Origin of the sequence: Streptomyces sp. NPDC032161, from assembly GCF_040636995.1 — a bacterium.
Lineage (GTDB): Bacteria > Actinomycetota > Actinomycetes > Streptomycetales > Streptomycetaceae > Streptomyces.
In genome coordinates this window covers 57,172-114,842 of sequence record NZ_JBEZVN010000014.1, presented here as the reverse complement: position 1 = coordinate 114,842, position 57,671 = coordinate 57,172, and the positions used below count along the sequence as shown (strand labels likewise).

The window sequence follows — 57,671 nt, the reverse complement described above, 5'->3', positions numbered from 1 at the left end:
GGCGCTGCCCGCGCTGCTCGCCGTCGCGTTCCTGATGATCCCGCTGATCGGCATCCTGGCCCGTACCCCCTGGGCCGATCTCGGCACCCATCTCACCTCCCCGGGCGTCACCCAGGCGCTCGGGCTGTCCCTGCTCGTCTCGTTCTGGGCCCTGGGTCTGTCGCTGCTGCTCGGGGTGCCGCTGGCCTGGCTGCTGGCCCGGGTGGACTTCCCCGGCAAGGGGTTCGTGCGCTCACTGGTCCTGCTGCCGATGGTGCTGCCGCCCACGGTCGGAGGCGTGGCGCTCCTCCTCGGCTTCGGCCGCCGGGGTTTGCTGGGGCCCTGGCTGGAGGACACGTTCGGTGTCACCCTGCCGTTCCACACCTCGGGCGCGGTGGTCGCGGCGGCCTTCGTCGCCATGCCGTTCCTCGTCATCAGCCTCGAAGGGGCACTGGCCGGTCTGCGGCCCGCGTACGAGGAGACCGCGGCCTCCCTGGGGGCCTCACCGATCCGGGTGTTCCTGACCGTCACGCTCCCGATGGTCGCCCCCGGGCTCGCCGCCGGGGCCGCGCTCACCTGGGCGCGGGCGCTGGGCGAGTTCGGCGCGACCATCACGTTCGCGGGCAACCTGCCCGGCACCACGCAGACCCTGCCCCTCCAGGTGTACCTGCTCCTCCAGGACTCCCCGGAGGCCGCCACCTCCGTCTCGCTCCTGCTCCTCGCCATCGCCATGGCCGTACTCGTCGCCCTGCGCGGACGCTGGACCGGCACGCCCCGCGACCGCCGACGCGCCCCCGCGCCCCTGCCGGACGACGCGCGCGGTGCGGAGACGCCGGGCACCCCGCCCGGCGCCCCGGGCCGGCGGGAGGACCCGGCCCCGGCTCCTGCCCGGGCCCCGCGGGAGGACTGCCCGCTGCACGCCGACGTCACCGGCTTCAACCGGCTCACCCTCGATGCCGGTCCCGGCACGACGATCGCCGTCGTCGGGCCCAACGGCGCGGGCAAGACCACCCTGTTGCGCTCGCTCCTCGGCCTGACCCGCCGCTCCCGGGCCGTGCTGCGCCTCGGTGCCGCCGACGTCACCGCGCAGCCACCGCACCGCCGTCAGGTCGCCTGGGTGCCGCAGGACGGCGCCCTCTTCCCGCACCTGACCGCGCTGTCGAACACGGCGTACGGGCTCCGTGCCCGCGGCGTCCCCCGGGGCGACGCCCGCCGCGAGGCCCAGCAGTGGCTCGACCGCCTGGGCGTCGGCCGGCTCGCCCACCGCAGACCGGCCCAGCTCTCCGGAGGACAGGCGCAGCGCGTGGCACTGGCCCGCGCCCTCGCCGCCCGCCCCCGGCTGCTGCTGCTCGACGAACCGCTCGCGGCGCTCGACCAGACCACCCGGGCCCATGTCCGCCACACCCTGCGCACCCATCTCGCCGGGTTCGGCGGCGTCTGCCTGATCGTCACCCACGACCCCGTCGAGGCGGTGTCGCTCGCCGACCGGGTGCTCGTGCTGGAGGAGGGCCGCACCTTCCAGTACGCGCCCCCGGCCGAGGTGACCCGCCATCCGCGTTCGCCCTGGGTCGCCCGGATGCTCGGCCGCAACGCCTGGCCGGGCACCGCGGCGGCCGACGGCACGCTCGGCCTCGCGGGCGGCGGCCGCCTGGTCGTCGCGGACCCGCTCCCCGAGGGGACGGCGGCCCTCGCGGTCATCGCGCCGGAGGCGGTGTCCGTGCACCGCGTCAGGCCCGGGGGAAGCCCCCGGAACGTCTGGCCCGGAACGGTGCGCGAGCTCACCGCCACGGGAAGCCGGCTCCGGCTGGTGGTCGACTCGGACGAGGTGCCCGACCTCGTCGCGGAGATCACCCCCGAGGCGGCGGGCGAGCTGGGGCTGGGCGAGGGGACGTCCGTGTGGACCGTCGTCAAGGCGACCGAGGTCACCGTCGTCCCCCTGTGACGGGACCGGGGCCCGGGTGCGCACCGCACGGACAACCCGGCCCCGGCCGTTCCCCGATCGGCGCCCCTGCGGCGTTTTCCTTTGTCGAATCCCCGACCGCGTGCGACGTTGGAAACGGTCATACATGACTATTTCTGACGCACGTTCTGACCGGCGCCGGGTGAAGGGGAAGTCCATCGTGGAGACCGCCAGAGCCGTCCCGGCGTCCACCGTCGTCAATCTGCGGGACCTGGGCGGGATCGCCGTGGGGCCCGACCGGTTCGTCCGGCCCGGTGCCGTGCTGCGCTCCGGCGGGCTGGGTGAACTCGACGTCGAACGCGACACGGCGGTCGCCGCGTTCGGCATCCGCACCGTGGTCGACCTGCGGACCGCCGACGAGCGCGCGGCGGCCCCCGACCGGCTGCCGCCCGGCGCGCGGCTGTTCGTCGCCGACGTGCTCGGTGACAACCCCGGTCTCGCGCCCGCCCGTCTGCGTGCCCTGCTCGCCGACCCGGCGGCGGCCGACCGGCTGCTGGGGGACGGGAAGGCGGAGGAGGTGTTCGCCGGGTCCTACCGGCGGATGGTGCTCTCGCCCTGCGCGTCCGCCGCCTACCGGGCCTTCGTGGAGACGGCGGCCGACGACCGTGCCCGCCCGGTGCTGTTCCACTGCACGACGGGCAAGGACCGCACCGGCTGGGCCGCCGTGCTGCTCCTCATGCTGCTCGGCGCGTCGCGCGAGGCGGCGCGGGCCGAGTTCCTCGCCGTGAACCGCGTCGCGTGGGGGACCTGCGCGCCCTATGTGCGGGGCTTCCTCGACGCCGGGGGCGACCCGGAGATCGCTTCCGCGATCGTCGAGGTCCGTCCCCGCTACCTCGACGTGGCGCTCGACGCCATGGACGAGCGCTGGGGTGGACTCGACGGCTATGTGCGCGACGGCCTGAGGATTCCGTGGGCCGCGGTGGAGCGGCTGCGTGACGGGCTGGTCGTCCCCGCCTGAGCGGCCCGCGGGTACCCGGTGGCGAGGGTCGCCCACCCGGATTGACTTCATACCCCCACCAACGCCGCCACGGCAAGGAACTCCACCTCGTCCTCGCCTCGAACGACCTCACGCAGTACCGTCACCCGCACCCCGTCCGGGCGGCCGACGGCACCTGGTCGGCCCCGTCGAACTGCCCGAGGCGGGCGGGTACCGGGCATTCGCCGACTTCGCTCCCGCCGCCGAGGGGGCCGGGAATCTCACGCTGGGCGCGGATCTGGCCGTCTCGGGCGCGTTTTATCGCCCCGCCTCCCTGCCGGCCCCGCGGTCCACCGTCGACGTGGACGGCTACCGGGTGTCGCTCGACGGCGCGCTGCGCGCCGGGCGGAGCGGGGAGCTGAAGCTGGGCGTCAGCAGGCATGGCCGCCCCCTCACCGACCTCCAGCCCTGCCTCGGCGCCTACGGGCACCTGGTGGCCCTGCGCTCGGGCGACCTGGCCTATCCGCACGTCCACCCGAACGAGGGCGGGCCGGGCCCCGAGGTCTCCTTCGCCGCGACCGCACCCACCGCGGGCACGTACCGGCTCTTTCTCGACTTCCGGCACGAGGGCGAGGTCCGCGCCGCGGCGTTCACGGTCCGGGCGACGGCCTCGCCGCAGGAGACGCGGGACGGCCGGGGTGGCGGCACCGGTGCGGGCGAGGGGCATGCGCACTGAACCCGGGCGTCGGCGCCACGACCGGCCGCGCCGCACCCGCGGGGGCGGAGGTGCGCCGGTGCCGTGGGTATCGTGAGAGGTGCCGGACCGTATCGCCTCCGGAAGGGGTCGCCTTGACCGAACGCAAGCCCCCGGGCGTGAGCTTCGAGTCCTGGGTCGACAAGCAGATCCTCGAATCCGAACAGCGCGACGACATCTCGCGGTTGCCGGGATTCGGGAGGCCGATAGACGGCCTCGCGGCTCCCTACGACGAGGACTGGTGGATCAAGCGGAAGCTGCGGCGGGAAGGGGTGTCGGTGCTCCCGCCCGCGCTGGCGCTGCGCAAGGAGGCGGAGGGCGTACGGGAAGCCGTCTCCCGGGCGCGGACGGAGGCGGAGGTGCGACGCCTGCTGACCGAGGTCGACGAGAAGATCCGGGCGGCCGTCCGCAGGCCGCCGCCCGGGCCCCTGCTCAACCTCGAACCGTTCGACATCGAGGCCATGGTCGAGGAGTGGCGCGCGGCGCACCGCCGTTCCTGAGCCCGTCGTCCGTGCGCCGGGCGGGGCCCGGCGACGGAGGAGGGGGCGGGCGCGAACTCGTATGTAATGATCTGCATATGAATGCAGGTATTACGCGCCCGGATGGCGGAACGTGGGAGGGCGTGCGCGTCAGGCGCGCGACCGCGCGGGACGCCCGGCGGCTCACCCGAATAGTGAGGACCTCCCGCGCCTACGAGGGGCCCTACGCCGCCATGGTCGCCGGATACCGGGTCGGGGCCGACTACATCGAGAACCACCGCGTCTTCGCGACCGTCGACGCCGACGACCGGGTCCTCGGCTTCTACGCGCTGATCCTCGATCCGCCGGAGCTCGACCTCCTCTTCGTCGCCGACGAGGCCCAGGGGCGCGGCATCGGGCGGCTGCTCATCGGGCATCTGCGCGACGAGGCGCGGCGCACGGGCCTGACCGGCGTCCACGTCGTCTCGCACCCGCCGGCCGAGGGCTTCTACCGGAGCATGGGCGCCCGGCGGACCGGCACCCGCGCGGCGGCCCCGCCCGCCGTGATGTGGGACCGGCCCGAACTGCTGCTGCCGGTCGCCTGATCCTTCGGGGAGAGTGCCCTCCGCGGGCACGGCACACGGCGTCGGCCGCCACCGATGCGGAAGGGCCCGGCCGGAGTCGCACGACCCCCGACCGGGCCCCGGTCGCGTATCCGCCCCGCACGTGCCACGCACCCCGTGCGTGTCACGAGGGAGAGGCGTCGCGGACGTTACGAGGGGAAGCCTCCGTACGGGCGCGTGATGAGCTCCATCGCGTGACCGGAGGGGTCGAGGAAGTAGACGCCCCGGCCGCCGTCGTTGTGGTTGATCTCGCCCGGGCGCTCCCGGTGCGGATCGGCGTAGTACGTGAGCCCGAGCTCCTTGATGCGGGCGTACGCCGTGTCGAACTCCGCCTCCGAGACGAGGAAGGCGTAGTGCTGCATGGCGATCGATTCCTCGGGGACGGTCGCGAAGTCCAGGGTGACCCCGTTCGCGGTGGCGAGCGGGATGAACGGACCCCATTCCTCGCCGACTTCAAGGCCCAGTATGTCCGCCAGGAACTCGGCGGACTCGCGCTTGTCCCGGGCGTGGACGATGGTGTGATTCAACTCGACAGACACTGTGGAATGCCTCCAACGGGCATCTCACGGGCACCTCCACGCCTCACCCGGCCGGTGACCGACGCGCGATGCCGTGTTCGAAAGCCTAGGCGGGACCGGTCCGGCCGTCGAGGCTCCACCGGGATCTTGGCGGAAAGACCTAAGGTGGGCCCACGTACTCCACGCATCCGGACGGTGTCCCACGGTGAACTCCACTCCACCTCCCGCCGGCGGGGGCCCCGGCACGGGGCGCCACGAGACGCCAGACGAGCGGGCGGACCGGCAATGGGCCGAACTGCTCCAGGAGCTGCGGGTCGCCCAGACCGGTGTCCAGATCCTGTTCGGTCTGCTGCTCGCCGTCGTCTTCCAGCCGCGTTTCGCGGAGCTGTCGGCCGCCGACCGCACCATCTACGTGGTCACGGTGATGCTGGGATCCGCCACCGCGGCCGCGCTGATCGGGCCCGTGTCGTACCACCGCATGCTCACGGGACGACGGCTCAAGCCGCAGACGGTCACCCTGGCGGCCCGGCTGACCGTGCTCGGACTCGCCCTGCTGTTCTGCACGATGTGTTCCGCGCTGCTGCTCGTCCTGAGGGTGGCCCTGCACGACGCGGTCGCGCCGTGGCTCGTCGGCGCGATGGCGTTGTGGTTCCTGATCTGCTGGTTCGTCGTACCGGCCCGGCTGCTCGCCCGCTCCGCGTCCGAGCAGGAGAGGTGACCGCCGGACGGGGCAACCCGGTCGTCACGCGGCGGGCCCCCGGGCGTCGGTGACCGTGAAGAGGCCGCCGTCCGGGTCCAGCAGGATCGCCTCGCCGCCCTGCCCCGCCGGGAGCCGCTCGACCAGGCTCCCGCCGTGCCGCCGCGCCGCCTCGACCGCCGCGTCCACGTCGGCGACGGGGAAATGGACCCGCCAGTGCGGCCGGACCAGCGGATCGGGGGCGGCCTCCACCGCGCCCGAGCTGATCCGGGCCAGTCGGCGCCCGGCGCAGTCGACGACGACCTCGTCCTTCTCGTACGACACCTCGCAGCACCCGGGCCGCCCGCTGGCCCAGTCGAGCACCTCGCCGTAGAAGATCGCCGCGTCGAAGGCGTTCCTGGTGTGCAGGCTCAGCCAGGCGTGCGAATGACCGTCCGGGGCGGGCGGCGAGGTCGCGGGCTCCGTGCGCTCCCAGATGCCGAACACCGCGCCGTCGCGGTCCGCCGCCAGCGCGCCCCGCCCCTTTCCGAAGGCGAGCGGCCCCACCGCGACCGTGCCGCTGCGCTCACGGATGCGCGCCGCCGCCGCGTCGGCGTCGGGAACGGAGAAATAGGGGGTCCAGGCCACCGCCACGCGATAGGCGGTCGCCACCGCGCCGATGCCGGCGACCGGCACGTCCCCCCGGCGCGCGACGGAGAACTCCTGGCCCAGCCGGCCCGGCCGGAAGGACCAGTCCAGTACGGCGGAGTAGAAGCGCTGCGCCGATTCCAGGTCGCGGGTCATGAGATTGACCCAGCAGGGCGCTGCGGACCCGGTCAGCGGCGCCGGCATCGACACCGCCCCGGGACGGCTTGCGGTCATGGTCCCACTGCCTTCATCGGTCGTTCGGGCGGCGCGTGCGCGCCGGTCCTCGGGGGCCACCCCAGCCTCTCCGCGGCCGATCGCTCCCGCAACACGCGACGGCCGCGCGCACCGCGTCCCGCACGGCGTCCGGCGGGGCGTCGGGCGGGGTGGGGCGCGTGTCAGTCGCGTCGTTCGTCGGTGTCGTGCCGGATGGTCTCGCTCCCGTGGTCCCCGAGCTCGTAGGGGGACAGCCCCCTGCGGTCGGGCGGGAAGCTGTCGTCGCCGTGCACATCGCGCTGCTCGATGTGGGCGCGGTGGTCGGGCCGCGGCGGCTGCTCCTCGGGCCGGGGCGGCGGAAGCTCCTGGAGCCGGCGCCTCCTGCCCAGCCAGACCGCGCCGATCAGCACACCCACCAGCGCGATGCCGATGATGCCCATCACCGACCCGGTGGCGCCCCGCCCGTCGGCGAGGAGAAGGGCCAGTGAGCCGATGTCTCCGTTCGATACGTCCATGCCTCCCCGATACCCCGAGGAACGGGTGCCAGTCGGTTATGACGACGAATTCATGTTTTAAGTGGATATGAACCTTAAAAGAGTTTCGTTTCGAGGTGGCGGCCGGAATGCCGGGCGGCCGGCGCGGGGCCCCTCCGTCCGGTGTCCGCCTCCGGCGGTCCGCTCGTGTCGCCGTCGTCCGGCCGCGGGGTGAGCCTGGAGGGGACCCCAGTCCGCGGGCCCCGGCGCGGGGCCCGCGCAGCACGCGGAGCGGAGGAAACCACGGTGAACACCATCGAGGAGCGGGCCGACGAGGGCCTGCACGGCCAGGACGTCTCGGTCGTCATCAGTGGCTGCGACACCGGCGACGCGCGGATGGTCTTCGACGCGCTGCGGGCCGCCTTCACCACCGACCGGGCCTCCGTCGACGTGCCGAGGAAACTCGCGGAGAAGCGTCCCACCGCATGGACCGCGACCGTCGACGTCACCGAGGAACGGGTGGTCTCGGGACCGGCGCCGCTCGGCGAGCCCGTCTCGCTCGACGTGCAGGGCGGCTACTGGGCGGTCGAACGGCTCCGGCGGAGCCTGGCGCACGCCTTCGACGTACGGGTCGTCGGAACCGTCTCCGGGGACCAGGAGGAGGAGGTGCGCCTCCGCCTGGAGAACCGGGGCGGCGGTGTGGCGGGCGGGGGAGCCCGGTAGGGCGGCCGGACGGGGCCCCGCTACGGAGCAATGGGCCGGGAAGTGCCATTCCATCTGGTACAAAACGGGCAAAAGGTCACCTCTGAAAGGTGCGGGCGAGTGGATCCCTCACACAGGCGGGACGGCGGCGCGGGGCAGCCGGGAGCGACGGACACGACCGTCGACCGGTCCACCCTGACGCTGTACGTCGACGGAACGGAGCGGACGCTGACGCTCGATCACCGCACCACGGTCCTGGACGCCCTGCGCGAGCACCTCGGCCTCACCGGCGCGAAGAAGGGCTGCGACCACGGACAGTGCGGGGCGTGCACCGTCATCGTCGACGGCCGCCGCGCCAACAGCTGCCTGCTGCTCGCCGTGGCGCACGACGGCGCCCGCGTCACCACCGTCGAGGGACTCGCGGACGGCGACCGGCTCCACCCCCTCCAGGAAGCCTTCATGGAACGGGACGCCCTGCAGTGCGGGTACTGCACACCCGGCCAGATCTGTTCCGCCGTCGGCATGCTCGGCGAGGCGGCGGACGGCTTCCCGTCCCACGCCACCGCGCGCACCGCCCCCCTGGCCGTCCCGGCCCCGCTGGACGCCGCAGAGATCCGCGAACGGATGAGCGGCAACCTGTGCCGCTGCGGCGCCTATCCCCGCATCGTCGAGGCGATCGAGGACGTGGCGCCGTGAGACCCTTCGCCTACCTCCGCGCCCGCACCGCCGCCGAGGCGGTCCGCGAACACGCCGCCCACCCCGGCGCCCGTTTCCTCGGCGGCGGAACCAACCTCGTCGACCTGATGAAGCTGGGGGTGGAGACCCCCCGCCTGCTCATCGACATCGGCCGGCTGCCCCTGACCGAGGTGGCCGACACCGACGACGGCGGCCTGCGCATCGGCGCGACCGCGCGCAACAGCGATCTGGCCGCCCACCCCGCCGTGCGCGTCCGCTACCCGGCCCTGTCGCAGGCGCTGCTGTCCGGTGCCTCCGGGCAGCTCCGCAACACCGCCACCACCGGTGGCAACCTGCTCCAGCGCACCCGCTGCCCGTACTTCCAGGACGTATCCAAGCCGTGCAACAAGCGGGAACCCGGCACCGGCTGCCCCGCCCGCGAGGGCGCCCACCGCGATCTCGCCGTGCTCGGCCACTCCGAGCACTGCGTGGCCACCCACCCGTCCGACATGGCCGTCGCCCTGTCCGCCCTCGACGCCACCGTCCTCCTGCACGGGCCGGACGGCGAACGGACCGTACCGGCCACGGACTTCCACCGGCTGCCCGGCGACGCCCCGGACCGGGACACCGAGCTCCGGGCGGGGGAACTCGTCACCCATGTGGTCCTGCCGCCCGTCCCGGACGGCGCGGGCTCCCTCTACCGCAAGGCCCGCGACCGCGCCTCGTTCGCCTTCGCCCTGGCCTCCGTCGCCGCCGTGCTGAGCGTCCGCGACGGACGGATCGCCCACGCGGCACTGGCCTTCGGGGGCCTCGCCCACCGGCCCTGGCGGGCCCGCACCGCGGAACGGGTGCTGCGCGGCGCGCCCGCCACCGAGGAGACCTTCGCCCGGGCCGCGGACGCCGAACTCGCCGGGGCCCGCCCTCTGCGCGACAACGCGTTCAAGGTGGGCCTCGCCCACAGCCTGGCCGTCGACGCGCTGAGCGAACTCGCCGCCGACGGCTGACCGATCGCGGTCACGCCGACACACCGATCCGCAGACGTGAGGACCCGTCATGAGCCAGGCCCCGTCACCACTGGGCAGCCCCGTCGTCCGCCGCGAGGGCCGGGACAAGGTCACGGGCGCCGCCCGCTACGCCGCCGAGCACACCCCGCCGGGCTGCCTGTACGGGTGGCCCGTCCCGGCCACGATCGCCCACGGCCGCGTCACCGCCGTCGGCGCAGAGGAGGCGCTGGCCCTGCCCGGGGTGCACGCCGTCCTCACCCACGACAACGCCCCGGCGCTGAAGGAACCGGACGACCCGATCCTCGCCGTCCTCCAGGACGACCGGGTCCCGCACCGGGGCTGGTACGTGGCGCTCGTGGTCGCCGACACGCTCGAACAGGCCCGGGCCGGGGCCGGGGCGCTGCGGATCTCCTACGCGACCGCCCCGCACGACGTCCTGCTGACCGCCGAGCACACCGGCCTCTACACCCCCGAGACCGTCAACGGCGGCTATCCCGCCGTGCGGGAGCGCGGCGACGCCGATCGTGCCTTCGCCACGTCGCCCGTCCAGATCGACGCCACCTACACCGTCGGCCCCCTGCACAACCACCCCATGGAACCGCACGCCGCCACCGCGCGATGGACCGACGACGGCCACCTGACCGTGTACGACTCCAGCCAGGGCTCCACCACGGTCCGCAACAGCCTCGCCGCAGCGTTCGGGCTCCGCCCGCAGCAGATCACCGTGGTCGCCGAGCACGTCGGCGGGGGCTTCGGCTCGAAGGGAACCCCGCGCCCGCAGACCGTGCTGGCCGCCATGGCCGCGCGGCACACCGGACGCCCCGTCAAGGTCGCCCTGCCACGACGCCAGTTGGCCACCGTCGTCGGTCATCGCGCGCCCACCGTGCAGCGGGTCCGGCTCGGCGCCGAGGACGACGGCACCCTGACCTCGGTCGTCCACGAGGTCGTCACCCACACCTCCACCGTCAAGGAGTTCGTGGAGCAGGCGGCCGTTCCCACCCGGGTGATGTACGGATCCGGGCACAGTCTCACCACCCATCGCGTCGCGGCCCTGGACGTGCCGAGCCCGTCCTGGATGCGCGCTCCGGGCGAGGCGCCGGGCATGTACGCGCTGGAGTCCGCCATGGACGAACTCGCCTCGGCCCTCGGCATGGACCCGGTCGAACTCCGCCTGCGCAACGACCCGGTGGACGAGCCCGACTCGGGGCGCCCGTTCAGCAGCCGCGGTCTCGCCGCCTGCCTGGAGGAGGGGGCCGCACGCTTCGGCTGGCGTGACCGCGACCCGCGCCCCGCCGTCCGCGAGGAAGGGCCGCTGCTCATCGGCACGGGCGTGGCCTCCGCCACCTATCCCGTGTACGTCATGGCCTCCGCCGCCTCGGCGCACGCGGCACCCGACGGCTCGTACCACGTCCGCGTCAACGCCACCGACATCGGGACCGGGGCCCGTACCGTGCTCGCGCAGATCGCGGCCGCCGCGCTCGGCACTCCGGTGACGAACGTACGGATCGACATCGGCAGCAGCGACCTGCCCGACGCCTCCCTGGCCGGGGGTTCCTCGGGAACCGCCTCCTGGGGCTGGGCCGTGCACAAGGCGTCCACCGCCCTCCTGCGACTGCTCCACGAGCGCACGGGCCCCCTTCCTCCTGAGGGGCTGACGGCCCACGTCGACACCGGGCGGGACGTCTCCGAGGGATCCCCCTACGCACGGCACGCGTTCGGCGCGCACTTCGCGGAGGTCGCCGTCGACTCGCGCACCGGCGAGACGCGGGTGCGCCGGATGCTCGGCGTCTTCGCCGCCGGACGCGTCCTCAACCCCCGTACCGCGCGCTCCCAGTTCATCGGCGGAATGACGATGGGCATCGGTATGGCCCTGACCGAGGCGAGCGCACTGGACCCCGTCTTCGGCGACTTCACCGAGACCGACCTGGCCCTGTACCACGTCCCGGTCAGTGCCGACGTGCCGTGGATCGAGGCGCAGTGGATCGACGAGGACGACCCCCACCTCAACCCGATGGGCAGCAAGGGCATCGGCGAGATCGGCATCGTGGGCGCGGCGGCGGCCGTCGGCAACGCGGTCCGGCACGCCACCGGCGTCCGGTTGCGGACTCTGCCGCTCACCCCGGACACGCTGCTGCCGTACCTGCTCTGATCCGGAAGGGCCCCGCCGTGCGGCCGGGGTGCCGTCCCCGTGTTGCGGGGGCCGCTCCAACGGGCCACTCTGTGGAGTGACCCAGAAGTGACATCCGCTCACTCTTCGTGTTCGGGGGGTCATTGGTTTCGATGAGGCGAAGTCAGTGGGCCCCGATGTGAGGAGCCTCGACGATGACCGTTCAGATCGACCGGCACTATCTGGTCGAATTCCAGGTTTCGGCAGAGCGTGTATCACAGGTGCGGCGCATCGTCGCCGCGCACCTGCGCCACTGGAGTCTCGAACTCCACGTCCGTCCGGTGTGCCGGGGCGTGGAGGAACTGCTCACCAACGTCCACCGGCATGTCGGCGACCACGACCGCTGCGTCGTCGAACTGCGCTGGTCGGGGCGGCATCTCACGGTCTCCGTCGCCGACGGCAGCACCGAGATGCCGCGGCTGCTCGACGGCGGCGGCGGTGGTCTCGGCCGGGTCATGGCGCTCAGTGACAGCTGGGGCACCTGCCGCACCGACGAGGGCAAGGTCGTGTGGTTCACCCGGTACGCGAAGGAGCCGCGCACCGCCGGGACCACGCCGACCGCGCCGCTGCCCGGAGGGCTTGAGTTCCGCCGCCCACCGGTCGCCGTCGTGGACACGCCCGCCGACGTCACCACGACGGCCGACGCCGCCCCCGTCCTCGTCTGAGCCGGGCTCCCGGGGATCCGTACCACCGGCTCGGCCGGGACGCGCCCCGGCGCGGACGGCGCGCCCCGCGCGCAGGCTCCGCGCCGGTCCGGCATTCCGGCGGGGTACCGCGCCGGTCCGGGAAGGTCCCGCGTTGCGGTACGGCGCACGGCGCGGCACGGTCGAAGTACCGAGGCAAGGAGAGCACAGGCATGCCCATCGCGACGGTCAACCCCGCGAACGGCCGGACGCTCCGAACGTTCGAGGCGCTGGGAGCGGCGGAGATCGAGCAGAGGCTCGCCGCCGCCCACGCCGCGTTCGGGCACTGGCGCACCACGGATTTCGAGGAGCGGGCCCAACTGCTCGGTCTGGCCGCCGACCTCCTCGACGAGGACCAGCGGGACATCGCGCGCACCATGACCACCGAGATGGGCAAACCCTTCGCGGCGGCCCGTGCGGAGGCAGCCAAATGCGCCAGGGCGATGCGTTGGTACGCGCTGCGCGCCGAGGAGCTCCTCGCGGACGAGCACCCCGCTCCGGCCGACGTGGCGGACTCCGGTGCCGCCAGGGCCTTCGTCCGCCACCGCCCGCTGGGCGTCGTCCTCGCCGTGATGCCGTGGAACTTCCCCCTCTGGCAGGTCGTGCGGTTCGCCGCTCCCGCGCTGATGGCCGGGAACGTCGGCCTGCTCAAGCACGCGTCCAACGTCCCGCAGACGGCCCTGTACCTGGAGGGCCTGTTCTGCCGGGCCGGATACCCGGAAGGGTGCTTCCAGACGCTGCTCGTGGGTTCCGGCGCGGTCGAGTCGGTCCTGCGCGACCCCCGGGTCGCCGCCGCCACCCTCACCGGCAGCGAACCGGCCGGTCGCTCGGTCGCGTCGATCGCCGGCGACGAGGTGAAGCACACCGTGCTGGAACTGGGCGGCAGCGACCCGTACCTCGTCCTGCCGTCGGCGGACGTCGCCGCGGCGGCACGCACCGCCGTGACCGCCCGGACGCAGAACAACGGCCAGTCCTGCATCGCGGCCAAGCGGTTCATCGTGCACGCCGGGGTCTACGAGGAGTTCGCCGAGCGGTTCACCGCGGGCATGCGCGCCCTGACGGTCGGCGATCCGATGCGGGAGTCCACCGACATCGGCCCCCTGGCCAGCGAACGGGGCCGCGCCGACCTGGAGGAGCTGGTGGACGACGCGGTACGGCGGGGCGCGGAAGTGCTGTGCGGCGGCGGCCGGCCCGAGGGACTCGGCCCCGAGCTGGAGAACGGCTGGTTCTACGCACCCACCGTCCTCACCGGCGTCACCCCCGCCATGCGCATCCACCGCGAGGAGACCTTCGGACCCGTCGCCACGCTCTACCGCGTGGAGTCGCTGGACGAGGCCGTGGCGCTCGCGAACGACAGCCCGTTCGGCCTCAGCTCCAACGTGTGGACCCGCGACGCGGCGGAGGCCCGCCGCTGCGTGCGCGACCTGGAGGCGGGCGGCGTCTACTTCAACGGCATGACGGCGTCCCACCCCGCACTGCCCTTCGGCGGGATGAAGCGTTCCGGCTACGGGCGCGAACTCGCCGGTCACGGCATCCGCGAGTTCTGCAACACGACCACGGTCTGGTACGGCCCGGAGTCCGTCGGGGCATCCGGGTAGGCCGCGCTCCGAAGCCGTGTTCCGTCCCGCGCGGGGCCCGGCGGACGACTCCTCGCCCCGCACACTCGCCGTGGCGAGGGATTCGTCCGAGTATGTCCGTACGAGGTTGATCTTCCGCCTCGCGGTCACGCCCGTCGTCCGCCGCCCGCACCTCGCCGTGCGGGCGGCGGACGGCGCCCCGCGCCGGACACGATCTAGGAGAAGCAGATGAGTCACGCCGCCCACCCGGCAGCGACACCCGGACCCTCCGACGAGGAGATCGCCGCACTCGACGCACACTGGCGGGCCGCCAACTACCTGGCCGTCGGCCAGATCTACCTCATGGCCAATCCGCTCCTGACCGAGCCGCTCGCCCGCGAGCACATCAAGCCGCGTCTGCTCGGCCACTGGGGCACCTCGCCGGGACTCAACCTGGTCCACACGCATCTCAACCGGATCATCAAGTCCCGCGGCGTCCAGGGCCTGTGCGTCTGGGGACCCGGCCACGGCGGGCCGGCCGTGCTCGCCAACTCCTGGCTGGAGGGCAGCTATTCGGAGAGGTACCCCGACATCGGCCGGGACGCCCCCGGCATGGGGCGGCTGTTCAAGCAGTTCTCCTTCCCCGGCGGGGTGCCCAGCCACGTGGCACCGGAGACCCCCGGGTCCATCCACGAGGGCGGTGAACTCGGCTACGCCCTCACCCACGCCTACGGTGCCGCGTTCGACCACCCGGACCTGCTCGTCGCCTGCGTCGTCGGGGACGGCGAGGCCGAGACCGGGCCGCTGGCCGCGTCCTGGCACTCCAACAAGTTCCTCGACCCGGTGCACGACGGAGCCGTCCTCCCGGTCCTCCACCTCAACGGCTACAAGATCGCCAACCCGACGGTCCTCGCCCGCCTCCCCGAGACCGAGCTCGACGCACTGTTGCGCGGATACGGGCACGACCCCCTCTACGTCGGCGGCGACGACCCGCTCACCGTCCACCGGGCGATGGCCGCCGCCATGGACCGGGCCGTCGACGGCATCCGGGAGATCCAGGACGCCGCCCGCACCGGCGCCACCGCCGAACGACCCCACTGGCCGATGATCGTGCTGCGTACCCCCAAGGGCTGGACCGGCCCGGCCGAGGTCGACGGTGTGCCCGTCGAGGGCACCTGGCGCTCCCACCAGGTGCCGCTCGCCGGTGTCCGGGACAACCCCGGCCATCTGCGGCAACTGGAGGAGTGGATGCGCTCCTACCGGCCGGAGGAACTCTTCGACGCCTCGGGCCGCCCCACCCCGCAGGTGCTCGACTGCGTGCCCGACGGCGACGCCCGCCTCGGAGCGACCCCGTACGCCAACGGCGGACTGCTGCTGCGGGAGCTGCCCCTCCCGCCGCTGGAGGAGCACGCCGTCGCCGTCGACAAGCCCGGCACCGTGCTGCACGAGCCGACCCGGGTGCTCGGCGGGCTCCTGGAGGCCGTGATGGCCGCGACCGCCGCCCGCCGCGACTTCCGCGTGATGGGCCCCGACGAGACGGCCTCGAACCGGCTCGGCGCCCTCTACGGAGCCACCGGCAAGGCATGGCAGGAGCGCATCCTGCCGACGGACGAACACCTCGCGCGCGACGGCCGCGTCATGGAGGTGCTCTCGGAGCACCTGTGCCAGGGCTGGCTGGAGGGGTACCTCCTCACCGGGCGGCACGGGCTGTTCTCCTGCTACGAGGCGTTCGCCCACATCGTCGACTCGATGGTCAACCAGCACATCAAATGGCTCAGGACCGCCCGCAGACTGACCTGGCGCAGCCCCATCGCCTCCTTCAACTACCTGCTCACCTCGCACGTCTGGCGTCAGGACCACAACGGGTTCTCCCACCAGGACCCCGGCTTCGTCGACCACGTCCTCAACAAGAGCCCCGAGGTCGTCCGGGTCTACCTGCCGCCGGACACCAACACGCTGCTCTCCGTCGCCGACCACGTGCTGCGCAGCCGCGACTACGTCAACGTGATCGTGGCCGGCAAGCAGCCGAGCCACGACTGGCTCACCCTGGACCAGGCCCGCGCGCACTGTGCCCGGGGAGCCGGGGTCTGGGAGTGGGCGGGCACCGAGGACGGCTCCCGCGAACCGGACGTGGTGCTCGCCTGCGCCGGTGACGTCCCCACCCTGGAGACGCTGGCCGCCGCCGACCTGCTCCGGCGTCACCTGCCGGAACTGGCCGTACGCGTGGTCAACGTGGTCGACATGGCACGGCTGCTGCCCCGCGACGAGCATCCGCACGGCATGCCGGACGCGGAGTACGACGCGGTGTTCACCCGGGACACCCCCGTGATCTTCGCGTACCACGGCTATCCGTGGCTCATCCACCGGCTGGCCTACCGGCGGGCCGGTCACGCGCATCTCCATGTGCGGGGCTACAAGGAGGAGGGCACCACCACGACACCGTTCGACATGGTGGTCCGCAACGACCTGGACCGCTACCGGCTGGTGATGGACGTGATCGACCGGGTGCCCGGCCTGGGCGTGCGGGCCGTGGCGGTGCGCCAGGCGATGGCCGACGCCCGCACCCGTCACCACGACTGGATCCGGGAGCACGGTGTGGACCTGCCCGAGGTGGCCGAATGGACCTGGGGCGGCTGACGCGCCCGGGACCGTCGACGCGCGTCCGCCCACGACGTGCATGCGCCGGTGAGGCGGACGCGAGGGGGCCGGGCCACGCGGCCCGGCCCCGACGACGCGCGCTCAGCGACCGAGAGCCCGGGCCAGTTCGTCCTTCGTCATGTTCGAACGCCCGTGGATGTTCTTCTTCTTCGCCTCTTCGTAGAGCTGGTCGCGGGTGGGACCCGCCGCCCCGCTGTGGGAGCGCAGACCGCCGCGCCGGGACGACGACATGTCCTCGATGGACGTCCGGCTCGCGGTCCTCGACTCGCCCGCGCGGGCGCGTGCCTTGTTGACCGTACGGGCCGCGATCTCCTCCGCCCGTTCCTCGCCGACCCCGCGCTCCTGTGCGCTCTCCTTGATGTGCTCGTACTGCCGTTCCCGTTTGGCGTTAGATCCGCGTGGCATGGTGCGCTCACTCCTCTCGGGGGATTCGCCCCCGGGGCCTTTCGCGGGGCTTCTCCCGTGCCCGTCGGGGACCATCCCAGTCTCCCAGCGGCCCCGGCGCCCCGCATGCCTGTGAGCGTCGGCCGCCCGCGCGCCCGTGCCGAACGGCCGTCTCCGTGCGGGGAGCGCGCGGACCGGTCGCCTACCCGGCCGCGGACGGGGCACGGCCGCCGACGGGCTGCCCGGTGGCTCGTCGGCGGTCACGCGTCCGGCGGGCGCCTACCAGATGGACCCGACCCACTCGGGGTGGTCGATGAACGGGTTCCGGTTGTGCTGGTACTGGTCGAATATGACGTCGTTGCGCCGCTTCTCGAAGGCGTCCGGCGGGTCCTCCTGGCTCCACGCCTTGAGTACGGAGAGACGGCCCATGTACGGGGCCGAGCCGTTGGACACCCGCTCGTTGGGTTCGAGGTCGGCGAAGCCGTCGCCGCCCTCGTAGCGCACCGCCATGTAGAGGATAATGCGGGCCACGTCGCCCTTGACCGCGTCGCGCGGCTCGAAGGAGTCGCTGTCGGTGTAGCTGCCCGGGGCCCCGCTGACCGGGCTGCCGCCGTTGTCGAAGTCCTTGTTGCCGCGGATGGAGTTGACCTGGACGTCCTCCGGGCGCAGGTGGTGGATGTCGGTCCCGGGGCCGGTGGCGGTGCCGAAGTCGCCGTGGGACTTGGCCCAGACGTGCTCGCGGTTCCACTGTCCGACCGAGCCGCCGCTGCTGTTCTTGGATATCGAGCGGCCGGAGTAGAGGAGGACCACGTTGGAGGAGTTGGCGGGGTCCTGGTCCGTTTTCTTCAGCGCGTCCCAGACCTGGCTGTAGGAGATCTTGGTCTGCTTGCTGATGATCGTGTGCAGCGCGTTCCTCAGCGCGGTGCCGGACTTGCCCATCGCGTCCTGGTAGTACGTGTCGTCCAGGGTCTGGAGCGGTGCGGCGGCGGCGGCGGTCCGGGCGGTGGTCGCGGGCGCGGCGGCCGCGGTGCCGGCGAGGACCGCGAACGCGGCGAACGTCGCCAGCAGCGGGCGCCGGTGGCGGAGGTGAAGACGGGACATGTGGGGGTGTCCTCTCCGGAAGGACGGGCGCCGCGACACCGGTCACGAGGTGGGGACGGCGCCGCGGCGGACGTGTGGTGGGTTGGTCAGCGGGAGCCTTCCACACGCACCGTGACCCTGGTGTGAACGCTGTGTACCTATCATGTGCAGGTCAAGTGGCGCCGCCTGTGCGGGCCGGGCGGGGTGGTGGAGGGGGTGCCCGGGCATGGGATGCGCCGGACCGGGCGCGGCGCGAGAATGTCGGAAAGGACGAGGAGGCGGCATGAGCGACGAGCCCGAATCCGTATCCCTGACCGGGGGAGTGACCCCCGACAGCCTCTTGCACACGGGTGGGAGCGATGAACCGACCCCGGAGGACCTGGTGCTCGCCTCCGGGCGGGACCTGACTCCGGAGAACCTCCGATGGGCCGAGCGCAGGCTCGCCCAGGAGGGCCGTTCGGCGATCGACAAGGTGCTGCCGTAGCGCAGGGCCCGCTCCGGCGCGGCGGCACCCGGGAGCCGGCGGCGGGGAGCGTGTGGGGCGCCCCCCGCGGCTCGGCTAGCCTGGGTGCACGATGAACCGTTTGACGACGTCAGAGGCCGGATACGAGCTGGCCCGCTGCCCCGAGGACCCGCGCGATCCGTTCCGTGCCTGGGACGCCGCCGACGAGTATCTGCTGCGACGGCTGGAGGGCGCCGACGGGACGGAACCGGTCCGCCTGTCGGGCACCGTGGTCGTGGTGGGCGACCGCTGGGGCGCCCTCGGCACCGCCCTGGCGGCACACCGTCCCGCGCTGATCACCGATTCCTCCCTGTCCCAGCGCGCGACCCGCGCCAATCTGGAACGCAACGGCATCGGAGCGGACGCCGTGCGTCTGCTGTCCACCAGGGACACGCCGCCCGGCCGCGTCGACGTCCTGCTGGTGCGCGTCCCCAAGAGCCTCGCTCTCCTGGAGGACCAGCTGCACCGGCTCGCCCCGGCCGTCCACGCCGGCACCGTCGTCATCGGTACCGGCATGGTCAAGGAGATCCACACCTCCACGCTCGCTCTCTTCGAGCGGATCATCGGCCCGACCCGCACCTCCCTGGCGGTCAGGAAGGCCCGGCTCATCTTCTGCACGCCCGATCCGGCGAAGGCGCGCACCCCCAGTCCCTGGCCGCTCCGCTACGCCCTTCCCGAGGGCATCGGCCCGGCCTCCGGCCGGACGGTCACCAACCACGCCGGGGTCTTCTGCGCCGACCGCCTCGACATCGGCACCCGCTTCTTCCTCGGCCACCTTCCCGCGCGCAGCGGCCCGGACCGGGTCGTCGACCTCGGCTGCGGCAACGGCGTCGTCGGGCTGTCCGCCGCGCTCGCCAATCCCGAGGCGAGGGTCACGTTCATCGACGAGTCGTACCAGGCGGTCGCCTCCGCCGAGGAGACCTTCCGGGCCAACGCCGGACCCGGCGCCGAGGCCGACTTCGTGGTCGGCGACGGACTCACGGACGTACCGGCCGGCAGCGTGGACCTGGTGCTCAACAACCCGCCGTTCCACTCCCACCAGGCCACCACCGACGCGACGGCCCGCGCCATGTTCCGGGGAGCGCACGCCGCGCTGCGTCCGGGCGGCGAGCTGTGGGTCGTCGGCAACCGGCACCTCGGCCACCACATCCGGCTGCGCCGCATCTTCGGCGACTGCGCCACCGTCGCGGGCAACCCGAAGTTCGTCGTCCTGCGCGCCGTCAAGCGCTGACCGCCCGTCGGGTGCGCGCCGTCGAGCGCCGACCCCCGTCGGGGCCGCGCCGCCCCTTCCGGATTCTTGCAACACGTTCTACTGTGTGCGCCGCCGCACACGAGCGACGCGACCGCGAGACTCCTGGAGGGGCCGTGCACCTCGCATACACGCCTGAGCAGCAGCAGTTGCGCGCCGAACTGCGTGCGTACTTCGCCGAACTGGTCCCCGAGAACGCCTCTGTCCGCCACACCGACCCCGCGGCGCAGAAGAAGTTCTACCGCGAGACGATCCGGCGCCTGGGCGCCGACGGCCGGCTCGGCGCCGGCTGGCCCGTGGAATACGGCGGCAGCGGCCTGAGCCCGAGGGAACAGTTCATCTTCTTCGACGAGGCGGCCCAGGCGGGCGTGCCGCTGCCGTTGATGGCCCTCAACACCGTCGGCCCCACCATCATGCGGTTCGGCACCGACGAGCAGAAGCGCCACTTCCTGCCGAAGATCCTCTCCGGCGAGATCGACTTCGCCATCGGCTACAGCGAACCCGACGCGGGCACCGACCTCGCCGCGCTCAGGACGAGGGCCGTGCGCGACGGCGACACGTACGTCGTCAACGGGCAGAAGATCTGGACCACCAACGGCGACACCGCGGACTGGGTCTGGCTCGCCGTCCGCACCGACCCGGACGCGCCCCCGCACCGGGGCATCACCATGCTGCTCGTCCCGACCACCGACCCCGGCTACTCCTGCACGCTGATCAACACGCTTGCCTCCCACGACACCACCGCGAGCTACTACGAGAACGTGCGCGTCCCGGTCTCCCACCGCGTCGGCGAGGAGAACAAGGGCTGGCGGCTGATCACCAATCAGCTCAACCACGAACGCGTCACCCTCGCCGCCCACGGCACCATGGCCGTCCGCGCCCTCCACGACGTCCAGCGCTGGGCCACGGACACCCGGATCGCCGACGGCCGCCGCGTCGTCGACCTCGGCTGGGTCCGCGCCCTCCTCGCCCGCACCCACGCCAGGCTCGACGCCATGAGGCTGCTCAACTGGCGGATGGTGTCCGCCGTCCAGGACGGAACCCTCACCCCGCAGGACGCCTCCGCCGTCAAGGTCTACGGATCCGAGGCCCGCCGCGACGCCTACGCCTGGCTGATGGAGGTGGTCGGATCGGCGGCCCACCTCAAGGAGGGCTCGGCGGGCGCCGTGCTGCACGGCGAACTCGAACGCGGCTACCGGTCCGCCGTCGTCTTCACCTTCGGCGGCGGCAACAACGAGATCCAGCGGGAGATCATCTCGTGGATCGGGCTGGGGATGCCGCGCGTGCGACGGTGAGCCCGCCATGTACGGCGGTGCGCGTACCGTGCACGCTTGCGCATGTGCGGTGACCATTGTCGCGGACGGCACGGAGGACTCCCGGCGGTCCGTGCCGGGAAGCCGCGGGAACGGGGCGGGGACGCGTACCGGATGCCGATCGGCGTACGGAGATTAACGTGGAGGTGTGGCCGGCCCCGCAGGCGTGGGGGCAGGACGGAGGCACCGTGGGCGACACCGGGACTGAACACCGCGGTGGGGAACGCCGTCGGCTGAGCACGCTGCCCGAGGATCTCCAGGGCCGCCTCGACGCCGTGGAGCGCGGCCCCGCCGAGGCGGCCCTGCTGCTGGAGGCCGTCATGTCGGTCGGGCGGGAGCTCGACCTGTCGCAGGTGCTGCGCCGTATCGTCGAGGCCGCCGTCGTCGTGGTCGACGCCGAGTACGGGGCCCTGGGCGTGGTCGGGGAGGGGACCCGGCTCACCCAGTTCCTGACCGTGGGCGTCACGGACGAGGAGCGCGAGGCCATCGGCCCGCTGCCCGAGGGGCACGGCATCCTCGGCGAGCTGATCCGCCGTCCCCGGCCGCTGCGGCTCGCGGAGCTCTCCGGGCACCCCGCGTCCTACGGACTCCCGCCGAACCACCCCCCGATGCGCTCGTTCCTGGGGGTGCCCGTCCGGATCCGCGACGAGGTGTTCGGCAACCTGTACCTCACCGAGAAGCGCGGCGGGCGCGAATTCGACGCGGAGGACGAGACCGTTCTGTCGACGCTCGCGGTGGCGGCGGGGGTCGCCATCGAGAACGCCCGCGAGTACGCACGCACGCGCGACCGCCAACGCTGGCAGGAGGCGGGCAACGAGATCGTCGCGGGACTGCTGGGCGGCGCCGACGACGCCGACGTCCGGCGGATGATCGTCGACCGCTCCTCCCGCATTCTCGCCGCCGATCTCGGCATCCTGGCGCTTCCCTCCGGGGGACACTCCGTCCGTGTGGCTCTGGCGTCCGGTCCGGACGCCGAGCGGTACCGCGGTCTGGCCCTGCCGTGCGAGGGATCGTTCGCCGGGGCCGCGCTCGACGCCGGTGAGCCCATCACGAGCCCCGACCTCGCGCACGATCCGAGGACCGACGGCGGCCCCCTGAGGCGGGCGGGGCTCGGCCCCGCGGTCGCCGTCCCCATGGCCACGGGCAGGCGGACGTGCGGGGTGCTGCTGCTGGCCCGGGCACGCGGCAGCCCCGTCTTCACGGAGACGGAGACCGCGCCCCTGCTGGCGTTCGCCGGACAGGCGGCCCTGGCCATGGAGCTCACCGGGCGGCGCGAGTCCGCCGAGCAGATCGCCCTGCTGGAGGAACGCGACCGCATCGCCCGGGACCTGCACGACCTGGCCATCCAACGGCTGTTCGCCACCGGCATGACCCTGCAGAGCGTGGTACGCCTCGTGGAACAGCCGCAGGCGAGCGAGCGGCTGCTGCGCGCGGTGGACGACCTGGACGAGACCATCAAGATCATCCGGTCGACCATCTTCGGGCTCCGCGCCCGTGACCCAGGCCGGACCGGACAGGGACTGCGCGTCAGGACGGCGAGGGCGGTCGAGCAGTCCGCCCGCACCCTCGGGTTCCAGCCGTCCCTGCGCATGGCCGGGCTGATCGACACGGACGTTCCGGCCGATGTCGCCGAGCAGGTGATCGCGGTCCTCGGCGAGGCCCTGACCAATGTCGCGCGTCACGCGCGGGCCGCGGCGGTGGACGTCTCACTGACGGTGGGCAACGGGCGGCTGACGCTCGTCGTGTCCGACGACGGGATCGGGATGCCCGGGCACGGGGTCTCCCGGAGCGGGCTCGACAACCTGGCGCGGCGCGCGGAGAAGCTGGGCGGCGGGATGGACGTGGGACCGTCGGGGCGGGGCGATGGCACCCGGTTGAGCTGGCGGGTACCCCTGCGACAGCCCTGATGTCCCTGATGTCCGCCGGGCCGTGCCCGCTCCGACGGCCTCCCCGCGGGCGTCCCCGTCCTGATGACCCGTCCCTCCCGACGGCCCCGGGAGCGTCCCGGGACCACGGTCATCGTCGGCGGTGCCCCGCACCACCGGAGGTCGGGGCGGAGTCCGCGGTGTGCGCCGCGATCACGGCGGCCTGGATGCGCCGCTCGACCCCGAGCTTGGCCAGGAGACGCGAGATGTGGTTCTTGACCGTCTTCTCGGACAGATAGAGGCGTTTGCCGATCTGGCTGTTGGTCAGTCCCTCGCCGATCAGGGCGAGGACGTCCTTCTCCCGCGGCGAAAGCCCCGACAGCGCGTCGTCCTGTGCGGATTCGGCGCCGAACTCCTCGTCGCGCAGGCTGTTCATCAGCCGCGCCGTGGTGGCCGGATCGAGGGTGGAGCGCCCGGAGGCCAGGGTGCGGACGGCGGCGACGAGGTCGGAGCCCTTGATCTCCTTGAGCACGTAACCGGCCGCGCCGGCCATGATGGCGTCGAGCAGCGCTTCGTCGTCGTCGAACGAGGTGAGCATCAGGCAGGCCAGTTCCGGCATCCGGGAGCGCAGTTCACGGCAGACCGTGATGCCGTCGCCGTCCGGCAGCCGCACGTCGAGAATCGCGACATCGGGGCGGAGCGCCGGGCCGCGGGCCAGCGCGTGATCGGCTGTGCCCGCGTCGCCGACGACCTCGATGTCCGGCTCCGCGTCCAGCAGATCCTGCACCCCGCGCCTGACGACCTCGTGGTCGTCGAGCAGGAACACACGGATCGGCCTCTCCGCCGAGAACCCGGACTCCGTGCCCATGGCGCCCTCCTCGTCGTCGACGGGCGGCACGGACCCGCTGCCCGCGGGCGGTGCGGATCCGTCCTCACTCATCGTGGTCCGCGCCGCGAGCGGCACACCAGGGCCGAACGGGTCCCGCGGCGGCCGGACCGCCCGCGCCGCACCCCGCGATGGCGGCGGGCCCTCCGCGCGGCGGGGTTCAGGCCCGTGCACCGTCCCGGCTCCGTCCGTCCGGCCGGTGGTCACCGCCCGGGGCGGCGTGGCTCTCGAGGACACGGATGCGCCGCCCGGTGACGCGCGTGGGGGTGATCGTCAGCCACACGTTCCGCGGGCCGCCGGCCCAGGGCGTGGTGTAGGCGTGCTCGTCCAGCCGCCGGGCGGCCTCCGGATCGTCGACGGCCGCCGCCGTGCCGACGACGAGGACGCTCCACCCCTGGCTCAGCGCCTCGTCGACGTGGTCCACCTCGAAGGCGACCGTCCGGCCCGCGACAGCGGTCAGGAGCGAGTCGCGGGCGCTCCGGTAGGCGATGTGCTCGCCGTCCACGACGTAGTTGACCGGGAGGATGGTGGGTCCGTCGTCCGTCATCGTGCCGACCCGGCCCACGCCGTGCGTGGACAGCAGCAGATGACACTCCTGGGGGTCGAGTTCCAGCAGCTGCGTGTGATATCCGGCGTGGCCCAGGCCAGGAGGGAGATCGGCGGTGCACCCGGTCAGCTCGGCCACCGTGCTCTCCAGCGCCTCGGCCAGCCGCAGCAGGAACCCGATGCCGGGTGTCGCCTGGTGCTCCTCGACGTACTGGAGGTAGCCCGGCGCGGCGCCGGCCCGCTCGGCGACCTGCTCCCGGCTGAGCCCGAGCTGTTCGCGCCGCATCGCCACCCGGCGGCCCAGCTCTCCCGAAGGGGCCCGTTCCCGGCACTCGCCGGGGTGACTCTCTGCGCGCATCATGTCCTACACGTCCTTCGTGGATCCGTTCCGGCCGTCGGGGGATCCGCTCCGGCCCCTCACGGGTGTTCCGGTCCGCCGACCGCCCCGCCGTACCCCGGGTCCTTCCGCCGTTCCACATGTGCCTCGTCGGGTCCATGGTGCGCCACCCCGGAGCGCGGCGCATGGGCCGACCGGCCTGGTCTCGCGCCCGCCCGGCCCATCCCGCGGCCCCGGCAGGAGGCACAGCATGACCGTACGGGCCCACGACGCCAGCGTGCGAGCTGCGGAAACCTCTGGGTTCGGGGAGCCGCCCGAGCCGCGGGAACCCCCGGCCCGAGGAACGGCGAGCGCCGCGGAAACGCGAGGAGAGTGACCATGAGCAGCACTCCGCAGGGCGTGGTCATGACAGGGACGGTCGTGGTCGGCACCGACGGTTCCGGTCACGCGCTGCGGGCCGTGCGATGGGCGGCCGGCGAGGCCGCCGCCCGGGGGACGGCGCTGCACATCGTGCACGCCGTGGGGACCGGTCGGGGAAGCCTGTATCTCTCCGAGGAGGACCGCCGACGGATCGTGCGCTTCGCGAACTCGGTGCTGGACGATGCCGCCGGGCTGGTCCGCCGGCTGGCCCCCGCCGTCCCGGTGACCACCACCCTGTGCGAGAACCGCACGACACCCTGTCTGCTCGGCGAGGCGGACCCCGACGCCACGGTGGTCGTCGGCTCGCGCGGGCGCGGGGGATTCGCGCCCCTGCTGGTCGGGTCGGACTCGCTCGACCTGGTCGCCCACGCGTCGGTCCCGGTCGTCGTCGTGCCCGGTGAGGAACGCGAACGGGCGGGCGTCGTGCTGGTGGCGGCGCGGGACGAACGCGACAGGGAGACACTGCGCACCGCCGCCCGGCTGGCCGACCGGGACGGCGCCGCGCTGCGGGTGGTGAGTGCGTGGGTCTCCTTCGAGAACCTCGGCGACGTGGCGACCGTCCTGGAGGGTGCGACCCGGCTCGCCGAGGAGCGCACGCGGGACACGGCCCGGCTCGTCGAGGCCGTGCGCGCGGAGTTCCCGGACCTCTCCATGACCGAACGGGTCGTCCGCGCCGGGTCCGTCTCCGAGGCGCTGGTGCGGGAGACGGCCGACGTCGACGTGATCGTCATGGGGGCGCGGCGGCGTTCCCACCACATCGGCTCTCCGCTCGGGCACGTGACCCACGCCGTGCTGCACCACACGCACTGCCCGGTCCTGCTCGTCCCGCACTCCTGAACGGCGTGTCGTTCACGAAGCCGCGCCGCTCCTCCAGGAGCGTCCGGGACTGCCGGCTCAGGCGCGTGCCGCGCCCTCGAGCCGGCAGTCCACGTCGACCACGCCCTCCACGGACTGCGCGAGCCGGGCCGCGACGGGAATCAGGGAGCTGTCGTGGATGCGACCGGACAAGGTGACCACGCCCTGGGCGACAGCGACCTCCACCGGCCGGTCCGCGCCGGGGAACAGCCGGTCGACGACCTCTCGGCGTACGTCGGCGGCGAGCGCCTCGTCGGGCCGGAGGAACACCTTGAGGAGGTCGGCACGGCCGACGACGCCCTCGAGGCCGCCGTCGGCGGCCACGACCGGAAGGCGTTTGACGCGCTGGTCGGCCATGAGGCGGGCCGCCTGCGGAAGCGGCGCGTCGGGCCGGATCGTGACCGCGGGGCTCGACATCAGATCACCGGCCCGGACCGAACCCGCCTTGGCGGTGTCGCCGAGACGCCTCATCTGCTCGATCATGCCGATCCGGCGTGCGCGGAACTCCTCCTTCGCGAGCAGATCGGCTTCGGAGACGACGCCGACGACACGGGACTCGTCGTCGACGACCGGGACGGCGGTGACCTTCCACCGCTCCATGACCGTGACGATCTCCTTGAATTCCGTGTCGGGCGCGACCGTGACGACGGTCTTCGTCATCACGTCGGCGACGGTGTAGCGGGCAGAGGTCATGGCATTCCTCGGTGGATGGGCGGGACCGGCGGACCTGCCGGCCGACCGGGACCGGGGGACCCGACCGGACCGTCCGGGCAGACCCGGACGGACCCGGACGGTGGTCGTTCACCGTTCACCGTTCGTCGGCCAGGAGGCAACGCTCTCACCCTCGCGCCCCCGACGCCACGGGGGCCAGGGGCCGACGGGGCCGGGCGGGGGCCGACCGGCCCATGCGCGGGGGCCGTGCGCCGGGTCAGCCTGGGGGCGAGGGCAGACACACGCGCCGGAGCGGGCGGGCACGGCACGGGAACGCCGCCCGGGAAACACGGCAAGGGAACACCGTCCGGGAAACACGGCGCGGAAGCACCGCCCGGAAATCACCGCACGGGAAGGACGCCGTCGTGGAGGCACACGTTTTCCAGGGGCCGGCACGAACCGCGTGGCAGGACGTTCCCGCCCCGGCTGTCGGCGCCGCCGCCGACGACGCCGTCGTCGTCCGCGTGGACGTCGCGACGATCCGCGGCAGCGATCTCCGCATCGTCAAGGGCGACGTGCCCGACGGGCCCCCGGGAGGGATCCCGGACCACGAGGCCGCCCGTGTGCCCGAGACCTTCGAGGTGCGCGTCCGCATGGTGCGGCCCGGAGGACGTGTCGCGGACATCGGAGCGCCCGGCCGTCCGGCGACGCCGCACCTCGAAGACCCGCGGCTCACGGACATCGCCCTCACCACCGGACCGGTCGACACGTACTCGACGCCCATGCCGCTGCGCATGACTGCCGTCGGGCGGCTGCCCGCGTCGACCCTGATCACCCACCGTTTCGAACCGGAACGGACGGAGGAGGCGTACGACGTGTTCGCGCGTACAGGGGAGACGGGGGCCCTCGATGTGGTGCCGGGCGGGGCACCGCACGACGAGATCGCCGCCCCGGTCCGGCCATGAGCCCGCGCCCGCTGAGCACGCGCACGGACACCGGCTGGACCTGGGACTTCGGCGGCTACGACCCCGCGCGGGAACGCACGGTCGAGGCCCTGTGCACGCTCGGCAACGGCAGGTTCGCCACCCGCGGGTCGGCACCCGAGTCGCCCACCGGGCCCGTCCACTACCCGGGGACGTACGCGGCGGGCTGCTACGACCCTCTCACCTCCGACGTCGACGGCGAACAGGTCCGCAACGAGGACCTGGTCAACCTGCCCGACTGGTCGCGCCTGCGCTACCGGTGCCTGCCGGACGGCGGACCGGAGGGGGAGTGGCTCACGCCCGACGACCCGAGCCTGCGCCACTTCAAGGTCTCGCTCGACCTGCGCCGCGGCGTGCTCACCCGCCGCCTGTTCTTCCAGGACGGTCACGGCCGAGGGCTCGGCGTCACCCACGTCAGGCTCGTCCACATGGCCGATCCCTTCCTGGCCGCGCAGAGAACCACCTTCCACGCGTACGGCTGGCGCGGAACGGTCGAGGCGGAGTCCGTCATCGACGGCGACGTCGCCAACACCGGCGTCGAGCGCTACCGGGGCCTCGACCCCCGCCACCTCACCGGACACCGGGCCGGGGTCGAGACGGACGGCGTGGCCTGGCTGTCCTGCCGCACCCGTTCCTCGCGGATCCGGATCGGCGTCGCCGTCCGGACGTCCGCACGGCCGCTCGTCCCGGTGGCGGCCGCCTGCACGGACAGGGGGACGGTCCAGGTCTTCCGGCTTCCGGTCGCGCGCGGGCACTCCGCCGTCGTCGTGAAGTGCGCCGCCCTGTACACGTCGTCGGACCGCCCGCAGGGCGACCCCCTCCCGCGCGCCGTCGCGCACGTGACGCACGCGCCGGCGTTCGCCGGCCTGCTCGTCTCCCACCACGCGGCGTGGGAACGACTGTGGAGCCAGGGCGAACTGAGGGTGCCCGGCGAGACCGGGCGCATCCTGCGGCTCCACCTCTTCCACGTCCTGCAGACGCTCTCCCCGCACACGGCCGAGCTGGACGTCGGGGTGCCCGCGCGGGGCCTGCACGGCGAGGCGTACCGAGGACACGTCTTCTGGGACGAACTGTTCGTGCTGCCCTACCTCACCCTGCACTTCCCGGAAGTGGCGCGGGGCCTCCTCATGTACCGCCACCGCCGCCTGCCCGCGGCCCGTGACGCGGCCCGCCGGGCGGGCACCGCGGGGGCGATGTTCCCCTGGCAGAGCGGCGGTTCGGGCGAGGAGGAGACCCAGCGACTGCACCTCAATCCCCGCTCGGGCCGTTGGCTGCCCGACCACTCGCACCTCCAGCACCACGTCGGATCGGCCATCGCCTGGAACGTGTGGCGGTACGGGCAGAGCACCGGCGACACCGGGTTCGTCCAGGGACCGGGGGCGGAGCTGCTGCTCGACATCGCCCACCACTGGGCGGCCGCCGCCGAGTACGACACCGAACTCGCCCGCTACCGCATCCGCGGCGTGATGGGACCCGACGAGTACCACGACGCCTATCCCGACGCCACCGTGCCCGGCATCGACGACAACGCCTACACGAATGTGACCGCCGCCTGGGTGCTGGCCCGCGCGGTGGAGACGTTCGAGGCACTGCCCGGGACCCGCCGGCAGGAACTGGCCGCGCGGCTCGGCCTCGACGACGAGACGCCGGCCCGCTGGGACGACATCTCCCGCCGTGTGCACGTCCCGTTCCACGACGGGGTCATCAGCCAGTTCGAGGGTTACGGGGACCTGGCCGAACTGGACTGGGACGGCTACCGCGCCCGTTACCACGACATTCGCCGCCTCGACCGGATCCTGGAGTCCGAGGGCGACACGGTCAACCGCTACCAGGCGTCCAAACAGGCCGACGCACTGATGCTCGGCCACCTCTTCCGCCCCGCCGAGCTGCGGGCCCTCTTCGACCGCCTCGGATACCGGCTCGACGACGAGACCTGGCGCGCGACCGTCCGCTACTACCTGGCCCGCACCAGCCACGGTTCCACCCTCAGCAGCCTGGTGCACGGCTGGGTGCTCGCCCGCGAGAGGGGCCGTGACGCCTGGCGCCACTGCGAGGAGGCCCTGCTCAGCGATGTCGCGGACATCCAGGGCGGCACCACAGGCGAGGGCATCCACCTCGGCGCGATGGGCGGCACCCTCGATCTCGTCGAACGCGGCGTCGTGGGCCTGGAAGCAGGGCCGGACGGACTGTGCGTCGACCCCGTGCCGCTGCGCGAGATGCCGCGCTGCGCCTTCACGTTCTGCTGCCGCGGGCACCGGGACATCCGGATCCGGCTCCTTCCCGGCCGGCTGGGCATCCGCGTGCCCCGGTCACGGCTCGCGCCGCCGCTGCCGGTCCGACTGGCCGGGGAACGCCTGGTGACGGTGGGCGCGGGGGAGCAGCACTGGTTCCGGCTGCCCCGCGGCGGCCCCTGACGCCCGGAACGCCACCGAACCGGTGCGGTCGGCCACGGCGGGACGGACCGCACGACGCGCGCCCGCCGTCCGCCCGTCCGAGAATGAAGGAGCGCCGTAGCCCCGGGACGATCCCGCGGCGGAGCCCGGGGCGGTTCCGGAGGTGCCTGGAGTGAACGCCGTACACGGACAGCAGCAGACCGCGGTCACCGGCCCGGGCCGCCCGCCCAGACCCGACCGGCTCTTCGACAGGGAGAACGAATGGGAGGCCCTGGTGTCCTTCGCCGGGGACCCCCGTCCGGGGACGGAGCTGGGCGTCGTCACGGGGCGCCCCCGCCAGGGCAAGACGCTCCTGCTGGAATCGGTGGCACGCGCCACGGGCGGGTTCTACTTCTGCGGCCAGCAGGCCACCGAGGCCGAGGCCCTGCGCAGGGTGGGCGAGGAGTACGCGCGCCACCGCGAGGCCGGGCGGCCCGGTCCCTGGCGCGGCTGGAAGGAGTGCCTCGACGCCCTGCTGGCCCTGGGCGACGACCGGCCCCTGCCCGTCGTCATCGACTCGTTCCCCGACCTCGTCGCGGCGAGCCCGGCCCTCCCGTCCGTCATCCAGGGCGCCCTCCGGCACTCCGACCGGCCGCCGGGGAACCGCGCGCGCCTGCTGCTCGCCGGTGAGACCGCGCCGGTCATGACCCGGCTGTTCGCCTCGTCCGCCCCGCTGCGCGCCCTCACCCGCCTGATACTCGACATCCGGCCCCTGGACTTCCGCGAGGCCGCACGGTTGTGGGGGATCGACGACCCGAGGCTCGCCTTCCTCGTCCACACCGTGGTCGGAGGCACGCCCGCCTACCGGCACGACTACGTGAACGACGACGTCCCCGCCGGCCTCGACGACTTCGACGCCTGGGTCTGCCGCACCGTGCTGAATCCGCGCATGCCGCTGTTCCACGAGGCCCGCCACCTGCTCGACGAGGAGACCGGGCCCCGGGGCCGTGTCATCTGCCACTCCGTGCTCACCGCGCTGGCCATGGGCTGCACGACCCACGGCGGGGCGGCCGCCTACCTCGGGCAGCAGCTCGCCGACACCTCGCGCGCCCTTGCCCTCCTCCGCAACCACGGCCTGCTCCACTCGCAGCCGGACGGACTGCAGCCCGGGATCACGCGCCACCACATCGCGGACCCGCTTCTCGCCTTCGAGCACGCGGTGGCACGCCCGCGCAGGGCAGCCCTCGAACAGAGCGATGCCGAAACCGTGTGGCAGGAGGCGCGGACCGACTTCGACACGCTGGTCGCCGGACGCCGGTTCGCCCAGGTCTGCCGGGACTGGGCCGCCTCGTACGCCGATTGGACGGCCCTCGGGGCCGACCGGGTCACCGCGGCGCACGGTTCCCTCAGCGACCCCTCGGCGACCGCCGGGCTCGACGCCGAGGTCGTGGTCCGCCGCAAGGAAGGTCTCCTGAGCGGCCCTCTCCTGTCTCTGGGGATCGCGCGCTGGAACACCAGCATGGACATGCACCATCTGCAGCGCCTGCGCCGTGTCCTGGAGCGCCTCGAAACCCGCGACGGGACCGGCCGTGTCCGCCTGGCGCTCTACGGCGCCGCCGGGTTCAGCCCCGAGCTGTACGCGGCCCACGCACGGGGCGAGGTCATGCTCGTCGACCTCGAACGCCTCTACCGGGGCGTCTGATCCACTCCGGTGCCGGGACCAGTACCGGCGACGGGATCGGGCCCCGGCCCCGTCCGGGGCTTCCGTGGGACCGGCCCCCGATTCCGGACGGTCCCGGCCATGGGCCGATCGGCCCCTCCATGCTGTGGCCCACTCGGCACTGCGGTGTCCCCGTCCGCGGAGCGATCGTGGAAGTCGGACGGGACGCAGGTCCCGGACCGCCCCCGGAGCGGCTGGAGCGGTTCCGTCCTCCGGAGAAGCGATTCCGCCTCCCGAAGAGGTGAGAACCATGTGGCGCACACGGATCCGGATCCGGCCGAGGAGCCCCCGCAGACCCCCCGAGCCGGATCTGCGTACACCTTCCGGCCGTCCCATGCCCTACTGAGGACCGGCAGCGGCCGACCCAGGCCGGGAACCCCTCGTGGAACGGGCCGCCGCGAGCGTCACGGACCACGGCGGACGGAGACGAGCGGCGGCGCGGCCGCCGCGGGAAAGGACGATGAGGACACCATGTCAGGAACTCACCCGGAGCGCAGGCACGGCCGCTTCCCCGACCTCACGGACTGGTTCGGGACGGATTTCCCCCGCTTCCCGTGGCGGTCCGCGCCCGATGTCCACACCATCCCGATGGAGATGAGCAGCAAGGAGGGGCGGTACACACTGCGCGCCGAACTGCCCGGGATGGACCCGGAGAAGGACATCCACATCACGGTCGAGGGCGACACCCTCACCGTCGGGGCCGAGCACACCGAGAGCAAGGAGGAGAAGGACCACTCCGAGTTCCGCTACGGCTCGTTCCACCGCACGGTGCGTCTCCCCGCCCGCATCCCGCCCGACGGGGTCGAGGCGGAGTACGAGGACGGCATCCTCACCATGCGCGTGACGCTGGAGTCCGGGGCGGGGCAGGCCCCACACCGTATCCCGGTGAAGAGGACCACGGCCGACGGCCACGAGGACGCCTGACGGAGGCGCGCGACGAAGGACGAAGACGGGTGGCCGAGGCGTGTGGTACCGACGGGGACCGCTCCGGGGCCGGCCTTCCGGGCCCGGAGCGCGCGGGCGGTGCCGCGCCCGTCGCGTACGGCACGGCCCCGCCCCGCCCGTCGTACGCATGCCGTGGTCCGCACTGCGGGCGGGGGCTCACCTGTGGGCGACGACGGCGACCGGGGCGGTGGAGTGGTGGAGCATCGCGTGGGCCACCGGACCGATGTGCCCCCCGATCCGGGACCGGCGGACGCGGCGGCCGACGACCACGAGAGCCGCCGCGGCGCCCGCTTCCAGCAACTGCTCGGCCGGGCGTCCGATCTCGGACCGGGCGTCGAGGGCGACTGCCGGAAACCTGTCGTGCCAGGGCTTCAGCAGGTCGTCCAGCTCGTTCTTCATGGCCTCGGCCATCCGCGCGTGGCCTTCCGGGCTGTACGCGGCTCCGTAACCGGCCAGCGGGGGCGGTGTCCAGCTGTGCACCGCGACGAGCGCGCAACGACGCGATGACGCCTCCTCGAACGCGAAGGCGAGCAGGGCGTCGCACGGATGACCGGGGTCGACGCCCACGACCACGTCGCCCTCGGCCTGCCCTTCGCGCGGGCCCGGCCCCGTGTCCCTCGTGGCACGCACCAGGACGACAGGTCGCTCCAGGGCGTGGACGACCGCCATGCCGACGGAACCGAGCACGACACCCGCGAGCGTGCCCAGTCCCCGGGAGCCGAGGACCAGCATGTCCGCGTCCGCCGCGGCACCGACCAGTGCCGCCGCCGGGCGGCCGCCGAGCGATTCGGAGCCGATCCGCAGCCGCGGGTGCAGCGCCAGCAGTTCCTCGCGGGCCCCGCGCAGCAGCGGGTCGGCGTCCCCGTGACGCGGCCCCGGTCCGGCCGAGGGGACGCCGAGGACCGTGAACGTCTCCTCGACATGGACGAGATGCAGGGGCACGCCGCGCAGGACCGCCTCCCGCGCGGCCCAGCGGGACGCCGCGACGCTCTCCGCGGTTCCGTCGAAGCCGACGACGATGCGTGGGTTCATGACGACCTCCTCCGCCCCGGCACGGCCCCGGCCGGGGCGGGCGCGTGCTCGGGGGAATCCGTCCCCGTCTCCGGGCGGTGCGGACGGTCACCGCTGAGGCCGACATGACGTCGGCGGCGGCGTGCCGGACCCCGGCCGGAACGGCGGGCGCCGATCCACCGGCCGTCGGACCACCGGCCGTCGGACCGGCGGACGCGGACACGGTTGTCGGGGCAGAAGCCTGCGGAGCCCGGACCGGATCCGCTTCCGGGCGCCCCGTCTCCCGTCGGCCCGGCAGGTAGCTCCAGGACACGACGCCGCCCACACGGTTCGCCTCGTCGAGGAGGGCGAGAGGCGGCGGGCACGGCCGGGACGACCTCGTCGGTCATCAGGTCACCGACTCCGACGGGTCTCATGGCCGCTCCTCCCGCCGCCTCGCGGGGACCCTGTCGAGACCCGCACGGACGAAACGCCGCAGGTCTTCCACGGCCCACGATCCGCCGGGCCGCACCCGGGGGAGGAGGGCCGAACGGGGCGTGGCAGGGGCCGGTCGGCCCGGTTCGGGCGCGCCGACGGGGCAGGATGGGACGGAAAGGGATGACCGGCCCCTGCCGGTCCTGAGCGGCCCTGCGTGCGCGGCGCCCGGAAGTGCCCGGCGTGGGAGCCGACCCACCGACGCCACTCGGTCAGGAGGAAACCATGGAAGGCAGCAACGGCCGCCCCGAACTGGGCTCCGTCGTGGTCGGCGTCGACGGCTCCGAGCCGGCCCGCCGCGCGGTGCTCTGGGCGGCGGACGAGGCGGCACGCCGGGGCACCCTGCTCCACATCGTCCACGGCGCGGACACCGACACCCGGAGTCTCTACCTCTCGGCGGACAGCATCGAGGGGGTGCGCAGCGCGGGCTACGAACTGCTGCGGGACACGGCGGCCGTCGTCGCGGAACGGTTCCCCGGCCTGCGCGTCACCGCGGAGTTCAGCCGCAGCGCGCCCGTGCCCAGTCTGCAACGGACCGCGGGGCTCCGCGGCACCGTGGTGGTCGGCAGCCGGGGGCTGGGCGGGTTCGCGTACCTCATGCTCGGATCCGTCGGGCTGAGGACCGTCGCAGCGGCCACGACACCTGTCGTCGTGGTCAGGGGCGAGGACGACGGGACGGCGAGCGGTGTCGTCCTCGCCGCCGTCCGCGACGAGAGCGACACCGAGTGCCTCCGGTACGCGGCGTGCGAGGCGGAGATCCGCGGGGCGACGCTGCGCCTGCTCCACGTATGGAACGTGTTCGAGTCCGCCGGGGCCGCCGCGCCCATGCTCGACGGCGTCGGCAGTGTCGTCGGCGAACGCGCCCGCCATCTGGCCCCGCTGACCGACCGGATCCGCGAGGAGTTCCCGGGACTGTCCGTGCGGGCGGACGCCGAGAAGAGCCTGTCCGTGGCCGCGGCGCTGGTGGAGGCGTCGCGCCACGCGGACCTGCTGGTGATGGGCGGGCGGCGGTCGCCCGGGTACATCGGCCCCACGCTCGGCCGCGCCACGCACAGCCTGGTGCACCACGCGCACTGCCCCGTACAGCTCATTCCGCGGCGCCGGGCCGGCCAGCGGGACGAGTCGTGACGGGTACCGGACACCGGCGGACGGGCGCAGCCCACCGGCGACCCGTGGCCGACCGCGCCGTGGCGGCCCGCTCGGCGGTGTCCGTGCCGCCGTGCACCGGACGCCGTCCGGCCATCTGCTGGTGTGCCTGAAGGGGGCTCCGGAGGCGGTGCTGGACGGCCGGGTGCTCGCCGATCCCGAGGAGGTGCCGGCGGAGGCGGGGGGCCGGTGCGTGCGGACCGCGTTCCGGGAGCCCCGCGGCCCACACGCGTGGGACGACCGCCGGGAGACCCGGACACCCGGCGGTCGCGGGGTGGGGCCTCGGGCCGACGGCGACCCGGTGCACGGGACCCGGCACGCATCGGGGCCCGGGGGCTCGGCGTTCAGGCGGATTCCACGCGCACGTCCACGACGCCCTCGACGGCACGGACGGCCCGGACCAGCAGCGGCAGCAGGGCACGGTTCGGGAAGGGCCCCCGAAGGGTCACGACCCCGTCCAGCACGTCGAACTCCACACGGTCCGGGACGGGCAGCCCGGCGAACACGGCGGACCGGATCTCCTCGTCCAGCTCCTCGTCGGGCCGCAGGAACACCTTCAGCAGGTCGCTGCGGCTCACGACGCCCTCCAGCATGCCGAGGCGGTTCACGACGGGCAGACGCTTGACCTGCCTGCGCGCCATGATCCGGGCGGCCTCGGCGAGCGTGGCGTCGGCGTGGACCGTGACCGCCGGGCTCGACATCAGCTCCTCGGCCAGCACCGCATCGGCCTTGGACGCCTCCTCGACCCCGCGGGGCGGCGCCGGACCGTCCTCGCGGAACTCCTCCTTGGGCAGCAGGTCCGCCTCGGAGACGACGCCGACGACACGGCCCTCGCCCTCGAGCACCGGCACCGCGCTGACCTTCCACGCGTGCATCAGCTCGACGATCTCCTTGTACGAGGCATCACGGCCGACGGCCACGGCCGTATGGGTCATCACATCGCTGACGGTGTACCGGGACGCGGCCATGAGGTGCTCCTGGGGCGTGGTTCCGGACAGTGGTACGACGGGCGGGGCGCGGGTCCCGGGGACCGGAGGACCGTGCGACCGGCACGGGGCGCGCCCCACGGCTCCTCAGAGGGAACCGCCGCCGTGCGGGGCGTAGAGGTCGAGCAGACGGATCCGCGCGGCCTGCAGCCGGTGGGCGAGAACCTGTCCGACCCAGTGGCCGACGGCGGAACCGAAGGCGGGGTCCGCGTCCATCATCATCCGTATGGTCGCGGCCTCGAACTCGTGGGTACGGACCGGAGTCATCGTTTCCGCTCCGAGGTGCCACAGGTAGGGCTCGAAGAGCCAGGACCAGCCCACCAGTTCACCGGGTCCCAGATTCTCGATCGAGGCCGGACGGCCGCCCGGGACACGGAAGTCCAGGGTGACGGCGCCCGAGCGCAGGATCCAGAAGCGGTCCGCGAAGTCCCCCTCGTCGAAGAGACGGACGCCCTGGTCGAAGTTGACCTCCCGGCCCACGCGCAGCAACCGGGTGCGGTACTGGGCGGGCAGGGCGGTGACACGGGTCGGAGAAGTGCTCATCGACAGCCTCCTGTGGGTGGGTCCGGGGTCAGCATCGCCGGGCGATCGGTTCAGGGACATGGGCCGACCGGCCCCTGTCGCGGTTCCGTCCGGCCCCGTCCGGCCGGACGGCCTTGCCGCACGGATCGGGACGCGCCGGGCGGCTCCCCGCGCCGGTCCGCGCCACCGGGCGGGACGGACCGGCGGCCGTCCCCCGCGAGACGCGCCTCGATGCACCGGCGGACCTCCGCCGTGAGCGAGACCAGGCGCTCGGAGAGCTCCGCCCTCGGCGCGACGGGTGCCCGTACGGCACGGGCCCGGGGCGGCAGCGTTGCGAGATCGGCGGTGAACCGCTTCCGGGCCTCGGCCGACCCCGCGCGGGGCGAGGTGCGGCGTCCCTCCCGCATGACCGCCTCCAGCAGCGGGTCCGCGCCGGGCGGCGGCGGCTCGTCGACGAGAGCGACGAGATCCGCCCGGCCCGGCCGCCGGAACACCTGTTTGCGGCCCGGGGCCGTCACCTTGGCCGACGACAGCTTCATCACCGGGCGGCCGTCGTACTCGACGAGCTTGTACGCGGAGTCCAGGTACGGCGCGTCCGCGCTGACGCCGACCCGGGTGCCGACCGCGAACGTGTCGACGGGCGCCCCCGCGCGGACCAGCTCGTCCACCGCGAACTCGTCGAGACCACCGCTCGCCACGATCCGGGTCTCCCGGAGCCCGGCGGCGTCGAGCACGGCCCTGGCCCGCACGGCCAGGTCCCCGAGGTCCCCGCTGTCGAGGCGGACGGCGCACCCCGGGCCGAGTCCCAGCTCGCGCAGCACCCTCGCCGCCGTCTCGACGCCCGCCACGGTGTCGTACGTGTCCACGAGCAGGGTCACCGGGCCGGGGCGGGACCGGGCGAAGGCCCGGAACGCGTCCTCCTCGGTGCCGAACGCCTCCACGTACGAGTGGGCCATCGTGCCGACCGCGGTCAGGCCCTCGGCATGCGCGGCCGCCACGTTGCTGGTCCCGGCGAAACCGACCATGGCCCCCAGCCGGGCGGCCTGGTGCCCGGCCTCGATGCCGTGCGTGCGGCGCAGGGAGAAGTCCACGACCGGGCGCCCGTCGGCGGCCAGCACGCACCGTGCGCACTTGGAGGCCACGGCGGTCTGGTGGCTCACCTGGTTGAGCACGTACGTCTCCACGAGCTGGGCCTGCGGAAGAGGGGCGGTGATCTCCAGCAGCGGCTCACCGGCCAGTACGACGCGCCCCTCGGGCACCGCCCGGACCTCGCCCTCGAACTCCAGCCCGAGCAGCGGTGCCAGGTCCTCGCGCCGCTGTCCCGTCACGGAGGCGAACACGGCCACGTCCTCCGCGTCCACCCGGTAGTCGGCGAGACAGGCGAGCACCGGTTCCAGGCCGGCGCAGACCAGGAACCCCCGGTCCGGCGGCAGTTCGCGGACGAACAGACTGAACGTGGCGGGCCCCGTCATGCCCTCGCGCAGATAGGACTGGGCCATGGTGACCTCGTAGAGGTCGGTGCTCGTGGCCTTCGACATCGACGGCACCCTCCTCCCGCCGCGCCGTCCTCCCGGACCGCCGCACCGTGCCGGTTTCGCCCGCTTTCCTCCACTATCGGCCCCCTTCACCTTGCGGGCCAGCCGGAGCCATCGCAGGGCCGGCCGCCCGACGGGCGCGCGGCGCCCCGCGTGCGCGGGACCGTGTGTCCGAAGGCCGGCCGGTGAGGGGCGGGCGCCGACGGACGCACGGCGTGCCGCCACCCCCGCGGCACGCACCGGGCCGTGCGGCCGGGCGGGCCGCTCCCGGGCCCACCGGACCCGAGGTGTGGCCCGGTCGGCCCAACCCCGCGAGCCGGGATTCCTGATCCGCTCGACACATGACCACTTCCGGCCGTGGACGACCGCTTCCGGACCGCCGGCCGTCGCATCCCGAAGGGGAATGACATGGAGCACCGAACGGTCGCAGACTTCATGACCCGGGACGTCGTCCGGGCGCGGCGCGACCTGCCGTTCAAGGAGATCGTCCAGTTGCTGGCGGACAACGACGTCACCGCGGTACCCGTGGTGGACGAACTGGGCCGGCCCATGGGCGTGGTGTCCGAGGCCGATCTGCTGCGCAAGTGCTCCGACCGGCCGGACCCGTCCGGCCTGACGCCGATCCCGCACGTCGAGGCGTGGGAGCGGGCCAAGGCGGAGGGAGCCCGGGCGGAGGAACTGATGTCGGCCCCCGCGGTGTGCGCGCGTCCGGAGTGGACCGTGGTCGAGGCGGCCCGTCTGATGGAGGTGCAGGACGTGAAGCGGCTCCCCGTCGTAGACGAGGCGGACAAGCTGCTGGGCATCATCAGCCGCAGGGACCTGCTCCGGGTCTTCCTGCGCCGCGACGAGGCCATCCGCGAGGAGATCGACCGGGACGTGCTGCGGGCGACGATGGGACTCGACCCCGCCGCGGTGACCACCGAGGTCCGGCAGGGGCAGGTGGTCCTCACCGGGACCGTGGAGTTCGAGAGCCTGGTCCCCGTCATCGAGCGGCTGTGCCGGGGCGTCGACGGCGTCGTGTCCGTGACCGCGCACCTGACCCACCGGACCGACGACGGGGCCCGCGGCACCCCCGGCGGGAGGTGAGACCGCCTTCCCCCCGCCCGACGGGTCCCTCGACGGGCTCCGTGTGCGCCACCGGCGCATCTGCGGTACTCCTCGAAGGAGCGGACCCGCGTCGGCCTCCTCCCCGCGGACGCTCCCGGGAGTCGCCGCCTTGCGGGCTCGGCCCGTACCGAGGCACGGCGGCGACAGCGGTGCGGGGAGTGCGGCACGCACACCGTCGTACCCCCGCTTCTCGCGAGACGGAGGCAAGTCGTCATGGAGCCAGTCGTCACCGTCGGCCTCGACGGATCACCGGAGAGCCTGGCCGCCGCCCGCTGGGCCGCGGACGAGGCCGAGCGGCGCAGGCTCACCCTGCGCCTGCTGCACGCGTGGCCCCTGCTGGTGCCGGAACCGACCCGCGTGCCGGCCGAGATGGACCAGAACTACTGGGCGCGGCGGATCGTGCACAACACCAAGGCGGAGCTCCAGGCCCACCACCCGGGCCTCTCCGTCGTCGGCAGCCTGGTCGCCGACGACGCCGAGACCGCGTTGCTGCGCGCGGCATCGGAGTCCGAGATGGTCGTGCTCGGCTCACGGGGGCTGGCGCCCGTCGAGAGCTACTTCCTCGGCGACATCAGCCTGCCCGTCGTGTCCCGCGCCGAGCGGCCGGCGGTCCTGGTGCGGGCGGGCACGGACGAGGACGGGCCGGGACCCCGGCGGGTCGGGATGAGCGGCGTGGTCGTGGCGGTCGACCCGCACGGCCCCTGCGACGACCTGCTCGAATTCGCCTTCGAGTGCGCCGCCGCCCGCGGGCTTCCCCTGCGGGCCGTGCACGGCCGGAGCCTGCCGGTGGACGCGTACGTGCCCTGGGGCGTGGACCATGACGTGACGGACGCGCTCGCCCGGGACGCGCGCAAGCTCCTCGGCCAGTCCCTGCGCCCCTGGCGCGACAGGTTCCCGACGGTGGAGGTCGTCGACAGCGCCGTGCTCGCCAGCCCCGCCAAAGCCGTGGTACGGGCCGCCGAGGGCGCCGATCTGCTGGTCGTCGGCAGGCACAGGCACCACCGCCCGCTGGCGCCGCACCTGGGACCCGTGGCCCAGGCCGCCATCCACCACGCGCGCTGCCCCGTGGCCGTCGTCCCCCACGACTGACGCGAGGAGCGCGCGCGGGCCGTCCGGCCCGCGGCAGGGCCCGTGCCTCCTCTCCCCGGCCGACGGCGCGCCGCGCCACACTGGGAACAGGGACGGGCGACCGTCCGACAGAAGGTGATCGGCATGATGTGGTACGACGGCGGCTGGGGCGGCGGCTGGCTCCTCATGGCCGTGATCATGGTGGTGTTCTGGTCGTTGCTCATCGCCGGGATCGTCGCCCTCGCCCACTACCTCGGCGGCGGGCGCGGTCGGAGGCCCGGCCCGCCCCCCGGCGAGGGCGGCTGGGGCGGCCGACGGGCCGAGGACCTGCTCGCCGAACGGTTCGCCGGCGGGGAGATCGACGAGGACGAGTACCGACGCCGCCTCACCGTGCTGCGCGAACAGCGCTGAACCACCCGCCCCCGCGCCGCGGCCCACGCCGGACGACACCGTCGCCCCGGGGCGACTCCCGGCCGCCCCGCGGAAGCCGTCGGCACACTGCGGCCCGGACGGGCCCACCGGCCGCCCCACCGCGTACGGATCGCGCGGCGGGCCCGCCATACTGGACGGGCCGGGGAGGGCAGTGGGCACAGCGACGGGGGCGACAGCACGACATGGCGGACACCAGGCTGGTCCAGAGCCGGTACCGACTGCTCGATCTGATCGGGCGCGGGGGCATGGGCGAGGTGTGGCGTGCCCGGGACGAGTCGCTGGGCCGTCAGGTGGCCGTCAAATGCCTCAAGCCCATGGGGCCCCAGCACGACCAGTCGTTCACCCGTGTCCTGCGCGAGCGCTTCCGCCGCGAGGCCCATGTGGCCGCCTCGCTCCAGCACCGCGGCGTCACCGTCGTCCATGACTTCGGCGAGGACGACGGCGTCCTCTTCCTGGTGATGGAGCTCCTCGACGGCCGCAACCTCAGCCAGCTCCTGGAGGCCAACGGACAGCGCCCGCTCCCGGTGTCCGACGTCGTCGACATCGCCGAGCAGGTCGCGGACGCCCTCGGCTACACCCACCGGCAGGGCATCGTGCACCGCGACCTGAAGCCCGCGAACATCATGCGCCTGGCCGACGGCACGGTGAAGATCTGCGACTTCGGCATCGCCAGACTGGGCCGCGACATCGGCTTCACCTCCCGCCTCACCGGTACCGGCATCGCCATGGGCACCCCGCACTACATGTCGCCGGAACAGATCGGCGGCGGCCAGGTCGACCACCGCAGCGACCTCTACTCACTGGGCTGCGTCCTGTACGAGATCGCCACCGGGGCGCCGCCGTTCGACCTCGACGACACCTGGGCCGTCCTCGTCGGCCACCGCGACACCGAGCCCGAGCCCCTGCGCGCCCGCCGGGCCGAGCTCCCCGGATTCTTCGACCGCGCCGTCCTGGACCTGCTGGCCAAGGAACCGGAGGGGCGGCCCGCCGACGCGAGCGACCTGCGTCGGCGGATCGCCGTGGGGCGCAGCGGCGAACAGCCCCGGCCCGGGCCCACCGGACACGTAACGTTCACGGCGCACCTCCCGTCCGTGCCGCTCGCACCCGTCGAGCGTCCCGGGCGGGAACTGCCCGTCTGGGCCCGCGGCATGACCACCGGACACAAGGCCCTGGGCGGCGCCGCGCGGACCGCCCCGCCCGACCACGGCGCGGGCCTCACCGACGACTGGACCACCGGCGGCCGGTGGCTTCCGGCGGCCGGGGATGCGGCCATGGGCGCCGGTTCCGGCCCATGGCCCCCCGCCGCGGAACGGATCACCGGCACCGGCCCGTGGCACCTCGCCGGGCGACCGCCATCCGCCCGGACGGAGCGGCCTGCCCCGTCGCCGGAACTCCTCTCCGTCCTCGCCGGCCGCCACAGCGCGGGCCTCAACCTGGGCCGGCTCGGCCACTGGGCGGAAGCCGAGGCGGCGCATCGCGCGGTCGCCGCCGAACGCGAGCGGGCCCTCGGCCCCGACCATCCGGACACCCTGTCCAGCAGATACGAGATCGGTTTCACCCTCGCGCGCACGGGCCGGTCCGAGGACGCGCTGCGGGAGTTCGGCGGGGTGGCCCGGGGCCGCGAACGCGTCCTGGGCCCCGACCACCCCGACACGCTCGCCGCCCGTCAGGAAATGGCGTACGTGCTGGGCGGGCTCGGACGGCACGCCGAGGCCCACCGGCTGTACGTCACGGTCCTCGCCTCCCGGGAACGGGCCATGGGCCCCGACCATCCGGACACCCTGCGCTGTCGCCACAACCTCGCCTTCAACCTCGGCAGGCTCGGCCGTCCGGAGGAATCCTGCCGGATGGCCCGCGAGGTGGCGGCCGCCCGCGCCCGGGTGCTCGGCGCCGAACACCCCGACACCCTGGTCACGCTCTACGAAGTGGCCTACGCGCTCGGCCGGCTGGGACGGTGGACGGAAGCCCTGCGGACCTACCGGGACGTCGTCCGCGGCCGGACCCGCTCCCTGGGCCCCGACCACGCCGACACCCTCGCCGCCCGCTACGAGACCGGTATCGCCCTCGGCCGCCTGGGACACAGCGCGGAAGCCCTGGAGCTGTACCGCGCCCTCATCGGCGACCGCACCCGGACGAGCGGCCCCACCCACCCCGAGACACTGCGCGCCCGCCACGGCCTCGGCGTCAGCCTGGGGCGCCTCGCCCGCTGGGAGGAGGCGCTCGCCGAGGCCCGCGACGTCTGCGCCATCCGCGAACGCGTCCTGGGCCCCGACCACCCCGACACCCTGGTCAGCCGCCGCGAGGTCGCCGTCGGCCTCGGCTGGACGGGCCGCTGGACCGACGCGCTCACGCTCTACCACCAGGTCGCCGAGACGCGCGAGCGCGTCCTCGGCGCGGGCCACCCCGACACCCTCGCCGCGCGCAACGACGAGGCGCACTGCCTGGAGCAGGTCGGCCGGGGAACGGAGGCGGTCGAGCTGTACCGGCGCGTCGCGGAACTGCGCCACGGACCCCCCGCACCGCCCGGCGACGGCGGCCCCACCACCTCTGGCCCGGCGTGAGCGCCCCGTGCTACGAAGGACCATGCCCGCACCCGACCGCTATGACGCGGTGATCGTGGGCGGCGGCCACAACGGTCTGGTCGCCGCCGCCTACCTCGCCCGTGCCGGACAGTCCGTCCTGGTCCTGGAACGCCTCGCCGCCACCGGCGGAGCGGCCGTCTCCACCCGCCCCTTCGAGGGGGTCGACGCCCGTCTGTCGCGCTACTCCTACCTGGTGTCCCTGCTGCCCCGGAAGATCGTCCGCGACCTCGGCCTGGACTTCGCCGTGCGCAGGCGGACCGTCTCCTCGTACACCCCGACCGTGCGCGGCGGCCGGGCCACCGGTCTGCTCGTCGGCGAGGACCGCGCCACCCGCGAGTCCTTCGCCGCGCTGACCGGCTCGGAGCATGCGTACGAGGCGTGGCGCCGCTTCTACGGCATGACGCGGCACGTCGCCGGACGGGTCTTCCCGACCCTCACCGAACCCCTGCCCACCCGCGACGGGTTGCGTGGACGGATCGGCGACGAGGACGCCTGGCGGGCACTCTTCGAGGAGCCCATCGGCGTCGCCGTCGAGCGGTACCTCGACGACGACCTCGTCCGCGGAGTCGCGCTGACCGACGCCCTGATCGGTACCTTCGCCGACGCGCACGACCCGTCGCTGCGTCAGAACCGCTGCTTCCTCTACCACGTCATCGGCGGCGGCACCGGCGACTGGGACGTGCCGGTCGGCGGCATGGGCGCCCTCACCGACGCCCTGGCCCGGGCGGCCCGCGCGGCCGGGGCCGAGATCCGCGTCCGGCACGAGGCGACCAGGATCGTGACCGACGGGACACACGCCGAGGTCACCGTCCGCTCACCGGAGACGGAGCACGTCGTCGCGGCCCGCCGGGTGCTGGTGAACGCCTCCCCGCAGGCGCTCGCCGCACTGCTCGGCGAGGAACCGCCCGCCCCGGCCGAAGGCGCGCAGCTGAAGGTGAACATGCTCCTCACCCGGCTGCCCCGGCTGCGCGACCGTTCCGTCGACCCGCGGGAGGCGTTCGCCGGGACGTTCCACATCGCCGAGGGATACGGGCAGCTGGCCGACGCCTACCGGGAGGCGGCGGCGGGCCGGATCCCGGCCGCCCCGCCGTCCGAGATCTACTGCCACTCGCTGACCGACCCGTCGATCCTCGGCCCCGGCCTCGCCGAGAGCGGCCACCACACCCTCACCCTCTTCGGCCTGCACGCCCCCGCCCGGCTGTTCGCCGACGACAACGCCGCGACGCGCGCCCGACTGCTGGCCGCCGCGCTCGGCCGGCTCGACGCGCACCTGGAGGAGCCGATCGAGGACTGCCTGGCCGTCGACGCGAACGGCGAGCCGTGCATCGAGGCGAAGACACCGCTCGACCTGGAGCGGGAGCTGGGACTGCCGGGCGGTCACATCTTCCACCGCGACCTCGCGTTCCCGTACGCCACCGGGTCCACCGGCCGCTGGGGCGTGGAGACGCGGCACGCCAACGTACTGCTGTGCGGGGCGGGCGCGGTGCGCGGCGGCGGGGTCAGCGGGGTGCCCGGCCACAACGCCGCCATGGCGGCGCTGGGCCGGTGACCCGCGTACACGGGCGTGGGGACCAACGGAGCAGCCGGTATCGGTGAGATTGATCTTGGTTGCGTAGCAGGTCAGATGCCCGATCGTGGGACCTTTGCGCGGAAGCTCGGCGGTGCGCTGTCGGTTGGGGCAGGGTTCGCCGGGCATGCAGTCGTACGAGAGGGGCCGCGCGAGGCCCGAGCGGATCCGGCACCCATTGGAGGGCGGCCTGCGAGGCGTGCCGACCGGCGCTTTGAGTGAGCCCCGGCGGTTTTTCATCACGAACACTTCGCCAGAAATGCTTGCGCAAGGGCCTATCGCATGAATATGGCTCGTCTTACGATGAATTGCATGGACCCGGTGGTGTTTCTTTTGACCCTCGGTGCAATTTGTCGTATTACCAGATTCATAACCAAGGATGTACTGGCTGCCGGGTTGCGTACGTGGGTGGCCGAGCGCTTCGGGGACGAATCCGGTCCCGCTTATCTGGTCACCTGCGGTTGGTGTACGGGGATCTGGGCCGCCGCATCGGTCGTGCCGCTCGCCTTCCTGGCCGGCGACACCACCGTCTTCCGGGCGGTCGCCATGGTCCTGACGCTGTCCTACCTGGCGGGCCTGGCATCCACCTGGCTCGACTGAGGCAAGTGCGACGGAGTACGGAGGAGGAGTTCCCATGGGATGCAACTGCGGTGCACGTGCTCGCGGACGAGCGACCATCTACCGGCTGGTCCTGCCGAACGGAGTCATGCGCGACTACCCCACCCGCCAGGAGGCCGAGGCCGCGCGGCGGCGCGGCGGCGGCACCGTCATCGTGGTCAACCAGTAGTCGCCGTACCACCGGCGCCCTTTCCGTGAGCGGGACGGACGGCCTATGGGCGTTCCCGCGCCGGTGGGTACCGGAGAATATCTGAATTACGCCCCCGGCCCCCCTGGGCGCTCCGCCGTACAGGTGCCGTTGCGTGCACCCGTATGGCGGATGAACGGGCCCAGGGCGCCTACTGGGAGGCGCCGGAGAGTGAATCCCCGGCGCCCGCATGTGCGGCCGGCGAGTAACGCGCCGACACAGCTCCTTTCATTCCGGTGTGCCATTTCCGCTGTCACCCGAAAGGGCGTCGGGTCGCTCTGGCCCCGTACACTCCCAAAGGAGGCTGCACCTTGGCCAGTTCCATCACCACCCTGACATCGTCTCCCAATCCCTCGGTCTGCGGACAGTCGGTCACCTTCACCGTCCAGGTCTCCCCGGTCCCGCCGGAGACCACCACTCCGACCGGCACCGTCAGCGTCATCATCAGCGACGACGGGCCCACGCTCGTCGCCACCCTGGACGCCGCCGGTCAGGCCCAGGTCACCATCGACGACCTGAGCGTCGGCACCCACCAGGCGATCGCCGCCTACGGCGGTGACAGCACCTTCGACCCGTCGTCGTCCGGCCTCGTGAACCAGGTCGTCAACGCCGCGGACACCACCACCGTCGCGACGGCCGGCCCGAACCCCTCGGTCTGCGGCGAGACCGTCACCCTCTGCGCGACCGTCACCATCGACCCGCCCGGCACGGGCACCCCGACCGGCACCGTCACCTTCACCGGCCCCGGCGGGCTGAACCAGACCGCCGTGCTCGACGGCAGCGGCAACGCCTGCGTGACGACGGCGGCGCTGAGCACCGGCACCGTCACGGTCACCTATACCGGCGACGACTGCGCCGCGAGCTCCACGGACACCGTCGACGTCACGGTCGACCAGGCGGACACGACGACGGTGGTGACGGCCGGCCCCGACCCGTCGGTCTGTGGCCAGCCGGTCACCCTTTGCGCGACGGTCACCATCGAGCCGCCCGGCGCCGGCGTCCCCACGGGCACGGTGACCTTCACCGGGCCCGGCGGCTTCAGCCAGACCGCCGTGCTGGACCCCGCCGGCCAGGCCTGCGTGACGACCGGCTCGCTGACCACCGGCACGGTGACCGCCGCCTACGACGGCGACTCCTGTGCCTCGCCGTCCACCGGCACGGTCGACGTGACGGTGGACGAGGCACTGACGGACATCGACGTCACGGTCACTCCCGACCCGTCCGTGTGCGGACAGAGCGTCACCATCTGCGCGACGGTCACCACCCAGCCACCGGGTTCGGGCACACCGACGGGCACGGTGACCTTCACGGCCGACGGCGGTCTCAACCAGACCGTCCCCCTCGACGCCGGCGGTCAGGCCTGTGTCACCACCACCACACTGGTCACCGGAGAGGTCTCCGCCGTCTACAACGGTGAGGGCCCCTGTTTCGCGGGCTCCGCCGAAGCGGTCGCGGTCACGGTCGGCCAGGCCGCGACCACCACCTTGGTCACCGCCATCCCCGATCCGTCGGTCTGCGGCGAGCCGGTGACGGTCTGTGCGACGGTCACCGTCGACCCGCCCGGTTCGGGTACGCCGACGGGGACGGTGACCTTCACCGGTCCCGGCGGGCTGAACCAGACGGTCACCCTGGATGCCACCGGCGAGGCGTGCATCACGACCAGCGCGCTCGCCACCGGCACGATCACGGCCACCTACAACGGCGACAGCTGCGCACTGAGTTCGACCGGCAGCACGGACGTGACAGTCAACCCGGCAGACACCACGACCACCATCGCCGTCACCCCGGACCCGTCGGTGTGCGGCCAGTCGGTGACGTTCTGCGCGACGGTCACCACCGACGCCCCCGGTTCCGGCATTCCGACGGGCACGGTGACGTTCACGGCCCCGGGCGGCTTCAGTCAGACCGCCGTGCTGGGCCCCACCGGACAGGCCTGCGTGACCACCACCACGCTGACCACCGGGACGGTCACGGCCGTCTACAACGGCGCGGCGTGCTTCAACCCGTCCACCGGCACGGCAGACGTGACGGTGAACGAGGCGTCGACGACCACGGTGGTCACCGCCACCCCGAACCCGTCCGTCTGCGGCCAGACGGTGACCCTGTGCGCCACGGTGACGACCGACCCGCCCGGTTCGGGCACCCCGACCGGCACCGTCACCTTCACCGGTCCCGGCGGGCTGAACCAGACGGTGGCTCTGAACGCCGTCGGCCAGGCCTGCCTCACGACGACCTCGGCGGCCACCGGCACCGTCGCCGCCACGTACAACGGCGAGGGTCCCTGCTTCGCCGGCTCGTCCGGCACCGTCGCCGTCACGGTCGGCCCCGCCGACACCACCACCACGGTGACGGCAGTGCCCGACCCCTCGGTCTGCGGTGAGCTGGTGACGGTGTGCGCGAGCGTCACCGTCGACCCGCCCGGCTCGGGCACCCCGACCGGCACCGTCACCTTCACCGGTCCCGGCGGGCTGAACCAGACGGTCACCCTGGACGCCACGGGCGGGGCCTGCCTGACCACCACCTCGCTGGAGACCGGCACGATCACGGCCACCTACAACGGCAGCTCCTGCGCCAACCCGTCCACCGGCACCGTCGACGTCACGGTCAATCAGGCGGCGACCACCACGACCGTGACCGCGACCCCGGACCCGGCGGTGTGCGGCCAGACGGTCACATTCTGCGCGACCGTCACCATCGACCCGCCGGGTTCGGGGACGCCGACGGGGACGGTGACGTTCACCGGCCCGGGCGGACTGAACCAGACGGTGCCGCTGAACGCCACCGGCGAGGCCTGCTTCACCGCCCCCGCCGCGCTCTCCGGCACCGTCACGGCCACCTACAACGGCGACGACTGCGCCGCGCCCTCCACCGGCACGGTCGACGTGACGGTGAACGAGGCGTTGACGACCACGGTGGTCACCGCGACCCCCGACCCGTCGGTGTGCGGGCAGACGGTGACGCTGTGCGCGACGGTGACCACCAACGCGCCCGGTTCGGGGACGCCCACGGGCACGGTGACGTTCACGGGCCCCGGCGGCCTCAACCAGACGGTGAGCCTTGACCCGAGCGGCAAGGCCTGCCTGACCACCACCACCCTGGCCTCGGGCACCGTCACCGCCGGCTACAACGGCGAGGGCCCGTGCTTCGCCGCGTCCAGCGACACCGTCACGGTCACGGTCGACCCGGCCTCGACCAGCACCGCGGTCTCCGTCACGCCGAACCCGTCGGTGTGCGGTCAGTCGGTGACGGTGTGCGCGACGGTGACGACGAATCTGCCGGGTTCGGGTACGCCGACGGGGACGGTGACGTTCACCGGCCCGGGCGGGCTCAACCAGACGGTGCCGCTGAACGCGAGTGGTCAGGCGTGCTTCACCACGACGTCGCTGGCCACCGGCACCATCACCGCCACGTACAACGGCGCAGCCTGCTTCACCACGTCGAGCGGCACCGCCTCGGTCACGGTCAACCCGGCCTCGACCAGCACCGCGGTCTCGCTCACGCCGAATCCGTCGGTGTGCGGTCAGGCGGTGACGGTGTGTGCGAAGGTCACCGCCAACGCGCCCGGTTCGGGTACGCCGACGGGGACGGTGACGTTCACGGGTCCCGGCGGGCTCAACCAGACGGTGCCGCTGAACGCGAGTGGGCAGGCGTGCTTCACCACGACGTCGCTGGCCACCGGCACCATCACCGCCACGTACAACGGCGCACCCTGCTTCGCCGGCTCCACCGGCACGGCCACCGCCACGGTGAACGAGGCGGCGACCACCACGACGGTGACGGCGACGCCGAATCCGTCGGTGTGCGGTCAGGCGGTGACGGTGTGTGCGACGGTGACGACGAACGCGCCGGGTTCGGGTACGCCCACGGGCACCGTCACCTTCACAGGACCCGGCGGTCTGAACGTGACGGTGCCGCTCGACGCCGCCGGCCAGGCCTGCCTGAGCAGCACGTCCCTCACCTCCGGCACGATCACCGCCACGTACAACGGTGAGGGCCCCTGCTTCGCGGCCTCCTCGGGCTCCGTCGCCCTCGTCGTGAATCCGGCCGCCACCACCACGACCGTGACGGCCACGCCGAATCCGTCCGTCTGCGGCCAGTCGGTCATGCTCTGTGCAACCGTCACCGCCAACGCGCCGGGCTCCGGCACGCCGACCGGCTCCGTCACCTTCACCGCACCCGGCGGGCTGAACGTGACGGTGCCGCTGAACGCCGGCGGACAGGCGTGCTTCTCCAGCACCTCGCTGATCACCGGCACGGTCACCGCCGTCTACAACGGCAGCAGCTGCTTCCTTCCGTCCACCGGCGCCGCCTCCCTCACGGTCAATCCGGCCGCCAGCACCACGACCGTGACGGCCACGCCGAATCCGTCCGTCTGCGGCCAGGCGGTCACACTCTGCGCGACGGTCACCATCACCCCACCGGGTTCGGGCACCCCCACCGGGACGGTGACGTTCACCGGTCCGGGCGGGCTCAACCAGACGGTGGCCCTGAACGCCGCCGGCCAGGCCTGCATCACCACCACCTCGCTGGCCACCGGCACCGTCACCGCCACGTACAACGGCAGCAGCTGCGCCGGCGGCTCCAGCGGCTCCGTCGCCGTCACCGTGAACGAGGCGGCGACCACGACGACCGTCATGGCGACCCCCGGCACGTCCGTCTGCGGTCAGTCGGTGACGGTCTGCGCCAAGGTCACCACCAACGCGCCCGGTTCGGGTACGCCCACCGGCACGGTGACGTTCACGGGTCCCGGCGGGCTCAACCAGACGGTGCCGCTGAACGCCGCCGGCCAGGCCTGCGTCACCTCGACCTCCCTGTCCACCGGCACGGTCACCGCCACGTACAACGGTGAGGGCCCGTGCTTCGCCGGCTCGTCCGGCACCGTCGCCGTCACGGTCAACCCCGCCGCCACCACCACCGCAGTCGCGCTCGTGCCGAACCCGTCGGTGTGCGGTCAGTCGGTGACGGTCTGCGCCAAGGTCACCACCAACGCGCCCGGTTCGGGTACGCCGACGGGGACGGTGACGTTCACGGGTCCCGGCGGGCTCAACCAGACGGTCGCCGTCAACGCCGCCGGTCAGGCCTGTCTCATCACGAACAGCCTGTCCTCCGGCACCATCACCGCCGTCTACAACGGCGCGCCGTGCTTCACCGCCTCCACCGGCACGGCCACCGTCACGGTCAACCCGGCGGCGACCACCACGACGGTCACGGCGACACCGAACCCGTCGAACTGCGGCCAGACGGTGACGGTCTGTGCCAAGGTCACCACCAACGCGCCCGGTTCGGGCACGCCCACCGGCACGGTGACGTTCACCGGTCCCGGCGGGCTGAACGCGACGGTCGCGCTCAACGCCGCCGGCCAGGCCTGCTTCAGCTCCACCAGCCTGTCTTCCGGCACCATCACCGCCCACTACAACGGCGCGCCGTGCTTCACGGCGTCGACGGGTTCCGTGGTCATCAACACGACGAGCGCGGCCACCGCTCTTACGGCCGCGCCCCGGCAGGTCCGGGTGCGGTCCAACGGCACCCTCGTCATCCAGACCATGAACGCGACGCTGAGGAACGCCGCGACCAACGCACCGATCCCCGGCATGACGGTGACCTTCACCGCCAACGCGGTGAGCGGGCCGATCCTGATCGGCACGGCCGTCACCGACGCCAACGGCGTGGCGACCGTCGCCCCGCCCACCGTCACCGTTCCCGGCGTCATCGTGACGGCGCCCAGCTACACGGCGTCGTTCGCCGGAGCGGCCTGCTTCGCACCGTCCTCGGTCACGGCGGGCCTGAGCTTCGTCCCGTTCCCGCCGGTCCCGTAACCCACCCGACCGCACAGACCGCGTCGGGCCGCACACCGCGGCCCGACGCGGGCGTGCACGCGTCCGGCGCCCAGGCGGCCACCAGATCCAGGCGCCCGGGAAAGCGGGCGTCGAGGTCGTCCACGGGGACGTGGCTGCGGCTCTCCAGGCCGCGAAGGACGTCGTCACATGACTCCGGCAGAACAGCCGGGCGCCCCACCTCCGGCCTCTACGCCGGCCTGCGCTCCAACGCCTCCACTGTGCGCAGCGTCGTGGAGGGCTCGCAGCTCGCTCAGGCCGGCCTCCTCGACCTCGCCCGGGCCAAGCAGCTCTGCACGCTGCGATACGAGGCGTTGCGCTCGCCGCGGCCCGCACGGTCACCCGCCTGCGCCGGGCCGCAGCGCCCGAGTCGCGGACGCCGAGGCGGCAGTGGCTGCCGTCCGCGGAGCCGCCCGCTGGTGGACCGGAGCAGGGTTCAGCCGTCCTCGACCACGCAGCGGGCCGGACGCAGGCGGCCGGGTCCCGGTCAGGGGCGCATCACGGTGGGGCACGAGGGCCTTTCGGTCGGTGTAGAGGAGGGCTTCCGGCCGCCTTGCGATCGCACGGCACCGGACGACGCTCCTTCCGGGCAAACCTCGCCGGTCACAGCACTAGAGTCCGAACACGCCCCGCAGCGCGTCGCGCTTGCGCGGCAGGTCGTACTCCGCGCCGCCCTCGTGCCCGTTGTACGGGAACACCTCGATCTCGGCCGGGCCCGCGTAGCGGTGGTACGCGGCGAAGACCGTGGACGACGGGCAGATCCGGTCCATCAGCCCGACCGAGAACCAGGCCGGTGCGGTCGCCCGCGCCGCGAAGTTGACCCCGTCGAAGTAGGACAGGGTCTCCATCGCCTCGTCGATCCGGAAGCGGTGACCGGACAACCAGCGCGCGATCTCCGCGTACGGTCCGGCGTCCGTGATCTGCGAGGCCCGGCGGTAGTGGCAGAGGAACGGCACGTCGGCGACGGCCGCCGAGACGTCGTCCCGCAGCCCTGCGACGGCGAGGGCGAGCCCTCCGCCCTGGCTGCCCCCGAGCACCGCCACCCGGGAGGCGTCCACCGCCTCGTGGGCCTTCGCCGCGTCCACCGCCCGCACCGCGTCCGTGATCAGCCGCCGGTAGTAGTGGTGGTGCGGGTCCTCGATGCCCCGGGTCAGGAAGCCGGGGGAGGACGAACCGTGCCCGTCCGGCGCGATGTCCGGGGTGTCCGCGGTGTTCTTGCCGCCGCCGCCCTGGCCCCGGTTGTCCATCACCAGATGCGCGTGGCCCAGCGCGCTCCAGGCCAGCCAGGAGTACGGGATGCCCCGGCCGCCGTTGTAGCCGATGTACTGCACCACGGCGGGCAACGGCCCCGAGCACGCCCTCGGCAGCATCAGCCACGCCTTCACCGGCTGCCCGCCCCAGCCCCGGAACGTCACGTCGAACACGTCGACGGTCGCGAATCCGGCGTCGTACGGGACGAACTCCGCGTCCAGCGGGTGGCGGGCCGTCTCCGTGAGCGTCTTCTCCCAGAAAGCATCGAAATCGGCCGGCTCCTCGGGCTCCGGCCGGTAGTCGCGCAGCCGGTCGAGAGGCATGTCGAACAGCAAGTCTCTAGCTCCACTTCAGGGTGAGGGTTCGGGTGGCGCCGTGCAGTCCGGCGGTGTCGGCGGTGATCCGGACGCCGTTGCCGGTGGGGGCGACGCGCACGCCCGGATCGGCGGACACCACGCTCAGGCCGCGCCGTGCCAGGTCCAGCAGGACCGAGGGCCGCAGCTGGGTCGGGTCGGACAGCGACACCGTCACCGTCTTCCCCTCGGGGCGTACCAGGACCGACGCCGGGCCGTCCGAGGACAGCTCGCGCGCGGTCCCCGCGGCCCAGAAGTTCGCGGCGAGCAGCCCGTCCGCGCAGCGGCGGACCGCGTGGACGGCGGCGGAGCGGGCGACCGCCTCCACCGGGGGCGCGGCCGACCACCGCTCCGTGCGCTCGGCGGAGGCCGCCGGCGCCTGGAGCCAGAAGTAGCCCGCCCCGTCCGGAGCCGTTCCGTGGTCCTGCCACAGCGTCAGGTACGGGCGGGTCACCGGGGTGTCCGTGCCGTACTTGAGGTTGATGTCGCGCCAGGTCGCGGTGCGCTCCTCGCGCAGACCGCGCAGGGTGACGGGCTCGGGGAAGACGTAGCCGCCGGTCCCGGCGACGTGCAGCCACCGCACCCGGTCCAGCCGGGCCGACCAGCCGGGGTCGGCGGGCGCGGCCGTGCCGTCGACCAGCAGGGCGGCCCGCGGGTCGCGGAGCTTGCGGTTCTCCACGACCGTCTCCACCGCGCCCGCGTCGGCACTGATGCCGGAACCGACGCACGCGACCACGTCGTCCAGGCAGAACCAGCTCTTGAACGCGCGCAGCGAACTCCCGTACGCGCGCAGCTCCATGCCGTACGCGCCGAGCGTGGTCCCCGGCAGCGCGGTGCCGCCCGCCCAGTGGGCCGAGCTGGTGGTGCGCTGGCCCGCCGCGTCGGCCTGGCGGCCCGCGACGACGGTCGTGCCCGGGAGCCGGGCCGGGTCGACGGTCGGCCAGTAGTCCTCGCTGTAGTGCCCCAGGTCGTCGGTGTACAGCAGGACCATGCCGTCGGAGAGGTGCCAGGCGTGCAGGTTCTCGTTCTGGATCGACTCGTAGTTGTAGATCCGGGACGAGTAGGCGGAGACGCCCAGCGCGAAGGACGGCCGGTGGTGGGCCGCCTTGTCCATCCGGGGGTGCTGCTTGTGCGCGACCAGCGGTCCCCGCGCCGGCACCGGGGAGGCGAGGACCTCCCGGGCCGCGACGAGCGAGGCGAGATCGGTGACGGCGAGGAAGTCCCGGTAGGTGTCCTCGCTGATCCACTGCTTGACGAGCGAGGTGAACCGGTCGCCCGTCTCGCCGGGGAAGCCCGGGATCAGCCGCAGCACCGCCTCGACGACCGTCTGCGCCGACACGTGGCCCTGTTTGCTGGGGCGGGCGATCTCGCGTCCGCACACCGACGCCATGACGTCGCCGCGGACCAGCAGTGGGTCGAACCCGTCGTCGACCCAGCGGCGGACGTTGTCGAGGTCCGGGTCGGTCACCCGCCACTGCGTGCCGGCCAGCAGGTGCAGCAGCCGGGACAGGTTGTTCAGCAGCTCCTTGCCGTAGCCGCCGTTGTAGGGGTGCTTGTAGTGCTGGAGGAAGGAGCCGTCGGAGTAGAAGCCCTCGCCGGCGCCCTCCGCGCTCGTACCGGTGTCGTTGAAGGCGAGGACGCTGTTGGCACCCGCGCCCTCGACGTCCGAGAGGGCGTCACGGACCCGCGCCAGGTCGTCGCCGTCGTCGCGGAGCACGGCGTTGACGGCGACGACGGTGCAGATCCACACCCGGTTGGCGCCCGTCGCGATCTGCCGGTCGGCCCGCCACAGATTGGGATCGGGCGTGTAGTGCCGCACGGCGGTGGTGATGCGGTCCAGCCGTTCGTCGCCGAGCGCGTCGTACAGCAGCACGGTCGCATCGCCCAGGGCGAGCGCGGAGCCGATCTCCCAGTCCCAGTCGTTGTCGAACCGGGTGTGCGCGGGCCCGTACCGGTGCGTCAGCATCCAGTCGACACCGGCCAGCAGCAGATCGCGCAGCGCGGGGTCCGCGTGCTGCGGGGTACCGGGAACGGCCCACGCGGTCGCGACCGTGGCGAGCCGTTTGAACGACGTCGTGACGTGGTTGGAGAGCGTCCTGCTGGTCAGATCGGGGAACAGCCCGTCGGTACGGGTGGGGTCGAGGCCCTTCGCGGCGGTGGTGGCGGCCTTGCCGATCCGGGCCACGGCGGCGGCGATCCGCGAATCCGTGAGGTCGAGGCCGGGGCCGCCGGTGAGCAGGGTGTGCCAGCGGGTGCGCAGGCCGGCGGCGGTCTCGACGGTGCCGGTGGTCGCCGCGTGCGCGGCGGGGGCGACAGGGGCGAGGGGTACGGCGACGGCCGCGCCGAGGGCGGCGGCCCCGGCGAGGACGGTGCGCCGGGTGGTGCCCGGAGTGCTCGATGGGTTCATGGTGCGGCCCTCACAGAAGGTGTCGGCGGTCGACGGCCGCGGCCAGGGCGGCGTGACCGGCGGGGGCGGGGTGGAGTCCGTCGCCGCTGTCGTACGCGGGCAGCAGGCGCGACGGCTGACCGGGGTCGCGCAGTGCGGCGTCGAAGTCGGCGACGGCGTCGAAGACATGGCCGGTGCGCACGGCGGCGTTGACCTGCCGGCGCACCGCGTCCAGCTCCGGTGTCCAGCGGGTCCAGCCCTCGAACGGGGTGATGGTCGCGCCGATCACCCGCAGTCCGGCGTTGCGGGCGCGCAGCACCAGTTGCCGGTAGCCGGCCAGGAGGAGCGCCGGGTCGGTCTGGCTCGGCGGCTGCTGGAGGTCGTTGACGCCGAGGTGGACGAGGACGGTCCGCAGCCCCGGCAGCGACAGCACGTCGCGGTCGAAGCGGGCCTGCCCGCCCGGCCCGAACCGGGCGTCGTCCAGCAACAGCCGGTTCCCGCTGATCCCGAGATTGGCGACGGCCGCGCCGCGCAGGCGTGCGGCCAACCGGTCGGGCCAGCGCAGATCGGCGTCGTCCGGGGTGCCGACGCCCTCCGTGATGGAGTCGCCGAGCACCGCGACCACCGGACCGTGCGCCCCCGTGACCTCGACGCCCGTCAGCAGGAACACCGAGGTGGTGCGCTCACCGTCGACGGAGTGCGAGGCATGCGTGTTGCGGTGGAAGGACAGGGGGCCGGTGGGGCCGGGGAGCCGGGTCTCCACCGTCAGCCGTGCCCGCTCGGCGACCCGCAGTCCGGCTACCGGGTCGCTGGTCAGCGAGGCGCCCGCCGCGAGCCACGCCTGCCGCCGCCCGCCGAACGTCACCGGCAGGCCGTCCGCCGTCACCGGACCGACCAGGACCGGGGCCGTGCCGAAGGCGTGCCCGTAGCGCAGGCGCACCGCCCCGCCCGCGGACAGCCGTACGTGTGCGGTGAACGTGCCGTCGGTGAGCCCGGCGCTCGCCACCGTGTCGGCGGCGGTCGGCGCGGTCTGCGCGGTCGCCCATGACGTGGCCCAGCGCGGGCGGGCGGCGGTGCCGCCCGCCGCGTCGGCCGCGTGGGCGCCCGGTGCCGTCGCGGCGACCGCGGCCAGACCGGCCGCGGCCGTCAGCACCCCGCGTCTCGCGGGTCCGCTCCCGGTCACTTGGGGCACGTCCCGGTCGGGTCGTACGCGCTGCCGTAGGTGCCGACCGCGTCGCCGCCGGTGTTGCCGCTCATCGTGTTGGAGCAGACCGGGCCCTGCGGGGTGCGCATGAACTTGATGCCGCCGCCCGCGTTGCCGGTGATGGTGTTGCCGTAGACGCCGGTGTCGGTGCCGTCGGTCGCGGTGTCGCCGCCGAGCCGGATGCCCGCGCCGACGTTGTCGTGGATGGTGTTGTAGCGGAAGATGTTGCCGCTGCCGCGCGCGTCGAGGCCGCCGGAGCTGGGGTCCTTCTGGGCGCTGCAGTCGTTGTACTCGACGTAGTTGCTGGTCGAGTTCTCCTTCACGTCCACGCACTCGTTGCCCCGGGTGGCGATGGTGTTGTGGTGGATGCGGTTGTTCCTGCTGACGTCGGGGGCGGCGTCCGGGGCGCCGTTGGCCCCCTGCTGCTCGGGGGCGGTGCCGAGGTAGATGCCCTCGCCGTTCTTGCCGCCGCCGCCGAACCCGAAGTCGGCCACCCCGCAGTCGGTGATCGTGTTCCCGGAGACGTCGGCGCCGGTCACCAGGTAGCGAAGCCGCAGGCACTCGTCGGCGGCGTTCTTCAGCGTCATCCCGGTGATGCGCAGACCGCCCACACCGTTCCCGGGTGTTGTGCTCATGA

General features: G+C 73.5%; 46 protein-coding genes and 2 pseudogenes (2 of these 48 only partly in view). 31 read left to right on the top strand and 17 right to left on the bottom strand.

Going from position 1 to position 57,671, the window contains the following annotated elements; all coding sequences use genetic code 11:
* From AB0E67_RS23155 to AB0E67_RS23135, 5 genes and pseudogenes are all read left to right on the top strand, one after another.
* Positions 1 to 1,921 carry the 3' portion of an ABC transporter permease gene (locus AB0E67_RS23155; protein ID WP_362029927.1) on the top strand. 50 nt of this gene lie to the left of the window's left edge, so 1,921 of the gene's 1,971 nt are visible here — the last part of the coding sequence; its start codon lies off the left edge, out of view; the stop codon is at positions 1,919 to 1,921.
* 178 nt (positions 1,922 to 2,099) lie between these two features.
* The gene (locus AB0E67_RS23150; protein WP_362029924.1) at positions 2,100 to 2,897 is read left to right on the top strand and encodes a tyrosine-protein phosphatase; all 798 of its coding nucleotides are present in this window, start codon (positions 2,100 to 2,102) and stop codon (positions 2,895 to 2,897) included.
* Positions 2,898 to 2,938: 41 nt separating this feature from the next.
* A pseudogene (locus AB0E67_RS23145) lies at positions 2,939 to 3,591 on the top strand (hypothetical protein); the annotation flags it as partial.
* Positions 3,592 to 3,704: 113 nt separating this feature from the next.
* Positions 3,705 to 4,109: a DUF1992 domain-containing protein gene (locus tag AB0E67_RS23140; RefSeq protein WP_362029921.1), complete on the top strand. Its 405-nt coding sequence runs from the start codon at positions 3,705 to 3,707 to the stop codon at positions 4,107 to 4,109.
* 77 nt (positions 4,110 to 4,186) lie between these two features.
* Positions 4,187 to 4,672: a GNAT family N-acetyltransferase gene (locus AB0E67_RS23135; RefSeq protein ID WP_362029918.1), complete on the top strand. Its 486-nt coding sequence runs from the start codon at positions 4,187 to 4,189 to the stop codon at positions 4,670 to 4,672.
* A 167-nt stretch (positions 4,673 to 4,839) separates the two neighbouring features.
* Here the strand turns inward: AB0E67_RS23135 and AB0E67_RS23130 are convergent, their stop codons facing one another.
* A complete protein-coding gene (locus AB0E67_RS23130) occupies positions 4,840 to 5,229 on the bottom strand; it encodes a VOC family protein (RefSeq protein WP_073789398.1) in 390 nt (129 codons plus the stop codon).
* Between the two features lie 184 nt (positions 5,230 to 5,413).
* Between AB0E67_RS23130 and AB0E67_RS23125 the strand changes: the two genes are divergently transcribed.
* A complete protein-coding gene (locus AB0E67_RS23125) occupies positions 5,414 to 5,926 on the top strand; it encodes a DUF6328 family protein (RefSeq protein ID WP_362029914.1) in 513 nt (170 codons plus the stop codon).
* Positions 5,927 to 5,950: 24 nt separating this feature from the next.
* On the opposite strand, the gene AB0E67_RS23120 is transcribed toward AB0E67_RS23125, so the two are convergent.
* Together AB0E67_RS23120 and AB0E67_RS23115 are read right to left on the bottom strand one after the other, a co-directional pair.
* Entirely contained in the window at positions 5,951 to 6,688 is a 738-nt protein-coding gene (locus AB0E67_RS23120) for a VOC family protein (RefSeq protein WP_362029995.1), read from the bottom strand.
* 239 nt (positions 6,689 to 6,927) lie between these two features.
* Positions 6,928 to 7,260, bottom strand: coding sequence for a DUF6479 family protein (locus tag AB0E67_RS23115; RefSeq protein ID WP_362029911.1), 333 nt, complete (start codon positions 7,258 to 7,260; stop codon positions 6,928 to 6,930).
* 264 nt (positions 7,261 to 7,524) lie between these two features.
* On the opposite strand from AB0E67_RS23115, the gene AB0E67_RS23110 reads away from it, so the two are divergent.
* From AB0E67_RS23110 to AB0E67_RS23080, 7 genes are all read left to right on the top strand, one after another.
* On the top strand, positions 7,525 to 7,941 hold the full coding sequence (locus AB0E67_RS23110) for a hypothetical protein (protein ID WP_362029908.1): 417 nt from the start codon (positions 7,525 to 7,527) through the stop codon (positions 7,939 to 7,941).
* Between the two features lie 99 nt (positions 7,942 to 8,040).
* The gene (locus AB0E67_RS23105) at positions 8,041 to 8,616 is read left to right on the top strand and encodes a 2Fe-2S iron-sulfur cluster-binding protein (RefSeq protein WP_362029906.1); all 576 of its coding nucleotides are present in this window, start codon (positions 8,041 to 8,043) and stop codon (positions 8,614 to 8,616) included.
* Positions 8,613 to 9,599, top strand: a complete 987-nt coding sequence (locus AB0E67_RS23100; protein WP_362029903.1) for a xanthine dehydrogenase family protein subunit M — start codon at positions 8,613 to 8,615, stop codon at positions 9,597 to 9,599. The genes AB0E67_RS23105 and AB0E67_RS23100 overlap by 4 nt, the downstream gene beginning before the upstream one ends.
* A gap of 49 nt (positions 9,600 to 9,648) precedes the next feature.
* A complete protein-coding gene (locus tag AB0E67_RS23095; RefSeq protein ID WP_362029900.1) occupies positions 9,649 to 11,748 on the top strand; it encodes a xanthine dehydrogenase family protein molybdopterin-binding subunit in 2,100 nt (699 codons plus the stop codon).
* A 173-nt stretch (positions 11,749 to 11,921) separates the two neighbouring features.
* Positions 11,922 to 12,431, top strand: coding sequence for an ATP-binding protein (locus AB0E67_RS23090; RefSeq protein ID WP_362029898.1), 510 nt, complete (start codon positions 11,922 to 11,924; stop codon positions 12,429 to 12,431).
* A 191-nt stretch (positions 12,432 to 12,622) separates the two neighbouring features.
* Entirely contained in the window at positions 12,623 to 14,047 is a 1,425-nt protein-coding gene (locus tag AB0E67_RS23085) for an NADP-dependent succinic semialdehyde dehydrogenase (RefSeq protein ID WP_362029895.1), read from the top strand.
* Between the two features lie 207 nt (positions 14,048 to 14,254).
* The gene (locus tag AB0E67_RS23080) at positions 14,255 to 16,642 is read left to right on the top strand and encodes a phosphoketolase family protein (RefSeq protein WP_362029892.1); all 2,388 of its coding nucleotides are present in this window, start codon (positions 14,255 to 14,257) and stop codon (positions 16,640 to 16,642) included.
* A 102-nt stretch (positions 16,643 to 16,744) separates the two neighbouring features.
* Here the strand turns inward: AB0E67_RS23080 and AB0E67_RS23075 are convergent, their stop codons facing one another.
* Complete coding sequence (locus AB0E67_RS23075; protein WP_073789416.1) at positions 16,745 to 17,068, bottom strand: plasmid stabilization protein; 324 nt, start codon at positions 17,066 to 17,068, stop codon at positions 16,745 to 16,747.
* A 258-nt stretch (positions 17,069 to 17,326) separates the two neighbouring features.
* The gene (locus AB0E67_RS23070; protein WP_362029889.1) at positions 17,327 to 18,148 is read right to left on the bottom strand and encodes an endonuclease; all 822 of its coding nucleotides are present in this window, start codon (positions 18,146 to 18,148) and stop codon (positions 17,327 to 17,329) included.
* Positions 18,149 to 18,410: 262 nt separating this feature from the next.
* On the opposite strand from AB0E67_RS23070, the gene AB0E67_RS23065 reads away from it, so the two are divergent.
* From AB0E67_RS23065 to AB0E67_RS23050, 4 genes are all read left to right on the top strand, one after another.
* A complete protein-coding gene (locus AB0E67_RS23065) occupies positions 18,411 to 18,611 on the top strand; it encodes a hypothetical protein (protein ID WP_362029887.1) in 201 nt (66 codons plus the stop codon).
* A gap of 91 nt (positions 18,612 to 18,702) precedes the next feature.
* On the top strand, positions 18,703 to 19,860 hold the full coding sequence (locus tag AB0E67_RS23060) for a methyltransferase (protein ID WP_362029884.1): 1,158 nt from the start codon (positions 18,703 to 18,705) through the stop codon (positions 19,858 to 19,860).
* 134 nt (positions 19,861 to 19,994) lie between these two features.
* On the top strand, positions 19,995 to 21,173 hold the full coding sequence (locus AB0E67_RS23055; protein ID WP_362029881.1) for an acyl-CoA dehydrogenase family protein: 1,179 nt from the start codon (positions 19,995 to 19,997) through the stop codon (positions 21,171 to 21,173).
* Positions 21,174 to 21,379: 206 nt separating this feature from the next.
* Positions 21,380 to 23,098 carry a GAF domain-containing protein gene (locus tag AB0E67_RS23050; RefSeq protein ID WP_362029992.1) on the top strand — a complete coding sequence of 573 codons (1,719 nt, stop codon included), beginning with the start codon at positions 21,380 to 21,382 and terminating at the stop codon, positions 23,096 to 23,098.
* Between the two features lie 109 nt (positions 23,099 to 23,207).
* On the opposite strand, the gene AB0E67_RS23045 is transcribed toward AB0E67_RS23050, so the two are convergent.
* Positions 23,208 to 23,924, bottom strand: a complete 717-nt coding sequence (locus tag AB0E67_RS23045; protein WP_362029989.1) for a response regulator transcription factor — start codon at positions 23,922 to 23,924, stop codon at positions 23,208 to 23,210.
* Positions 23,925 to 24,102: 178 nt separating this feature from the next.
* Positions 24,103 to 24,849 carry a pyridoxamine 5'-phosphate oxidase family protein gene (locus AB0E67_RS23040; protein WP_362029878.1) on the bottom strand — a complete coding sequence of 249 codons (747 nt, stop codon included), beginning with the start codon at positions 24,847 to 24,849 and terminating at the stop codon, positions 24,103 to 24,105.
* Positions 24,850 to 25,203: 354 nt separating this feature from the next.
* Between AB0E67_RS23040 and AB0E67_RS23035 the strand changes: the two genes are divergently transcribed.
* Positions 25,204 to 26,082: a universal stress protein gene (locus tag AB0E67_RS23035; protein WP_362029875.1), complete on the top strand. Its 879-nt coding sequence runs from the start codon at positions 25,204 to 25,206 to the stop codon at positions 26,080 to 26,082.
* Positions 26,083 to 26,139: 57 nt separating this feature from the next.
* Here AB0E67_RS23035 and AB0E67_RS23030 read toward each other — a convergent pair whose 3' ends face one another.
* Positions 26,140 to 26,793, bottom strand: a complete 654-nt coding sequence (locus AB0E67_RS23030) for a CBS domain-containing protein (protein ID WP_362029873.1) — start codon at positions 26,791 to 26,793, stop codon at positions 26,140 to 26,142.
* 383 nt (positions 26,794 to 27,176) lie between these two features.
* Here AB0E67_RS23030 and AB0E67_RS23025 point away from each other — a divergent pair, with 383 nt between their 5' ends.
* The 4 genes from AB0E67_RS23025 (at position 27,177) to AB0E67_RS23010 (ending at position 32,750) form a co-directional block, all read left to right on the top strand.
* Positions 27,177 to 27,716: a hypothetical protein gene (locus AB0E67_RS23025; RefSeq protein WP_362029870.1), complete on the top strand. Its 540-nt coding sequence runs from the start codon at positions 27,177 to 27,179 to the stop codon at positions 27,714 to 27,716.
* On the top strand, positions 27,713 to 30,148 hold the full coding sequence (locus tag AB0E67_RS23020) for a glycoside hydrolase family 65 protein (RefSeq protein WP_362029868.1): 2,436 nt from the start codon (positions 27,713 to 27,715) through the stop codon (positions 30,146 to 30,148). The genes AB0E67_RS23025 and AB0E67_RS23020 overlap by 4 nt, the downstream gene beginning before the upstream one ends.
* A gap of 151 nt (positions 30,149 to 30,299) precedes the next feature.
* Positions 30,300 to 31,808, top strand: a complete 1,509-nt coding sequence (locus tag AB0E67_RS23015; protein ID WP_362029866.1) for an ArsR family transcriptional regulator — start codon at positions 30,300 to 30,302, stop codon at positions 31,806 to 31,808.
* 489 nt (positions 31,809 to 32,297) lie between these two features.
* Positions 32,298 to 32,750, top strand: a complete 453-nt coding sequence (locus tag AB0E67_RS23010) for an Hsp20/alpha crystallin family protein (RefSeq protein WP_362029863.1) — start codon at positions 32,298 to 32,300, stop codon at positions 32,748 to 32,750.
* A gap of 177 nt (positions 32,751 to 32,927) precedes the next feature.
* Here AB0E67_RS23010 and AB0E67_RS23005 read toward each other — a convergent pair whose 3' ends face one another.
* Positions 32,928 to 33,803 (bottom strand): universal stress protein, encoded by an 876-nt coding sequence (locus tag AB0E67_RS23005; protein WP_362029861.1) that lies wholly within the window; start codon positions 33,801 to 33,803, stop codon positions 32,928 to 32,930.
* Between the two features lie 678 nt (positions 33,804 to 34,481).
* Here AB0E67_RS23005 and AB0E67_RS23000 point away from each other — a divergent pair.
* A complete protein-coding gene (locus AB0E67_RS23000) occupies positions 34,482 to 35,384 on the top strand; it encodes a universal stress protein (protein WP_362029859.1) in 903 nt (300 codons plus the stop codon).
* A 362-nt stretch (positions 35,385 to 35,746) separates the two neighbouring features.
* Here AB0E67_RS23000 and AB0E67_RS22995 read toward each other — a convergent pair whose 3' ends face one another.
* The 3 genes from AB0E67_RS22995 to AB0E67_RS22985 all read right to left on the bottom strand — a co-directional run bounded on the left by AB0E67_RS22995 (position 35,747) and on the right by AB0E67_RS22985 (position 38,448).
* On the bottom strand, positions 35,747 to 36,370 hold the full coding sequence (locus tag AB0E67_RS22995) for a CBS domain-containing protein (protein ID WP_362029857.1): 624 nt from the start codon (positions 36,368 to 36,370) through the stop codon (positions 35,747 to 35,749).
* Positions 36,371 to 36,475: 105 nt separating this feature from the next.
* Positions 36,476 to 36,931, bottom strand: a complete 456-nt coding sequence (locus AB0E67_RS22990; protein ID WP_362029854.1) for a cyclic nucleotide-binding domain-containing protein — start codon at positions 36,929 to 36,931, stop codon at positions 36,476 to 36,478.
* Positions 36,932 to 36,981: 50 nt separating this feature from the next.
* Positions 36,982 to 38,448, bottom strand: coding sequence for a nicotinate phosphoribosyltransferase (locus AB0E67_RS22985; protein WP_362029851.1), 1,467 nt, complete (start codon positions 38,446 to 38,448; stop codon positions 36,982 to 36,984).
* A gap of 405 nt (positions 38,449 to 38,853) precedes the next feature.
* Between AB0E67_RS22985 and AB0E67_RS22980 the strand changes: the two genes are divergently transcribed.
* From AB0E67_RS22980 to AB0E67_RS22945, 8 genes are all read left to right on the top strand, one after another.
* Complete coding sequence (locus AB0E67_RS22980; RefSeq protein ID WP_362029848.1) at positions 38,854 to 39,531, top strand: CBS domain-containing protein; 678 nt, start codon at positions 38,854 to 38,856, stop codon at positions 39,529 to 39,531.
* A 234-nt stretch (positions 39,532 to 39,765) separates the two neighbouring features.
* A complete protein-coding gene (locus AB0E67_RS22975) occupies positions 39,766 to 40,641 on the top strand; it encodes a universal stress protein (protein ID WP_362029845.1) in 876 nt (291 codons plus the stop codon).
* Positions 40,642 to 40,764: 123 nt separating this feature from the next.
* Entirely contained in the window at positions 40,765 to 41,031 is a 267-nt protein-coding gene (locus AB0E67_RS22970; protein ID WP_362029843.1) for a hypothetical protein, read from the top strand.
* A 203-nt stretch (positions 41,032 to 41,234) separates the two neighbouring features.
* A complete protein-coding gene (locus tag AB0E67_RS22965) occupies positions 41,235 to 43,613 on the top strand; it encodes a serine/threonine-protein kinase (RefSeq protein WP_362029840.1) in 2,379 nt (792 codons plus the stop codon).
* A 22-nt stretch (positions 43,614 to 43,635) separates the two neighbouring features.
* On the top strand, positions 43,636 to 45,183 hold the full coding sequence (locus tag AB0E67_RS22960) for an NAD(P)/FAD-dependent oxidoreductase (RefSeq protein WP_362029837.1): 1,548 nt from the start codon (positions 43,636 to 43,638) through the stop codon (positions 45,181 to 45,183).
* Positions 45,184 to 45,513: 330 nt separating this feature from the next.
* A complete protein-coding gene (locus AB0E67_RS22955; protein WP_362029834.1) occupies positions 45,514 to 45,801 on the top strand; it encodes a DUF1360 domain-containing protein in 288 nt (95 codons plus the stop codon).
* Positions 45,802 to 45,835: 34 nt separating this feature from the next.
* Positions 45,836 to 45,988 (top strand): hypothetical protein, encoded by a 153-nt coding sequence (locus AB0E67_RS22950; protein WP_199813941.1) that lies wholly within the window; start codon positions 45,836 to 45,838, stop codon positions 45,986 to 45,988.
* 329 nt (positions 45,989 to 46,317) lie between these two features.
* A complete protein-coding gene (locus AB0E67_RS22945; RefSeq protein WP_362029831.1) occupies positions 46,318 to 51,822 on the top strand; it encodes an Ig-like domain repeat protein in 5,505 nt (1,834 codons plus the stop codon).
* A gap of 70 nt (positions 51,823 to 51,892) precedes the next feature.
* Here AB0E67_RS22945 and AB0E67_RS22940 read toward each other — a convergent pair.
* The 5 genes and pseudogenes from AB0E67_RS22940 to AB0E67_RS22920 all read right to left on the bottom strand — a co-directional run.
* Positions 51,893 to 51,973: pseudogene (locus AB0E67_RS22940) on the bottom strand (ArsR family transcriptional regulator); the annotation flags it as partial.
* A 478-nt stretch (positions 51,974 to 52,451) separates the two neighbouring features.
* The gene (locus AB0E67_RS22935) at positions 52,452 to 53,426 is read right to left on the bottom strand and encodes an alpha/beta fold hydrolase (RefSeq protein WP_362029829.1); all 975 of its coding nucleotides are present in this window, start codon (positions 53,424 to 53,426) and stop codon (positions 52,452 to 52,454) included.
* 4 nt (positions 53,427 to 53,430) lie between these two features.
* Entirely contained in the window at positions 53,431 to 55,851 is a 2,421-nt protein-coding gene (locus AB0E67_RS22930; protein ID WP_362029826.1) for a polysaccharide lyase 8 family protein, read from the bottom strand.
* A gap of 10 nt (positions 55,852 to 55,861) precedes the next feature.
* The gene (locus AB0E67_RS22925; RefSeq protein ID WP_362029823.1) at positions 55,862 to 57,013 is read right to left on the bottom strand and encodes an SGNH/GDSL hydrolase family protein; all 1,152 of its coding nucleotides are present in this window, start codon (positions 57,011 to 57,013) and stop codon (positions 55,862 to 55,864) included.
* Positions 57,010 to 57,671 carry the 3' portion of a right-handed parallel beta-helix repeat-containing protein gene (locus tag AB0E67_RS22920; protein WP_362029821.1) on the bottom strand. The gene runs 427 nt beyond the window's last position, so the window shows 662 of its 1,089 coding nt (coding positions 428–1,089); its start codon lies beyond the right edge, outside the window; it ends in the stop codon at positions 57,010 to 57,012. Before AB0E67_RS22920 ends, AB0E67_RS22925 begins: the two co-directional genes overlap by 4 nt.

Excerpts from the sequence above, each read along its gene's own strand:
- AB0E67_RS23135 (WP_362029918.1), top strand. The coding sequence starts at position 4,187 with ATGAATGCAGGTATTACGCGCCCGGATGGCGGAACGTGGGAGGGCGTG.
- AB0E67_RS23120 (WP_362029995.1), bottom strand. The coding sequence starts at position 6,688 with ATGACCCGCGACCTGGAATCGGCGCAGCGCTTCTACTCCGCCGTACTG.
- AB0E67_RS23115 (WP_362029911.1), bottom strand. The coding sequence starts at position 7,260 with ATGGACGTATCGAACGGAGACATCGGCTCACTGGCCCTTCTCCTCGCC.
- AB0E67_RS23095 (WP_362029900.1), top strand. The coding sequence starts at position 9,649 with ATGAGCCAGGCCCCGTCACCACTGGGCAGCCCCGTCGTCCGCCGCGAG.
- AB0E67_RS23090 (WP_362029898.1), top strand. The coding sequence starts at position 11,922 with ATGACCGTTCAGATCGACCGGCACTATCTGGTCGAATTCCAGGTTTCG.
- AB0E67_RS23085 (WP_362029895.1), top strand. The coding sequence starts at position 12,623 with ATGCCCATCGCGACGGTCAACCCCGCGAACGGCCGGACGCTCCGAACG.
- AB0E67_RS23080 (WP_362029892.1), top strand. The coding sequence starts at position 14,255 with ATGAGTCACGCCGCCCACCCGGCAGCGACACCCGGACCCTCCGACGAG.
- AB0E67_RS23075 (WP_073789416.1), bottom strand. The coding sequence starts at position 17,068 with ATGCCACGCGGATCTAACGCCAAACGGGAACGGCAGTACGAGCACATC.
- AB0E67_RS23070 (WP_362029889.1), bottom strand. The coding sequence starts at position 18,148 with ATGTCCCGTCTTCACCTCCGCCACCGGCGCCCGCTGCTGGCGACGTTC.
- AB0E67_RS23065 (WP_362029887.1), top strand. The coding sequence starts at position 18,411 with ATGAGCGACGAGCCCGAATCCGTATCCCTGACCGGGGGAGTGACCCCC.
- AB0E67_RS23060 (WP_362029884.1), top strand. The coding sequence starts at position 18,703 with ATGAACCGTTTGACGACGTCAGAGGCCGGATACGAGCTGGCCCGCTGC.
- AB0E67_RS23045 (WP_362029989.1), bottom strand. The coding sequence starts at position 23,924 with ATGGGCACGGAGTCCGGGTTCTCGGCGGAGAGGCCGATCCGTGTGTTC.
- AB0E67_RS23040 (WP_362029878.1), bottom strand. The coding sequence starts at position 24,849 with ATGATGCGCGCAGAGAGTCACCCCGGCGAGTGCCGGGAACGGGCCCCT.
- AB0E67_RS23035 (WP_362029875.1), top strand. The coding sequence starts at position 25,204 with ATGAGCAGCACTCCGCAGGGCGTGGTCATGACAGGGACGGTCGTGGTC.
- AB0E67_RS23030 (WP_362029873.1), bottom strand. The coding sequence starts at position 26,793 with ATGACCTCTGCCCGCTACACCGTCGCCGACGTGATGACGAAGACCGTC.
- AB0E67_RS23020 (WP_362029868.1), top strand. The coding sequence starts at position 27,713 with ATGAGCCCGCGCCCGCTGAGCACGCGCACGGACACCGGCTGGACCTGG.
- AB0E67_RS23010 (WP_362029863.1), top strand. The coding sequence starts at position 32,298 with ATGTCAGGAACTCACCCGGAGCGCAGGCACGGCCGCTTCCCCGACCTC.
- AB0E67_RS23005 (WP_362029861.1), bottom strand. The coding sequence starts at position 33,803 with ATGAACCCACGCATCGTCGTCGGCTTCGACGGAACCGCGGAGAGCGTC.
- AB0E67_RS23000 (WP_362029859.1), top strand. The coding sequence starts at position 34,482 with ATGGAAGGCAGCAACGGCCGCCCCGAACTGGGCTCCGTCGTGGTCGGC.
- AB0E67_RS22995 (WP_362029857.1), bottom strand. The coding sequence starts at position 36,370 with ATGGCCGCGTCCCGGTACACCGTCAGCGATGTGATGACCCATACGGCC.
- AB0E67_RS22990 (WP_362029854.1), bottom strand. The coding sequence starts at position 36,931 with ATGAGCACTTCTCCGACCCGTGTCACCGCCCTGCCCGCCCAGTACCGC.
- AB0E67_RS22985 (WP_362029851.1), bottom strand. The coding sequence starts at position 38,448 with ATGTCGAAGGCCACGAGCACCGACCTCTACGAGGTCACCATGGCCCAG.
- AB0E67_RS22980 (WP_362029848.1), top strand. The coding sequence starts at position 38,854 with ATGGAGCACCGAACGGTCGCAGACTTCATGACCCGGGACGTCGTCCGG.
- AB0E67_RS22975 (WP_362029845.1), top strand. The coding sequence starts at position 39,766 with ATGGAGCCAGTCGTCACCGTCGGCCTCGACGGATCACCGGAGAGCCTG.
- AB0E67_RS22970 (WP_362029843.1), top strand. The coding sequence starts at position 40,765 with ATGATGTGGTACGACGGCGGCTGGGGCGGCGGCTGGCTCCTCATGGCC.
- AB0E67_RS22965 (WP_362029840.1), top strand. The coding sequence starts at position 41,235 with ATGGCGGACACCAGGCTGGTCCAGAGCCGGTACCGACTGCTCGATCTG.
- AB0E67_RS22960 (WP_362029837.1), top strand. The coding sequence starts at position 43,636 with ATGCCCGCACCCGACCGCTATGACGCGGTGATCGTGGGCGGCGGCCAC.
- AB0E67_RS22955 (WP_362029834.1), top strand. The coding sequence starts at position 45,514 with ATGGACCCGGTGGTGTTTCTTTTGACCCTCGGTGCAATTTGTCGTATT.
- AB0E67_RS22950 (WP_199813941.1), top strand. The coding sequence starts at position 45,836 with ATGGGATGCAACTGCGGTGCACGTGCTCGCGGACGAGCGACCATCTAC.
- AB0E67_RS22930 (WP_362029826.1), bottom strand. The coding sequence starts at position 55,851 with ATGAACCCATCGAGCACTCCGGGCACCACCCGGCGCACCGTCCTCGCC.